The 55,472-nt window shown below is 63.1% G+C and carries 61 protein-coding genes and 1 tRNA gene (1 of these 62 running past the window's edge); 35 read left to right on the top strand and 27 right to left on the bottom strand.

Annotation, left to right across the window (positions count from 1 at the left end; all coding sequences use genetic code 11):
• The 3 genes from BUA69_RS03560 to BUA69_RS03550 all read left to right on the top strand — a co-directional run.
• Positions 1-1,273, top strand: the 3' portion of a protein-coding gene (locus BUA69_RS03560) for a TCR/Tet family MFS transporter (RefSeq protein WP_072866459.1). 74 nt of this gene lie to the left of the window's left edge; 1,273 of the gene's 1,347 nt are visible here — the last part of the coding sequence; its start codon lies off the left edge, out of view; the stop codon is at positions 1,271-1,273.
• Entirely contained in the window at positions 1,251-1,733 is a 483-nt protein-coding gene (locus BUA69_RS03555) for a GNAT family N-acetyltransferase (protein ID WP_046135598.1), read from the top strand. The genes BUA69_RS03560 and BUA69_RS03555 overlap by 23 nt, the downstream gene beginning before the upstream one ends.
• A 133-nt stretch (positions 1,734-1,866) precedes the next feature.
• Positions 1,867-4,275 (top strand): EAL domain-containing protein, encoded by a 2,409-nt coding sequence (locus BUA69_RS03550; RefSeq protein ID WP_046135571.1) that lies wholly within the window; start codon positions 1,867-1,869, stop codon positions 4,273-4,275.
• A gap of 90 nt (positions 4,276-4,365) precedes the next feature.
• Here BUA69_RS03550 and gndA read toward each other — a convergent pair whose 3' ends face one another.
• Entirely contained in the window at positions 4,366-5,784 is a 1,419-nt protein-coding gene (gene gndA / locus BUA69_RS03545) for an NADP-dependent phosphogluconate dehydrogenase (RefSeq protein WP_046135570.1), read from the bottom strand.
• Between the two features lie 198 nt (positions 5,785-5,982).
• On the opposite strand from gndA, the gene BUA69_RS03540 reads away from it, so the two are divergent.
• Genes BUA69_RS03540 through BUA69_RS03530 form a run of 3 tightly spaced genes read left to right on the top strand, consistent with a single transcriptional unit; the run spans position 5,983 to position 8,333 of the window.
• On the top strand, positions 5,983-6,753 hold the full coding sequence (locus BUA69_RS03540) for an SDR family oxidoreductase (RefSeq protein WP_143154405.1): 771 nt from the start codon (positions 5,983-5,985) through the stop codon (positions 6,751-6,753).
• Positions 6,722-7,285: a gluconokinase gene (locus BUA69_RS03535; RefSeq protein WP_046135568.1), complete on the top strand. Its 564-nt coding sequence runs from the start codon at positions 6,722-6,724 to the stop codon at positions 7,283-7,285. Before BUA69_RS03540 ends, BUA69_RS03535 begins: the two co-directional genes overlap by 32 nt.
• Before the next feature lie 40 nt (positions 7,286-7,325).
• Entirely contained in the window at positions 7,326-8,333 is a 1,008-nt protein-coding gene (locus BUA69_RS03530; RefSeq protein WP_046135567.1) for a saccharopine dehydrogenase family protein, read from the top strand.
• 162 nt (positions 8,334-8,495) lie between these two features.
• Here BUA69_RS03530 and BUA69_RS03525 read toward each other — a convergent pair whose 3' ends face one another.
• The 7 genes from BUA69_RS03525 to BUA69_RS03495 all read right to left on the bottom strand — a co-directional run bounded on the left by BUA69_RS03525 (position 8,496) and on the right by BUA69_RS03495 (position 13,644).
• Positions 8,496-9,074, bottom strand: a complete 579-nt coding sequence (locus BUA69_RS03525) for a hypothetical protein (protein WP_046135566.1) — start codon at positions 9,072-9,074, stop codon at positions 8,496-8,498.
• Complete coding sequence (locus BUA69_RS03520) at positions 9,074-9,976, bottom strand: DMT family transporter (RefSeq protein ID WP_046135565.1); 903 nt, start codon at positions 9,974-9,976, stop codon at positions 9,074-9,076. Before BUA69_RS03520 ends, BUA69_RS03525 begins: the two co-directional genes overlap by 1 nt.
• Positions 9,977-10,110: 134 nt before the next feature.
• Positions 10,111-10,860: an SDR family NAD(P)-dependent oxidoreductase gene (locus tag BUA69_RS03515; protein WP_046135564.1), complete on the bottom strand. Its 750-nt coding sequence runs from the start codon at positions 10,858-10,860 to the stop codon at positions 10,111-10,113.
• Positions 10,861-11,124: 264 nt separating this feature from the next.
• Positions 11,125-11,577, bottom strand: a complete 453-nt coding sequence (locus BUA69_RS03510; protein WP_046135563.1) for a CYTH domain-containing protein — start codon at positions 11,575-11,577, stop codon at positions 11,125-11,127.
• 6 nt (positions 11,578-11,583) lie between these two features.
• A complete protein-coding gene (locus tag BUA69_RS03505) occupies positions 11,584-12,492 on the bottom strand; it encodes a CHAD domain-containing protein (protein WP_052950583.1) in 909 nt (302 codons plus the stop codon).
• Positions 12,489-13,043 carry a methylated-DNA--[protein]-cysteine S-methyltransferase gene (locus tag BUA69_RS03500; protein ID WP_072866458.1) on the bottom strand — a complete coding sequence of 185 codons (555 nt, stop codon included), beginning with the start codon at positions 13,041-13,043 and terminating at the stop codon, positions 12,489-12,491. The genes BUA69_RS03505 and BUA69_RS03500 overlap by 4 nt, the downstream gene beginning before the upstream one ends.
• A gap of 25 nt (positions 13,044-13,068) precedes the next feature.
• Positions 13,069-13,644 (bottom strand): TetR/AcrR family transcriptional regulator, encoded by a 576-nt coding sequence (locus BUA69_RS03495; RefSeq protein WP_046135561.1) that lies wholly within the window; start codon positions 13,642-13,644, stop codon positions 13,069-13,071.
• A 65-nt stretch (positions 13,645-13,709) separates the two neighbouring features.
• Here BUA69_RS03495 and BUA69_RS03490 point away from each other — a divergent pair, with 65 nt between their 5' ends.
• Positions 13,710-14,237: a dihydrofolate reductase family protein gene (locus BUA69_RS03490; RefSeq protein WP_046135560.1), complete on the top strand. Its 528-nt coding sequence runs from the start codon at positions 13,710-13,712 to the stop codon at positions 14,235-14,237.
• A 48-nt stretch (positions 14,238-14,285) separates the two neighbouring features.
• Here the strand turns inward: BUA69_RS03490 and BUA69_RS03485 are convergent, their stop codons facing one another.
• On the bottom strand, positions 14,286-14,468 hold the full coding sequence (locus tag BUA69_RS03485) for a CsbD family protein (protein WP_046135559.1): 183 nt from the start codon (positions 14,466-14,468) through the stop codon (positions 14,286-14,288).
• 127 nt (positions 14,469-14,595) lie between these two features.
• Here BUA69_RS03485 and BUA69_RS03480 point away from each other — a divergent pair, with 127 nt between their 5' ends.
• On the top strand, positions 14,596-15,267 hold the full coding sequence (locus tag BUA69_RS03480; RefSeq protein ID WP_046135558.1) for an RluA family pseudouridine synthase: 672 nt from the start codon (positions 14,596-14,598) through the stop codon (positions 15,265-15,267).
• Positions 15,268-15,312: 45 nt separating this feature from the next.
• Here the strand turns inward: BUA69_RS03480 and BUA69_RS03475 are convergent, their stop codons facing one another.
• From BUA69_RS03475 to BUA69_RS03460, 4 genes are all read right to left on the bottom strand, one after another.
• On the bottom strand, positions 15,313-15,600 hold the full coding sequence (locus BUA69_RS03475; RefSeq protein WP_052950582.1) for an ASCH domain-containing protein: 288 nt from the start codon (positions 15,598-15,600) through the stop codon (positions 15,313-15,315).
• Positions 15,600-15,980, bottom strand: a complete 381-nt coding sequence (locus tag BUA69_RS03470) for a RidA family protein (RefSeq protein WP_046135557.1) — start codon at positions 15,978-15,980, stop codon at positions 15,600-15,602. The genes BUA69_RS03475 and BUA69_RS03470 overlap by 1 nt, the downstream gene beginning before the upstream one ends.
• Before the next feature lie 16 nt (positions 15,981-15,996).
• Positions 15,997-16,082: transfer RNA gene (locus tag BUA69_RS03465), tRNA-Leu, on the bottom strand.
• 130 nt (positions 16,083-16,212) lie between these two features.
• Entirely contained in the window at positions 16,213-17,466 is a 1,254-nt protein-coding gene (locus BUA69_RS03460) for a GGDEF domain-containing protein (RefSeq protein WP_244468766.1), read from the bottom strand.
• Positions 17,467-17,762: 296 nt separating this feature from the next.
• Between BUA69_RS03460 and BUA69_RS03455 the strand changes: the two genes are divergently transcribed.
• Positions 17,763-18,539, top strand: coding sequence for a class I SAM-dependent methyltransferase (locus BUA69_RS03455; protein WP_046135556.1), 777 nt, complete (start codon positions 17,763-17,765; stop codon positions 18,537-18,539).
• Between the two features lie 169 nt (positions 18,540-18,708).
• Here BUA69_RS03455 and BUA69_RS03450 read toward each other — a convergent pair whose 3' ends face one another.
• Entirely contained in the window at positions 18,709-19,071 is a 363-nt protein-coding gene (locus tag BUA69_RS03450) for a VOC family protein (RefSeq protein WP_046135555.1), read from the bottom strand.
• A 271-nt stretch (positions 19,072-19,342) separates the two neighbouring features.
• Between BUA69_RS03450 and BUA69_RS03445 the strand changes: the two genes are divergently transcribed.
• The 4 genes from BUA69_RS03445 (at position 19,343) to BUA69_RS03430 (ending at position 23,199) form a co-directional block, all read left to right on the top strand.
• Positions 19,343-19,681: a PadR family transcriptional regulator gene (locus tag BUA69_RS03445; protein ID WP_046135554.1), complete on the top strand. Its 339-nt coding sequence runs from the start codon at positions 19,343-19,345 to the stop codon at positions 19,679-19,681.
• Complete coding sequence (locus BUA69_RS03440) at positions 19,674-20,312, top strand: hypothetical protein (protein WP_046135553.1); 639 nt, start codon at positions 19,674-19,676, stop codon at positions 20,310-20,312. Before BUA69_RS03445 ends, BUA69_RS03440 begins: the two co-directional genes overlap by 8 nt.
• A 4-nt stretch (positions 20,313-20,316) precedes the next feature.
• The gene (locus BUA69_RS03435; RefSeq protein WP_052950581.1) at positions 20,317-21,207 is read left to right on the top strand and encodes an alpha/beta fold hydrolase; all 891 of its coding nucleotides are present in this window, start codon (positions 20,317-20,319) and stop codon (positions 21,205-21,207) included.
• Between the two features lie 123 nt (positions 21,208-21,330).
• Positions 21,331-23,199 (top strand): peptidoglycan D,D-transpeptidase FtsI family protein, encoded by a 1,869-nt coding sequence (locus BUA69_RS03430; protein WP_244547457.1) that lies wholly within the window; start codon positions 21,331-21,333, stop codon positions 23,197-23,199.
• Between the two features lie 142 nt (positions 23,200-23,341).
• Here BUA69_RS03430 and BUA69_RS03425 read toward each other — a convergent pair whose 3' ends face one another.
• From BUA69_RS03425 to BUA69_RS03410, 4 genes are all read right to left on the bottom strand, one after another.
• The gene (locus BUA69_RS03425) at positions 23,342-25,348 is read right to left on the bottom strand and encodes an autotransporter family protein (protein WP_046135551.1); all 2,007 of its coding nucleotides are present in this window, start codon (positions 25,346-25,348) and stop codon (positions 23,342-23,344) included.
• A gap of 242 nt (positions 25,349-25,590) precedes the next feature.
• Positions 25,591-25,893, bottom strand: a complete 303-nt coding sequence (locus tag BUA69_RS03420; RefSeq protein ID WP_342020717.1) for a chorismate mutase — start codon at positions 25,891-25,893, stop codon at positions 25,591-25,593.
• A gap of 155 nt (positions 25,894-26,048) precedes the next feature.
• The gene (gene gpt, locus BUA69_RS03415; protein ID WP_046135550.1) at positions 26,049-26,546 is read right to left on the bottom strand and encodes a xanthine phosphoribosyltransferase; all 498 of its coding nucleotides are present in this window, start codon (positions 26,544-26,546) and stop codon (positions 26,049-26,051) included.
• Between the two features lie 103 nt (positions 26,547-26,649).
• Positions 26,650-27,417, bottom strand: coding sequence for a competence/damage-inducible protein A (locus tag BUA69_RS03410; RefSeq protein ID WP_046135549.1), 768 nt, complete (start codon positions 27,415-27,417; stop codon positions 26,650-26,652).
• 212 nt (positions 27,418-27,629) lie between these two features.
• Between BUA69_RS03410 and map the strand changes: the two genes are divergently transcribed.
• Entirely contained in the window at positions 27,630-28,460 is an 831-nt protein-coding gene (gene map / locus BUA69_RS03405; protein ID WP_201777462.1) for a type I methionyl aminopeptidase, read from the top strand.
• A gap of 2 nt (positions 28,461-28,462) precedes the next feature.
• A complete protein-coding gene (gene radC, locus BUA69_RS03400) occupies positions 28,463-29,185 on the top strand; it encodes a RadC family protein (RefSeq protein WP_244468765.1) in 723 nt (240 codons plus the stop codon).
• Here radC and BUA69_RS03395 read toward each other — a convergent pair.
• Positions 29,182-30,417: a GNAT family N-acetyltransferase gene (locus BUA69_RS03395; RefSeq protein ID WP_046135547.1), complete on the bottom strand. Its 1,236-nt coding sequence runs from the start codon at positions 30,415-30,417 to the stop codon at positions 29,182-29,184. The genes radC and BUA69_RS03395 overlap by 4 nt on opposite strands.
• A gap of 123 nt (positions 30,418-30,540) precedes the next feature.
• On the bottom strand, positions 30,541-31,275 hold the full coding sequence (locus BUA69_RS03390) for a cytochrome c biogenesis CcdA family protein (RefSeq protein WP_143154403.1): 735 nt from the start codon (positions 31,273-31,275) through the stop codon (positions 30,541-30,543).
• Between the two features lie 154 nt (positions 31,276-31,429).
• On the opposite strand from BUA69_RS03390, the gene BUA69_RS03385 reads away from it, so the two are divergent.
• From BUA69_RS03385 to BUA69_RS03365, 5 genes are all read left to right on the top strand, one after another.
• Positions 31,430-32,059, top strand: a complete 630-nt coding sequence (locus tag BUA69_RS03385) for a class I SAM-dependent methyltransferase (RefSeq protein ID WP_046135545.1) — start codon at positions 31,430-31,432, stop codon at positions 32,057-32,059.
• Between the two features lie 1,251 nt (positions 32,060-33,310).
• Positions 33,311-33,991, top strand: coding sequence for a ribulose-phosphate 3-epimerase (rpe, locus tag BUA69_RS03380; RefSeq protein WP_046137269.1), 681 nt, complete (start codon positions 33,311-33,313; stop codon positions 33,989-33,991).
• Positions 33,992-34,042: 51 nt separating this feature from the next.
• Complete coding sequence (purB, locus tag BUA69_RS03375) at positions 34,043-35,377, top strand: adenylosuccinate lyase (protein WP_046137270.1); 1,335 nt, start codon at positions 34,043-34,045, stop codon at positions 35,375-35,377.
• A 6-nt stretch (positions 35,378-35,383) separates the two neighbouring features.
• Positions 35,384-35,797 (top strand): GNAT family N-acetyltransferase, encoded by a 414-nt coding sequence (locus tag BUA69_RS03370; protein WP_046137271.1) that lies wholly within the window; start codon positions 35,384-35,386, stop codon positions 35,795-35,797.
• Positions 35,794-36,351, top strand: a complete 558-nt coding sequence (locus BUA69_RS03365; RefSeq protein ID WP_046137272.1) for an RBBP9/YdeN family alpha/beta hydrolase — start codon at positions 35,794-35,796, stop codon at positions 36,349-36,351. Before BUA69_RS03370 ends, BUA69_RS03365 begins: the two co-directional genes overlap by 4 nt.
• A gap of 74 nt (positions 36,352-36,425) precedes the next feature.
• Here BUA69_RS03365 and BUA69_RS03360 read toward each other — a convergent pair whose 3' ends face one another.
• Positions 36,426-36,749 (bottom strand): DUF1476 domain-containing protein, encoded by a 324-nt coding sequence (locus BUA69_RS03360; RefSeq protein ID WP_046137273.1) that lies wholly within the window; start codon positions 36,747-36,749, stop codon positions 36,426-36,428.
• 248 nt (positions 36,750-36,997) lie between these two features.
• Between BUA69_RS03360 and purC the strand changes: the two genes are divergently transcribed.
• The 12 genes from purC to grxD all read left to right on the top strand — a co-directional run bounded on the left by purC (position 36,998) and on the right by grxD (position 46,095).
• Positions 36,998-37,762 (top strand): phosphoribosylaminoimidazolesuccinocarboxamide synthase, encoded by a 765-nt coding sequence (purC, locus tag BUA69_RS03355; RefSeq protein ID WP_046137274.1) that lies wholly within the window; start codon positions 36,998-37,000, stop codon positions 37,760-37,762.
• Between the two features lie 23 nt (positions 37,763-37,785).
• The gene (gene purS / locus BUA69_RS03350) at positions 37,786-38,028 is read left to right on the top strand and encodes a phosphoribosylformylglycinamidine synthase subunit PurS (RefSeq protein WP_046137275.1); all 243 of its coding nucleotides are present in this window, start codon (positions 37,786-37,788) and stop codon (positions 38,026-38,028) included.
• 265 nt (positions 38,029-38,293) lie between these two features.
• Positions 38,294-39,373 carry an acyltransferase family protein gene (locus tag BUA69_RS03345; RefSeq protein ID WP_046137276.1) on the top strand — a complete coding sequence of 360 codons (1,080 nt, stop codon included), beginning with the start codon at positions 38,294-38,296 and terminating at the stop codon, positions 39,371-39,373.
• Positions 39,374-39,488: 115 nt separating this feature from the next.
• Positions 39,489-40,157 carry a phosphoribosylformylglycinamidine synthase subunit PurQ gene (purQ, locus tag BUA69_RS03340; protein WP_046137277.1) on the top strand — a complete coding sequence of 223 codons (669 nt, stop codon included), beginning with the start codon at positions 39,489-39,491 and terminating at the stop codon, positions 40,155-40,157.
• The gene (locus tag BUA69_RS03335; RefSeq protein ID WP_046137278.1) at positions 40,158-40,796 is read left to right on the top strand and encodes a Pr6Pr family membrane protein; all 639 of its coding nucleotides are present in this window, start codon (positions 40,158-40,160) and stop codon (positions 40,794-40,796) included. It begins immediately after the preceding gene.
• The gene (locus tag BUA69_RS03330; RefSeq protein ID WP_046137279.1) at positions 40,789-41,400 is read left to right on the top strand and encodes a DJ-1/PfpI family protein; all 612 of its coding nucleotides are present in this window, start codon (positions 40,789-40,791) and stop codon (positions 41,398-41,400) included. Before BUA69_RS03335 ends, BUA69_RS03330 begins: the two co-directional genes overlap by 8 nt.
• Positions 41,400-43,628, top strand: coding sequence for a phosphoribosylformylglycinamidine synthase subunit PurL (gene purL, locus BUA69_RS03325; RefSeq protein ID WP_046137280.1), 2,229 nt, complete (start codon positions 41,400-41,402; stop codon positions 43,626-43,628). The genes BUA69_RS03330 and purL overlap by 1 nt, the downstream gene beginning before the upstream one ends.
• 150 nt (positions 43,629-43,778) lie before the next feature.
• Entirely contained in the window at positions 43,779-44,384 is a 606-nt protein-coding gene (locus tag BUA69_RS03320; protein WP_046137281.1) for a hypothetical protein, read from the top strand.
• Positions 44,385-44,467: 83 nt separating this feature from the next.
• Positions 44,468-44,701 (top strand): BolA family protein, encoded by a 234-nt coding sequence (locus BUA69_RS03315; RefSeq protein ID WP_046137282.1) that lies wholly within the window; start codon positions 44,468-44,470, stop codon positions 44,699-44,701.
• A 3-nt stretch (positions 44,702-44,704) separates the two neighbouring features.
• Positions 44,705-45,025 carry a DUF6665 family protein gene (locus tag BUA69_RS03310; protein WP_046137283.1) on the top strand — a complete coding sequence of 107 codons (321 nt, stop codon included), beginning with the start codon at positions 44,705-44,707 and terminating at the stop codon, positions 45,023-45,025.
• Positions 45,022-45,648, top strand: a complete 627-nt coding sequence (locus BUA69_RS03305; protein WP_046137284.1) for an HAD family hydrolase — start codon at positions 45,022-45,024, stop codon at positions 45,646-45,648. The genes BUA69_RS03310 and BUA69_RS03305 overlap by 4 nt, the downstream gene beginning before the upstream one ends.
• Positions 45,649-45,759: 111 nt before the next feature.
• Positions 45,760-46,095 carry a Grx4 family monothiol glutaredoxin gene (grxD, locus tag BUA69_RS03300; protein WP_046137285.1) on the top strand — a complete coding sequence of 112 codons (336 nt, stop codon included), beginning with the start codon at positions 45,760-45,762 and terminating at the stop codon, positions 46,093-46,095.
• Between the two features lie 30 nt (positions 46,096-46,125).
• On the opposite strand, the gene BUA69_RS03295 is transcribed toward grxD, so the two are convergent.
• Positions 46,126-46,452, bottom strand: a complete 327-nt coding sequence (locus tag BUA69_RS03295) for a Dabb family protein (RefSeq protein WP_046137286.1) — start codon at positions 46,450-46,452, stop codon at positions 46,126-46,128.
• A 147-nt stretch (positions 46,453-46,599) separates the two neighbouring features.
• On the opposite strand from BUA69_RS03295, the gene BUA69_RS03290 reads away from it, so the two are divergent.
• Both BUA69_RS03290 and BUA69_RS03285 read left to right on the top strand, forming a co-directional pair.
• A complete protein-coding gene (locus BUA69_RS03290; protein WP_046137287.1) occupies positions 46,600-47,817 on the top strand; it encodes an MFS transporter in 1,218 nt (405 codons plus the stop codon).
• A 165-nt stretch (positions 47,818-47,982) separates the two neighbouring features.
• Positions 47,983-49,236: a multidrug effflux MFS transporter gene (locus BUA69_RS03285; protein ID WP_046137288.1), complete on the top strand. Its 1,254-nt coding sequence runs from the start codon at positions 47,983-47,985 to the stop codon at positions 49,234-49,236.
• Between the two features lie 1,078 nt (positions 49,237-50,314).
• On the opposite strand, the gene BUA69_RS03280 is transcribed toward BUA69_RS03285, so the two are convergent.
• The 5 genes from BUA69_RS03280 to ttcA all read right to left on the bottom strand — a co-directional run bounded on the left by BUA69_RS03280 (position 50,315) and on the right by ttcA (position 53,528).
• Positions 50,315-50,926 carry an ATP-dependent Clp protease proteolytic subunit gene (locus BUA69_RS03280; protein WP_046133336.1) on the bottom strand — a complete coding sequence of 204 codons (612 nt, stop codon included), beginning with the start codon at positions 50,924-50,926 and terminating at the stop codon, positions 50,315-50,317.
• Positions 50,927-50,963: 37 nt separating this feature from the next.
• Positions 50,964-51,308: an SRPBCC family protein gene (locus tag BUA69_RS03275; RefSeq protein ID WP_046133335.1), complete on the bottom strand. Its 345-nt coding sequence runs from the start codon at positions 51,306-51,308 to the stop codon at positions 50,964-50,966.
• A complete protein-coding gene (locus tag BUA69_RS03270) occupies positions 51,305-51,619 on the bottom strand; it encodes an ArsR/SmtB family transcription factor (RefSeq protein WP_046133334.1) in 315 nt (104 codons plus the stop codon). The genes BUA69_RS03275 and BUA69_RS03270 overlap by 4 nt, the downstream gene beginning before the upstream one ends.
• 220 nt (positions 51,620-51,839) lie before the next feature.
• On the bottom strand, positions 51,840-52,658 hold the full coding sequence (locus tag BUA69_RS03265) for an inositol monophosphatase family protein (protein ID WP_046133333.1): 819 nt from the start codon (positions 52,656-52,658) through the stop codon (positions 51,840-51,842).
• Between the two features lie 3 nt (positions 52,659-52,661).
• Entirely contained in the window at positions 52,662-53,528 is an 867-nt protein-coding gene (gene ttcA, locus BUA69_RS03260) for a tRNA 2-thiocytidine(32) synthetase TtcA (RefSeq protein WP_046133332.1), read from the bottom strand.
• 164 nt (positions 53,529-53,692) lie between these two features.
• On the opposite strand from ttcA, the gene sbmA reads away from it, so the two are divergent.
• Entirely contained in the window at positions 53,693-54,994 is a 1,302-nt protein-coding gene (gene sbmA / locus BUA69_RS03255; protein WP_046133331.1) for a peptide antibiotic transporter SbmA, read from the top strand.
• Positions 54,995-55,472: the final 478 nt, after the last annotated feature.

Genomic DNA, 55,472 nt, shown 5'->3' with positions numbered 1-55,472 from the left:
GGGCATTATCGTGCCGGTACTGCCCGAGCTGCTTGAGGAACTCACCGGCGGCAGCGTCGCCGATGCGGCCGTGATTGGCGGCTATCTGGTTTTTGCCTATGCCTTCATGCAGTTTGTGTTCTCCCCGGTGCTGGGCAATCTTTCCGACCGCTACGGCCGTCGCCCCATCCTTCTCGCATCGCTGCTGGGCCTGACCTTCGACTACCTGATGATGTCGATCGCGCCCTTCGTCTGGTACCTGTTCATCGGCCGGATCATTGCGGGCATCGCGGGCGCCGCCGTCGCGACGGCCACCGCCTACATGGCCGACATCACCCCGCCGCATAAGCGCACCCATCGCTTCGGCCTGATCGGCGCCGCCTTCGGCCTGGGCTTCATCATCGGGCCGGTCATCGGCGGCGAGCTGGGCGAGCTGGGGCCCCGCGTACCCTTCTATGCCGCGGCGGGCCTGGCCTTCGCCAACTTCCTGTTCGGCGTATTCGTGCTGCCCGAGAGCCTGCCCAAGCACAGCCGCCGCAAGTTCGACATCCGCCGCGCCAACCCCTTCGGCGCCGTGGTCTCGCTGCGCCGCTATCCGGTGGTGCTGTGGCTGCTGGCCATCCTCTTCACCTTCTCCCTGGCCGCCCAGTCGCTGCCATCGGTGTTCAGCTATTTCACCGTCGAAGTGTTCAATTTCACCTCGTCCAATATCGGCCGCTCGCTCGGCGCCTTCGGCATCGGCTTTGCCATCTGCCAGGGCTTCCTCGTTGGCCCGCTGGTCAAGCGCCTTGGCGAGACACCTGTGGTGTTCATCGGCCTGCTCGCCGCCATCACCGCCTTTGCCGGCGTCGCCTTTACCGACGAAGTCTTCTATCTCTACCTCTTCATCATGGTCGGCGCCGTCAGCGGCCTCGCCGCCCCCGCCATCAATGGCGTGCTGTCGCGCCAGGTGCCGGACAATTCCCAGGGCGAATTGCAGGGTGCGGTCAATGCCTCCAATTCCCTGGCCACCATCATCGGTCCGCTGGCGGCGACGCAGATTTTCTCCTACTTCACCACCGCACCCGACTCCCCCGGTTATTTCCCCGGCGCACCCTTCCTCGCCGCCAGCGTTTGCGTACTGGTCGCCATGGTGATTTTTGCCATTGCCGCCTGGAAGTTCGAGCTGAGCCATCGCCCCAGCATTGCCAACAAACCGATCGTGCCCGACATGGCCCCGCCGGGCCAGATCCGCGTGCCCCCAATGGATGAAGACGATGACGCCGCTCCCGATACAAATCCGCCACGCTACTGAAGCCGACCGCGCCGCGGTCCTGGCCATCGTCGGCCCCGTCCTTGCTGCTGGCGAAACCTATGCGATGAACCGAGATCTCACTGCCGCGCAGGTCGAGGCCTATTGGTTCGGTCCGACCCATGAGGTTCTGGTCGCCGAAGCGGATGGCACCATTCTCGGCACCTATTACCTCAAGGCCAATCAGGGCGGTGGCGGCGCCCATGTCGCCAATTGCGGTTACATGACTGCGCCTGCCGCGCAGGGCAAGGGCATCGCCCGCGCCATGGGCCAGGATTCGCTGCGCCGGGCGGCAGAACGCGGCTTCCGCGCCATGCAGTTCAACCACGTCGTCTCCACCAATACGCGCGCTGTCGCGCTGTGGCAGTCGCTGGGGTTCGCCATTGCCGGCACCCTCCCGGCCGCCTTCAATCACCCCGTGCACGGCTACGTCGACAGCTACGTGATGTTCCGCACGCTTTAGACCTCGCCATGCGGGCTTTGTTTACCTTCCGGTGAACAAGCACGACCCGGTCGATCAACTCTGAAATCCGTTCATCGCACTTTTACTGACGGCGGCGGAAACACGCTGCCAATTATTACGCTCCGAGTTTCCCATGCAAACCGTCCTCGAAACCTTGTTCTTCCAGCATAATCTTGGCCTCGTCGCGCTAGCCGCGCTGATCTGCGCCCTGTCTTCCTTCGCCGGCATGAGCCTGCTGAACCATGCCCGCAAATCCACCGGCTCCATGCAGCACGTTTGGCTGGCCGTAGCCGCCGTTTCGGTCGGCTTCGGCATCTGGGCCACCCATTTCGTCGGCATGCTCTCCTTCGCCGCCGGCATGCCGACCGGTTACGAATTCGGCCGTACCGTCCTCTCCCTCGTGATCGCCATCGCCATTGTTGGCGGCGGCTTCTGGTGGGCGGTGGCCGGCACGCGGCGGTCCGATACGGCACTGGGCGGCGCCATTGCCGGCATCGGCATCGCCGCCATGCACTATGTCGGCATGTCCGCATTGCGCATCGGCGGTGATATCGCCTGGGATGCAACCCTGGTGTCGTCTTCGGTGATCCTCGGCATCACGCTCGGCGCACTGGCCCTCTATGTCGGCTCATACCGCGCCAATCTGCGCTGGCGCATGGCAGGCGCCGGCATCATGACCCTTGCCATCTGCTCCATGCACTTCACCGGCATGGGCGCCGCCGGCCTGGAAAACTGCTATCCCATCGTCAGCGCCAGCGACGCCACTCCGGAAAACCTGGCCATGGGCGTCGCCATCGCCAGCATCATGATCCTGCTGGCTGCCCTCGGGGCGCTCTATCTCGATCTGCGTGAGCAGCGCCGCAGCGTCCTCGAAAACGACCGCATGCGCGGCCTCGCCGATGCCGCCGTCGAGGGCCTCCTGGTCTGCGATGCCCAGTCGATCGTCACCGTCAATGCCAGCTTCCTGGCACTGGTCGGCCTGCCCGGCGCCAAGCTGGATGGCCAGCCGCTGTCGCGGTTCTTCAGCCTCACCACCTGCGCCACTCTCGCCGATCGTCCGGGCGTCTCGATCGAGGCCGATCTGGCGGTTGGCGGTCACAAGACCATTCCGGTGGAAGTCATCCTGCGCCAGGTCGATTTCGGCGGCCGCCCGCACCACGCCATCGCCGTGCGGGACCTCAGCGCCCGGCGCCTGGCGGAGCAGCATATCCGCTTCCTCGCCCACCATGATGCACTGACAGGCCTGCCCAATCGCGCCAGCTTCAGCCGGCACCTCGACAGCGAGATCGCCCATGCCACCCGGCAGAACCAGAGCTTTGCCGTGCTCTGCCTCGACCTCGACCGCTTCAAGGAAGTCAACGACCTCTTCGGTCATCCGGTTGGTGACGTGCTGCTGCAGCGCGTGGCCCAGGCTCTGCTCAAGTCCCTCGACGCCGACTGCATCGCCGCCCGCCTGGGCGGGGATGAATTCGCGGTAATCGTTCCCGATACCGGTACGCCCGAGAAAGCCGGCCGTGTCGCCGAAGCGATTCTCGACGGCTTCCGCGCCGCCAATAATGAAAGCCCTGAAAGCGCCGCCATTTCCGCCAGCATCGGCATCGCGCTCTATCCGGACAATGCCATCGACGCCCAGCACCTGATGACCCATGCCGATACCGCGCTCTACCGCGCCAAGCATGATGGCCGCGGCATCTACCGCTATTTTGAAGCCGAAATGGGCGCCAAGGTCCGCGAACGCCGCCTGCTCGAAAACGACCTGCGCCATGCCATTTCCCGCAATCAGTTGCGGCTGGTCTACCAGCCCCAGATCGATATCAAGAGCGGCGAGGTCACGGGCTTCGAGGCGCTGGTGCGTTGGGAACACCCAGTCAATGGGCCCATCCCGCCCAGCGACTTCATCCCGATTGCCGAGGAAAGCGGGCTGATCCTGCAGATCGGTGAATGGGTAATGCGCAAGGCTTGCACGGATGCCGCCAGCTGGAAGAACCAGCTGTCCATCGCCGTCAACGTCTCGGCCGTGCAGATGCACAATACCGGCCTGCCCGACATGATCATGCAAACCTTGTCCCAGACCGGCCTGTCCCCCGCACGTCTCGAAATCGAGATCACCGAAACCGCTTTGGTGCGCGACATGAACCGCGCCATCCACACCCTGCGCCAGATCAAGGCCATGGGCGTGCGTGTGGCCATGGACGATTTCGGCACCGGCTATTCGTCGCTGGCCAATCTGCGGGCCTTTTCGTTCGACAAGATCAAGATCGACCGCTCGTTTATCAAGTCTGTCGATAGCAACGAGCAATCCGCTGCCATCGTTCGTGCCGTTCTCGGGCTGGGCGCCGGCCTCAACCTGCCCGTGGTTGCCGAAGGCATCGAGCGGATCGAAGAACTGGACTTCCTGCGCGGCGAGACCTGCACCGAAGCCCAGGGGTTCCTCCTGAGCCGCCCCGCCGATATCGCCACCTTCTTCGCCGTCACCAGCGGCGAAGTCAGAGCCCTGCCCGCCAGCGAGTTGCCGCCGCGCGCGCTCAAGCTGGTGCGCTGACCAAAAAGGGCTCCGCAAATTGCGGAGCCCTTTGTCTTTTCCGGCCCCTTGGTCCGGCTGAGGAGGCCTTGGCCTCCCCGCTATTCCAGCTTACTTGCCCAGCGTCGATGGCCAGGTGCCGTGCAGATCGGTGCCGCGGCCGACAATCTCGAAGCCGTGTGCGCCGAAGAAGTCGCGCTGCCCCTGGATCAGGTTGGCCGTGCCCTGGGCCTGGCGATAGCTGTCGAAATAGCTCAGTGCAGCCGAGAGGCAGATCATCGGGAATTCGCCGACGGCCGCAGCCGCTACGACCTTGCGCAGGCTTGGATGCGCGTCCTTCATGATCTCGACGAAATCAGGCACCACCAGCAGATTGGTGTTGTCGCCCTTGGCATAGGCTGAACTCATCTGATCGAGGAAACGCGAACGGATGATGCAGCCGGCGCGCCAGATCTTGGCGATGGTCGCCAGCGGCAGCGCCCAGCCATTTTCTTCCGATGCCTTGGCAATCACCGCAAAGCCCTGCGCATAGCTGACAATCTTGCCAGCCAGCAGCGCCTTTTCGAGATCGGCCAGGGTGACGTCGGTCTTGGCGCGGTTTGGCTTGCCATAGATGGCTTCGGCGGCAACGCGTTCATCCTTGCGCGACGAAATCGAGCGGGCCGCGACAGCGCCCTCGATGGCCGTTGCCGGCACGCCCATCTGCTGGGCAACGATAGCCGACCAGACGCCGGTGCCCTTCTGGCCTGCCTTGTCGAGGATCAGCTCGACCAGCGGCTTGCCCGTTTCACCATCAACCGCGGCCAGCACATGGCCGGTGATTTCGATCAGATAGGAATTGAGCGGACCCTTGTTCCATTCCTTGAACACGTCGGCACATTCGGCCGGGCTCATGCCCAGGCCATCGCGCATCACGCCATAGACTTCGGCGATCATCTGCATGTCGCCATATTCGATGCCATTGTGGATGGTCTTGACGAAGTGGCCGGCGCCGCCCTCGCCCAGATAGGCGCAGCAGCTCTCGCCATTGAACTTGGCCGCGATCGCGGTCAGCACTGCCTCGGCATTGTGCCACTGCTCCTTGGAGCCGCCGACCATGATCGAAGGACCATGGCGCGCGCCTTCTTCACCGCCGGAAACGCCAACGCCGAGATAACCGATGCCCTTGGGCTTGAGATAGTCAAAGCGCCGCTGCGTATCCGTAAACAGCGAGTTACCGCATTCGATGATCGCGTCGCCCTGTTCCAGATGTGGCAGCAGCTGCTCGATCATGTCATCGACCGGCTTGCCGGCCTTGACCATGATGATGATCGAGCGCGGGCGCTTGATGGTCTGGATGAATTCTGCCAGATCCGCCTTTGGGATCACCTTGCCGTCCAGGCCCTGCTCCTTGGCGGTGACGACGAACTCATCGATCCGCGAGGCCGTACGGTTGTGGACAGCGATGGTATAGCCCTTCTCCGCAATGTTGAGGGCCAGGTTGGAGCCCATCACTGCAAGGCCGATAAGGCCGATATCCGCTGTCGACATACGTCAGTCCTTCCAAGGTCTTCTTCGTAAGTAACCGCGCGGTTCACGTCCGTCGCGGCGGGCGAACCTGACCACAATCTGGCGGTCGACGGAAGTAGCATAAGCGCACTTTTTCAGCGAATTTGCCCACTTGTATGGAAGGTTCTATTGCCTCGACCCCCGGCGGCAATTACGGTCCGCCCAGTTTTGGAGACGCCTTTGAGCCAGCCATCGCCATTTGATCTGACGGGGCAGCGCGCACTGATCACCGGTTCGAGCCGTGGCCTTGGCCTCGCCATCGCGCGCGGCCTTGCTCGGGCCGGCGCCGCGATCGTGCTCAATGGCCGCGACAGCGTCAGCCTCGGCGCCGCTGCCGCCGATCTTGCAGCATCGGGCGCCAGCGTCACCGCCGTGGCCTTCGATGTCACCAGTTCCGACAGCGTCGATGAAGCCGTCGGCTATATCGAAGCCGAGCTCGGCCCCATCGATATCCTCGTGAACAATGCCGGCATCATGCGTGGCGGTGCCCTGCTCGATTACACGCAGGACGATTTCGAGGCCTTGCTCTCGGCCAATCTGGTTTCGGCTTTCCTGGTCTCGCGCCGCGTCGCCCCGGCAATGATCGCCCGGGGCAATGGCAGGATCATCAATCTGGTGTCCACCCGCGCCGATCGTCCCCTGCCCGGCAATGCCCCCTATGCAGCCAGCAAGGCGGCCCTGGTCAATCTCACCCATGGCATGGCGCTCGAATGGGCGCCTCTGGGTCTCAACGTCAATGCCATCGCCCCCGGCTTCTTCCGCACCGAGATGAATGCCGCCCGCCAGGCCGATCCGGCTTTCGATGCCTTTGCCCGCTCGCGCACCCCGATGGGACGCTGGGGCGAGCCGCACGAAATCTCCGGCGCGGCCGTGTTCCTGGCCTCTGCGGCCGCCACCTTTGTCAACGGACACGTACTCTATGTCGACGGCGCCCACCACGCGGCGGTTTGAGGCCGCCCGCATCATCATCGCCATGGGCGTCAGCTCATCGGGCAAATCCACCATCGGGCAATCCATTGCCCGGCGCCTGCATGTGCCCTTCCTCGATGGCGACGGTTACCACCCCGATGCCAATGTCGAAAAGATGCGCGCCGGCATTCCCCTGACCGACGAGGATCGCTGGCCCTGGCTGGAGCGGCTGGCCAAATCCCTGCACGAAGCCGCCGACCGCAAGGGCGCCGCCGTGGGCGCGTGCTCGGCCCTCAAGCGCGCCTATCGTGATTTTCTCGTCGAACAGGCGGGTGAACCCATCCTCTTCGTCTATCTCGATGGCAGCCGCGAAGTCATTGCCGCGCGCATGGCCCGCCGCCAGCACGAATATATGCCCACCAGCCTCCTCGACAGCCAGTTCGCCACCCTCGAAGTCCCCGATCCCGCCATCGAGAATGTGCTGGCCGTGCCGGTCACCGACAGTATCGAAAGAATAACCGTGACCGTAACCAAGGCGCTCGATCACCTGAAAAGCTTCAAGCGCTGGCAATAACCCGCTAAACAGCCATCGAAATGGTCAGGCGGAAATGCCCATGCAGTCAGTTCTCATCGTCGGCGGCTATGGCGCGGTCGGCAAGCGCGTCGCCCGCGGCCTCTCCCGCCAGTCCCTGCGCATCGTCATAGCTGGCCGCGACCTGTCCAAGGCCCAGGCCACCGCCGCGACCATGAACGCCGTCGCCCAGCGCATCGACCTCACCGATCCCACCACCTGGGACGCGGCGCTGACCGGCATCAACCTCGTCATCGCCTGCATCGACCAGGCCGATACCCGCTTCCTGCAAGCCGTGATCACCCGCGGCATCGCCTATCTCGACGTCACCGCCGATGATGGCTTCTTCATCCAGGCCGAGCAGCTCAAGCCCGAAACGCCGGTCCTGCTCTCGGTGGGCCTCGCCCCCGGCCTCTCGAACCTTCTGGCCACGGCTGCGGCCGAGTGCCTTGATACCGTCACCCGCATCGAGATTGGCCTCATGATGGGTCTCGGCGACGAACACGGCAAGGCCGCCATCGACTGGAGCATGCGCAACGTCTTCGACCCCACCGCCCGCCGTGACGCCGCCATCATCGACTTCGGCCCCGATTTCGGCCGCCGCCGCGCGCATGCCATGAATTTTTCCGACCAGCATGCGCTGGAGCGGACCATGCCCGGCACCGAGGTCACCACCCGCGTTGCCTATGACTCGGCTATGATGACCAATGCCCTGTTCTGGCTGGGCCGCACCTTCGCCGGCAATGGTCTGGTCGAACGCATCGTCACCGCCATCGGCCACATGCCCAGCGGTGGCTCCGACAAATGCGTGCTGTCCGTCACGGTCACCGGCCAGCGCAATGGCTTCGAGCAACAGCACCGCGCCCTCTATCGCGGGCGTCAGGAAGCCGCCGTCACCGCCGAAACCGCAGTGCTCATGGCCCGCGCCGTCCTCGATGGCGAAGTCCCCGCCGGCGTCTGGCACAGCCACCAGGTCCTGCGCCCCGACACCATCTTCACCGAACTCGAACGCCGCGGCCACGGCACATTCGACCTGCCGTCGGACATTTGACGTTCTTCAAGGCTCTTGGTTCTCGTTCGGAGTTAAACCCCACCCCGAAGTCATTCCCGCGCAGGCGGGAATCCATTCTTCATCGGTGCATCAAGAGTGGATTCCCGCCTGCGCGGGAATGACTCCGTGGACATTCTGGACGTGGAGTGTGGGAACCGCCCCTCAGCCCAGCGTCCGCCGATGCGCCAGCACCACCTGCCCGCGCGGCGACAACCGATACCCAACCTCAAGGCTTTCCGTCAGCCCGATCCCCTTGAGCCGGCGCACGCGGGTCTTGAACTGCACCTTGTCGAACCCGGCCTGTTCGGCCAGATCCTGCGCCGCGCGCGCCGGATTGGCCGCGATCAGTTCCATCACCCGATCCACCCACGGCGTCTTGCCGTCGAAGCGATCCAGCACGGCGTCCATATTTTCCAGGTCATCCGCCGACAGGTCATCATCCTGACGCAGCGCCTGGCGAGGATCGAGCCCCTCAAAGCGCACCCGGATGCGATACAACGTGCCCGGCCCGGCTCGCTCATACCATTCCTGCCAGGCAGCCACCGAACCGAACCCGGCGCGGCGCGCGTCATCGGCGCTGACCTGTTCGCGTTCCAGCGTATCCACGGCCTCGATGGCCAATACGCCGATGGCGGTCATCAGGGTCCCGCCGGTCTGCACCGTCGGCTTCTTCCAGCGCCGGAACAGTGTATCGATCTTGCCGGTTTCGATCTCAGCCAAGGCGTCTTCGCGAATAAGCATTATTGTGCCGCCACTGGTTTGTTTGAAAAGCGTCCCTGCCCGTAAGCTACCAGCGCCGCCGCCGCAACCACCACCAGCGCTCCGCTCACCGTCCAGGCGTCGAGCACCACGCCCAGCAGCAGCAGATCGAACAGGAATGCCCAGATAATGCCGGTATATTCATAGGCCGCCAAGAGCGATACCGGTGCCCGCGCCACCGCCTCGACCATCAGCACATGTCCCACCCCGCCCAGCAGTCCAGCCCCCACCAGCAGGCTGAAAGCATAGCCATCCAGCTGCGCCCAGCCGAACAGGCTCGTTCCCAGCCCGACAAGGCTGCAGATCACCGCGAAAGACAGCGCAATGCTGGCGGGCGGATCGGTCCGGGTCAGGTCCTTGACCTGCACCCGCGACAGCGCATTGGTCGCGGCCATTGCCACCCCGGCCAGCACGCCGATCAGCGCCCCTTCGCGCATTTCCGCGCCCACCAGCGACGGATACAGCATCAGCAGGATACCTAAAAACCCCAGACCGACGCCGAGGAAAATCACCCCGCCCGGCCGCTCGCGCAGCAACACCACGGCGGCGAGGATCGAGAATATCGGTGCCAGATAGCTTAGCGCCGTCGCCACGCCCACCGACAGATAGGCCAGCGAAATGAACGAGAAGAACATCACCGCGCAGCCGAGCAGGCCGCGGATCAGGTGCTTGTGCGGATATTTCGTCCGCAGGGATGCCCGCAACTGCCCCCGCACCGCCATGTAGATGACGATCGGCACCAGGGCCACGGCGCTGCGCCAGAACACCAATTGCCCGACCGGCGCCACCTTTGCCGCCTCGTGAATGGCGGCCGACATTGCTGCCATGACGAAGAGTGCAAACGTTGCCAGCCACAGGGCGGCAACGGGGTTGGATTTGGGCATGAATCGGTCCGGCGGCAGGAAGGGATACCCTGCCTTAGCCAGTACCCCGCCCCGGCACAAGCACAGCCCCGCTATCGCTTTGCGCCACAAACGCAAAAGGCGGCCACTGGGGCCGCCTTGTCATAGCGCCGTAGTTACTGCGCCGCGTAACCGCCATCGACCAGATGATAGCTGCCGGTGATGAAGGATGCGCCCTCCGACAGCAGGAACACCGTCAGTGCCGCCACCTCCTCGGGCTGGCCGAGCCGGCCCTGCGGATGCAGCGTCACCAGATGCTTCTGCGTCGCATCATCGTGCGGGATCAGCGGCGTCTGGATAAAGCCGGGCCCGACCGCGTTGATCCGCACGCCCTTGGCGGCATATTCGATGGCGCTGGTCTTGGTCAGTCCCACCACGCCATGCTTTGCCGCCACATAGGCAGGCGCGTTGGCAAAACCATTGGTGCCCAGGATCGAGGCCATGTTGACGATGGCGCCACCGCCCGACGCCAGGATCGCCGGCAGTTCATAGCGCAGCGAATAGAACACGCTGTTGAGATTGACATCGATGACCTTCTGCCAGTCCTCGATGCGATATTCGCCCGTCGGGTTGGCCGCCCCGCCAATCCCGGCATTGTTGACCGCCAGATGCAGCCCGCCATAGGTGTCGACGGTAAACTTGATCGCCGCTTCCACCGCTTCGGGCTTCACCACGTCGATGCCATAGGCGACCGCCGTGCCGCCCGCCTTGGTGATCGCGTCGGCGACGTCCTGCGCCTTGTCCTTGTTGAGGTCAGCCACCACCACCTTGGCGCCACCCTGCGCCAGCTGCTTGGCCACTGCCTCGCCAATGCCCGAAGCCGCGCCCGTCACAAAGGCAACCTTGCCGGTAAAATCATGAGACATCTTCATTCTCCTTCATTGTTCCCCATGACGTGGACCTCCAACCGCGTCAAAACAATGATGTGGATCAATCCACGCCGGTGAACGCAGTGTTCACCTCAGCCTCCCGCCCACAACTCGATGTCATCCCGGCGCAGGCCGGGATCCAGTTTTCTTTGGCAACAGCTCGTCAATAACTACTCCGCCCATCACCGCCGCCATCCCCCATCACCGAGCTGCCTGCGGGCTTGTGGGACGCTCGGCGTTACGAACGAACGGAGAGCCCACCTAGCTCCGCGACAGCGTCGCGTTGAAATAGCGCTCGTCTTCCGAAACTTCCTCGCCCACCCAGTCCGGCAGTTTCACCGCCTGATCGGCCCGCTCCAGTTCGATCTCGGCCAGCACCAGCCCCTGATGCCGCCCCTCGAACACATCGACCTCCCAGGTCATCCCGTCATGCTCGACCAGATAGCGGCGTTTCTCCAGTACATGCGGCTGCGCCATTTCCAGCAGTTCACGCGCATCCTCCACCGGGATCGCATATTCATATTCCGCCCGGACCAGCCCGCTAGCCCGTCCCTTGAGCGTTAGCACCGCGCGCTGGTCGTCATAGCTGCGCACCCGCACCGTCGCCTTGGCGTTCGATGACAGATAGCCCTGCCGCACCTGTGAACTGCTACGGACACTCGCCCGCCAGCCATCGCTGCTCACCAGGAATTTGCGCTCGATCTCTTGTGCCATGCGTCTCTATGCCCGTTCCATCAATGCCCAATAGCGGGCAAAGCGGGCACTCAGCGCCCGCGGTTTTTCCGCTGTCAGTTGCAGGCCCAGGTCAAGCGCCTTGCCCACCAGCTTGTCTTGCCGCTCGGCGGCCAGCGCCCGCACCGGCCCCAGATCGCCCTGCCCGATCAGCACGGTGTCATGCGCCAGCAAGTCCCCCAGCACCGCCAGGTTGTGATGATCGCCCAGCAGCTCGCCCAGTTCGTTCAACAATTGCCGTCGCCCCTTGAGCACCTCGGGCGCGCCTGCGGCCAGGAGGTTTACATGGTGCCAGTGATATTTGGTTTCCTTGCGCCATTCGTGGCAGCGCTCGGCCGTCGGATCGTCAAGCGCCGCCTTCAGCTGCCGGCGCAGCCGCTGATAGGTCTCGCGCAGCCCCGGCTCCAGCGCGTCAAACCCCTTGGCGCGCAACCGCCAGCCGCCGACGCGCCCCCGCGCCGCCTCCATAATCGCCCGAAACTGCTCCAGCATCGCCGCAGCCGCAGCGTCTGAGACATGCGCGCCCTGCCGCCCGGCCAATTCAGCCCGCAGCCGGTTATGCAAATCGCCCTCGATCACCGGCTCGTCATGCTTCTCGTCGAACTTAACCAGCGCATCGAAGGTCTGCACCATGACCGCCGCGTCGCGCGCGACCGACAGCCGCGCCGCCGCATCGCGAAAGGTCCGATTTTCGTCGCTGAAACCCTTGAACGACGGCTCGATCAGCCGCAGCAATCCCCGCAGCTTCTTGCAGCGCCGGCGCAGCCGATGCACCACTTCGCCCAATTCGACATCACTGGCCCGCGACTCTTCCAGCGCCCCATCGATCTGCGCAATTGCGATCCGCCTGATACCTGCGGTTACGCTGTCGTCATCCCGCTCAAAACTGAAGCTCATCCGCGCTCCAGGTCCTGGAATCCGAAGGCCAGTTGTCCGGGATGCGCCCCCGCCGCGACACCCTCCAGCGCCAGCATCCGCAATTTGGCCTCCGCCCCGCCCGGCGCCGAAAACCCGCCCGGCTTGCCATTGCAGGCCAGCACCCGATGGCAGGGAATGATCAGCGGTATCGGATTGGCGCCCATTGCCTGCCCCACCGCCCGCGACAGCCCCACATCGCCCAATTGCCGCGCCAGCGCGCCATAGGTCGTGGTCTCGCCCCAGCCGATCTGCAGCAGCAGCGCATAGGCGCGGCGGTGAAACGCGGCCACGCCGCCAAGGTCCAGCGCCACCGGGCTGAAATCCACCACTTTGCCTGCCGCATAAGCCTTCACCTGCGCGATGACATCGGCCACCGCCGCGCCGGGCTGGCCCGCCACCGCGCCATCGCGCGCCAAACGGGTCAGCAGCGCCGCCTCGTCCAGCCCCGGCAATTGCAGCCGCGCGATTCCAGCATCGGTCCAGCCAATGCCGAAGGCGCCCAGTTCGGTATCGAAAAGCGTGATCCGCATGCCGCCAGCCTAGCGCTGGCGCCTGTCACATTCCAGCCTTGCCGCCCAGCATCGCTGCGCACCAGTCGCGCAGCTCCGCCGATATCGCCTCTGCCGGCGACTGGCTCTGCTCGAACCCCCACCACACTTGCGCGCCCTGCCACTGGCTGGCCATCATCCGCCCCAGCCGTTCCACCTGGCCTGCCTCATTGGTCAGCCGCCGCCCCAGTGCCACTGCCAGCACCTTGCGCCAGGCCACACCGCGCGCGCGCAGCACCGGATCACGCATATCCTCGCGCAGCACCGACAGCCCCTGCGCCGCGTCCTGCCCGGTCATCCCGCTGGGGATCAGCGCCACCACAAAGGCAATCGCCCCTTCAGGGCTGATCGCCTCGCTGGCGTCCAATTCGGCCATGCGCGCGTCCAGCACATCCCAGGCCCGCAGCATTGCGGCCTGCACAAAGGCCTCCTTGCTGCCATAGCGCTGCACCAGCGTGGCCGGCGATAGCCCGATCACCTGGCTGACCGCCGCAAAGGTCAGCGCGTCCGGCCCCTGCTCATACATGACATGCATCGCCGCATCGAGAATGGCCTCGTCGGCTATCGTCCTGGGTCTGGCCATGCAAATCCATTTGTAAACGAACGTTCATTTATATACGTTGCCGACCATACAGCAGGAGAATCGAAATGGCTAGAATTGTTGGTTACATCGCCTCCAGCCTGGACGGTTTCATCGCCACGCCCGATGAAAACCTCGACTGGCTGACCCAACAGCCCGACCTAGATCTGGGCGAACACGACTATCACAAGTTCATCGCCCGCATTCAGACAGTGGTCATGGGCCGCACCACTTATGATTGGCTCGAGCGCTATCCCGGCGAGTGGGAATATCCCGGCAAACGCGTCATCGTCGTCACCTCGCGCCCCATCGACAACCCCAAGGGTCCGCTCGAAACCCGCACCGATATCGACGCACTGATCACCGAACTGCGCGGGCTCGATGATGGCGATGTCTGGATGCTGGGGGGTGGCAGGCTGCAGATGGCGTTCATGGAGCGCGGCGCGCTCGATGAAATCGAGATCTACGTCATGTCCGAAATCATCGGCAGCGGCATACCACTGTTCCCGCCCACCGGCCTGCGCGCCTCGCCCAAATTGATCTCGGCCGAGAAACTGCACCCGGTCTGCGCCCGCCTGCACTATCGCTTCGACTAGCCAAAAAAAAGGCCGCCCCCTGGGCGGCCTCATAACTATCCTCAAAGTCTAGCGCTTCAGCGCATCGCGGGCGTAATCCTTAGCCTCGCCGACCTTCTGCTGAACCTTGCCTTCGGCCTTTTCCAGCTTGCCTTCGACCTGCAGCTTTTCGTTGCCGGTCAGCCCGCCGACGGCGTCCTTTACAGCGCCCGAAGCCTGCTTGCCGGCGCCCTTGATCTGATCCTTGTGCATGCGATCTCCTTGGTATGTGTTGTCAGGACAACGCCCAAAGCCCCCACCCGTTCCCGTCGAACCCGCGTGACCCGCTCCGGTCAGATCAAAACTGTCATTGTGCGGATGAAACTGGTAGAGGGGCGCCATGCCCGGTCCCATGCCCACTCTCGTCAATTATTTCCCTCCGCTTGAGCCCTATCTGAACGTCATCCATGTCGATGATGATATCCTGGTGCTCGACAAGCAGAGCGGCCTGCTCAGCGTGCCCGGCAAGGATCCGGCGCTCTGGGATTGCCTGGAATATCGCGCCCGGCAGACCTGGCCCACCGCCGGCATGTGCCACCGCCTCGACAAGGACACCTCTGGCGTTCTGATCATGGCGCTGAACAAGCGCGCCCATGGCCGCATCGGCTCCCAGTTCGAACACCGCAAGACCACCAAAAGCTACGTCGCCCGCGTCGCCGGGGTCATCGAGGCCGATAGCGGCCTGATCGACCTGCCGCTGGCCACCGATTGGGAAAACAAGCCGCGCCAGCGCGTCGATTACGAAAACGGCCGCCCATCGCAGACCGAATGGAGTGTGCTGGAACGCGAAGCCAACGCCACCCGCGTCCGCCTGCATCCGCTGACCGGGCGCACCCACCAGTTGCGGGTTCACATGAAGGCCATCGGCCATGTGATTCTGGGCGATGTGTTTTATGGCGATGCCGAAACCCTCGCCGCCGCCGATCGACTGCAATTGCACGCCGCCGAACTGGGCCTCACCCACCCCACATCGGGCGAGTTCATGGTCTTCAAGGCGCCGATCCCATTTTAGGCACCGCGCCCATTGAGGCGGGGGCCCGGTAAGCGATGCCGCGCCTTATTCGGCCTCGCCGATAAAGCCGATCTCGATCCGCTGGAACAGATGCCCCGGCTTCATCGTATCGAGCCACTTCTGGAAATCGGCCACATCCTTGAAGCCGGCGCGCTGCGCATCGGCCTCGCTCACATCGGCCGGGTCCATGTCGTCAATCGCCCCGATCGACAGCAGCCCCACCTTGGTTTTGAGCGTACCACCCGCCTTCACCGATGGCCGGCTCCAGCGCCGGAACACCAGGTCGACCTTGCCGGCCTTGATCTCTTCGAGCAGTTCGCGCTTCAGCAGCATCAGTCCAGCACCGCCGTGGCCGTTATCTCGATGCGCAGGCCCTTGGCCAGCAATTCCTTGACCACCACCGTCGCCCGCACCGGGAACGGCGCCTGGGTGAAGAATTCGCGATAGACCACGTTCATGCCCGCCGCATCGGCGCTGTCGATGAGGAAAATCTGCACCATGACCAGATTGGCCAGCGTGCCGCCGGCTGCCTTGACCGCAATCTCCAGGTTCTGGATGCACCGGCGCGCCTGCGCCTCGATCCCGCCATCGACAATCTCGCCGCTGGCCGGATCTTCGGCAATCGCCACCAGCCAGACATGTTTGCCCGCCCGCACGGCATCGCTGATGGGCGCCGACGATGGCGCAATCCCGGTCTCAATGCGTTCGATCATAGCTGTCTCCAAGATCTGGTGCGGGCGGCGGGACTTGAACCCGCACGGGGATACCCCCTCCGGATTTTAAGTCCGGTGTGTCTACCATTCCACCACGCCCGCGGCAGGGGCCGCTTAACACGCCCCCCGCCCCATGCCAACATCGTTGGGCAGTCCGTCCCCAGCGCCCGGCGTCTTCGTCTCCGAATGGCTGGGCGGGGCATGCGGGCCGATCCGTTGCAACGGCGAGGGTTCAGGCGGCGCTGAAGAGGCGCCAGGTGCCACGGCCGGCCGACTTGGCCGCGTAGAGCGCCGCGTCGGCATCCCGGTAAAGCGTATCGGCATCCTGCGCGGCACGCATGGCGATCCCCAGCGATGCGCCGACACGATGCTGCTGCAATCCAAGCTGGATCGGATGCTCGAAGGCCCCGATGATCGTCGTCGACAGGCGCTCAACATCCACATGATCGCGGCCATCGGTGAGTATGGCGAACTCGTCGCCGCCGATACGCGCGACGAGGGCTCCGGCCGGAGCGCAATGCCGCAGACGCTCGCCGGCCTTGATCAGGCAGGCATCGCCATGGACATGGCCCAGCGTATCGTTGATGGCCTTGAAGTCATCGAGATCGATCAGGACCAGCGCGCCCACGGGAACGCCATTGCGCTGACCGTGGAGATCCTCGAGCCGGGCATTGAAAAGGCTGCGATTGGCAAGGCCGGTCAGGACATCGGTTTGGGCGAGAAGCCGCATGCGCTCGGCCATGTGCTTTTCTTCGGTGATGTTCTGTTTCATCCCGAAGATCCGCCGGGCAATCCCGTCAACACCGTCGACGGTTGCGGTAATACGCATCCAGCGCTGATTGCCCTTGGCGGTGGTAATCTGCGCATCGAAATTGAAATCGCCACAAGTGGCGATGGCCTCGGCACGCAGCGCCAGCATTTGCCTGGCCGATTCAGGCGCATACATTTCGAGAGTGCCACCGCGCCTTATGAGTGAGCCGCGCGGCAGCTCGAAAAGATCGTAGACCCCATTGGTCCAGGTCAGGCGCTCTTCAGGCAGGGTGCATGACCAGATGCCGATACGGGCAGTTGCCGATGCGCGCTCGAGCAGGCATTGACGGTGACGATCGGCTGCCCGGATGCCGACCATCGCGGCCTGCCCCACCAGTTCGGTGACCCGGGCCAGCAGAATATGGCTGGCGAGTTCGCTTCGCGGCCGCTCATCCCAGAGCACGAGCCAGAGCCTGCGGCTTTCATCAAGGGTGGGAATGGGAGCAATCAGCAGGAAAGCAGCGTCAGACTGGATCCCTTGCGGGAAGACCTGGGCGAAATCCTGAAGCAGCGACAGCGGCAGGTCGGCAGGCGCCACACCACCCTCGCAGGCGATCCATCGATCGGTTTCGAACAGCCCGGCACCGGCGCATTCGGCCAGTTGGCGCACACGCCCGAGGAAAAGCTCCGGCAACGCGGTGTCCCTGGCTGCGGCGATGGGCGGAGGCTGAACCAATTGCGATCTCTCTGGGATGAGGAAACCTACGCGACCGGCTCTTAAAACATCCTCTCCATAGCCGTGTTCAGCCCAAAAAATCCGCCCCGGAGACGATGCGCCTCTCCGCCCTTTGCGAGGTCCCCTGGAGAAATGGCGCATAGCCGGGGGCCGCGCCCGGGCAATGCCACGACCCAACGGTCAGGTGACAGGCCTGTCTCGCCGGGAAGCACGCTGGCAGGTGTGGAGCCGGCGCGCTATCATGGCACGGCTTGAGGGACTTTATCTCATGGCCGCAGCGTGAGGAGGACGATCCCATGGCTGAACAGATGCAGTTTCAGGATGGTGAAAGCTACGAAACCATGATGGGCGTCTGGAGCGCTTTGACTGGAACCGTATTCCTGGACTGGTTGAACGTCCCTCCGGGGGCAAGGTGGGCGGACATTGGATGCGGAAATGGCGCCTCCACCGAGCTGATCGTCAACCGGGCGCAGCCGCAATGGGTTGAAGGCATTGACCCTTCCGAGGCGCAGTTGGATTTTGCCCGAAAGCGACACCACGCTGGCGTGGCAAATTTCACCCTGGGTTCGGCGCTGCAACTGCCCTATCCCGACGCTTCATTCGATGTCGCCATAATGGCTCTGGTCATCTTCTTCGTTCCCGATCCGGCGCGGGGCGTTGCCGAAATGCGGCGCATCGTTCGGCCTGGAGGCACTGTTGCAGCTTACGCATGGGATCTCGAAGGTGGCGGCTTCCCCTATGAGGATATCCAGGCTGCCATGCGCGATGTCGGGGCGGCGCCGATATTGCCCCCGCACCCAGATGTTGCCCGCCGCGACGCACTTGATCGCCTCTGGACCAGGGCGGGCCTGCTGGACGTCGAAACCCGCGAAATCGTCTCAAGACGGGTGTTTCCAACATTCGAACAATACTGGTCCATTGCGTGCTCTTCGCCGGGCACAGCGCCTGTTCTCGCCAGGCTCGACGCCGCTCAACTGGCACAGGTCCACGACGCTGTCCGCGGTTCGCGTGGAGCGGGGGAACGCGTAGCACACGGCCGGGCTCACGCCGTTCGAGGCCGCGTTGCAAACTGATTTCCAGACCTTCAGGCAACAGACAGCTGAGACAAGCCCATGAACCTCCGCTTCCATTTTGTCATGGCCCGAACCCCGCCTCCCCGCCCCCTATAGCTGACCAGGCGGTCGGCAGAACCCGTTTCGGACGTCCACCATTCATCTGCAAGTCACCCACTATCGAGCGGCTTCACGGCTCATGATTATTGTGTGACAGCACATTGAGAAGCTTTCCGGTCGGATCGAAGAGATAAAAGCGCCGCACCCCCCACGGTTCATTGGTCAGTTCATATTCGATACGATGACCAAGCTTTCGAGCGAGCAGATAGACGGCATCGACATCATCAACCTCGATCGAAATATCGGGCACCGGGGTTCCAGATCCGCCTTCTGTGGCAATGCTTATTTGGGCCCGAGCGACTTCGTCCGATGCTAATGTTGCGATCCAGCCAATATCCATGACAAGGCTTAGACCGAACAGGTCGGAGTAGAATTCTCTGACCTCGTTGACCGAGCTCGCGGCGATGTTTGAAACAATACGTTTGACGGTCATGGGTCATCCTCGCGTTGCGACTTTGTGCATATTTCAGGTTTTATACGCCTGTCTTCCGGGCCCGCAATTTCAATAGCTTGCGCTGTGCATGGGTTCGATTTCGCCGGGATCCTGGCCCCATCCGACTGGGTCTAGACGTGTGCACGGCTTTACCGAAGGCGGACGCCTGGATCAAACACGCACCAAGAGACCAGGATCACCACGCCGATGGCAGGTGCTTGACACACCTATTATCCATAGGCATCATACCTAGGTGAAATAGGTATCGAACATGGCAACCTCCCAGTCTTCTTTTCTCAACGGCGTGCCAGAACTCCTGGTGCTGCGCCTGCTCCGTGACCGCGAAATGTATGGCTATGAAATCGTTCAGGCAATTCGGGAGGCCAGCGACGAAGCAATCGGCTTTGCGGAAGGCGTTATTTATCCGCTGCTGCATTCCCTCGAGCGCGACGGCGCCCTGACCACGCGGCGTCAGACCGTCAATGGTCGCAGTCGCGTCTATTACCGCGTCACGCCGGTTGGCGCAGGGCGCTTGGCGGTGCTGGCCGAACAGTGGCACGACCTGCATCGCACTATTGCCGGCATATTGGCGGAGCCGCGCCATGCGTGATCTCCTGCACGACCTGCGCGAGAACCTGCTCCGCGCTGGCCTCTCGCCGCGGCATGTCGAGCGTTACCTGCGTGAACTCTCGGACCATCGGGACGACATTGCCGAGCACCTGCAAAAGACCGGCCTGTCCCCCGACGCTGCGCAAGTCCAGGCCGAACATCGCCTTGGCGGGCGCGATGCGCTGCTCCTGCCCATGCTGGCCAACCAACGTTTTCGCAGCCGCGCCGCGCGGTGGCCTGCTCTGTTTTACCTCGTTGTGCCGCTCGCCTTACAGGCGATGCTCGTCATCATGGCTGTCCTCGCCCTGCTTCTGGCCGCCGCCACGAACCTGCGTCCGGCCATCGCCGAGCTGGGCAGCGGCATGGCCCTGCTGTTGCTCGCCAGCCCGGTCCTCATCGCCTGGCTGACCTTTCTCGCCGCCCGCCGCCGCCGCGCCTCGCCGCGTTTGCCAGTTCTGGGCGCCTTCATTGGTGCTGCCCTGGCCTCGGCGCTTCAGCTTGGCGTGACGCTCCCAGCGAGCGACACACCGGGCCAGATCGGCCTTACACTCGGCATCCCGCCGCTCCTGCCTCTATTGGCGTTGGTCCTGCTCTCGCTCGTGCCGCTAACCCTGCAACCCCGCCCGGAATGACCCCATGAAATCGCTGCTTTCCCTTTTCCTGCTGGCGCTGTCAGCCGGCCAGGTCTTTGCTGCCCAGCAAACCCACCAGCTTGCCCGCGCCGACGGCACAGTCATCCATTACACGTTGGATGCACCAGCCGTTGAAAGCGCTGGCCTGATCGTCCTTGCCCAGGGCTCCGGCTGCCTGCCGGCGGCACACAGCGTCAACCTTGCCACCGTCCGCGCTGCCTTTCCCGCCTATACCGGCCTTATCGTCGAAAAGTCCGGCATTGCCCCCGATAGTGCGATCGAGAACGGCCAAACCGATTGTCCGAAGGCGTTCCTCGACACCTATACCCTGTCCCAGCGCGTCGACGATTATGCCCGCGTGCTCACGCACCTCAAGTCGGTCACAGCGACATTCGATACCGTCATTCTGTTCGGCGGCTCGGAGGGGGGATTGGCCATGGAAGCCCTCGCCGCACGCATACATCCCACGGCCGCCATCCTTCTCTCCGGCTCGGTTGGCGGCACTTTTGGAGAGATGGTTCTCTCCGAGGTGCCGCCCGAGGGTCAGCCCAGCGTAAGTGCCGGATTTGCGCAGGCGCGGGTCACGCCCGACAATACCCTGCTGGGTGGCCATACCTATCGGTTCTGGGCCGACAGCCTCGATCACCGGTCATCGGATTATCTCGAGGCCACCGACACACCATTCCTCCTGATTTATGGCGGTCGAGACACGGCAGCGGTGCAGCCTGTTCGGACATTGGCAGATCGCTTTGCTCAACAGGGGCGCTGCAATCTCACCTATTGGGAATTCCCGGCTCTGAACCACGGCATGGCCGATCCAACAGGCCTGTCCCGTATGCCCGAAATTGCCCGCCTTGCAGCATCCTGGGCAGAACACCCGATGAAAAGCTGCTGAAGGAACGAACCGCCCCACGCCATCCAGTTCGCAAGCCCCCCCTATTGTTGCCATCGAGGCAATCATGAGCGGCGCAACGCGCCGGATCACCCATCGCTTTCAGCCCTACGGGATCAAAAGGGCGTGAGCGCAGCGGCGTTACATTTATTGGTCAGCATTGGCGACCTATGGAACCGGCCCGTCCGTCTATGTGGGACAGCTGATTCCAGATTCTACAGGTGCAATCTTGCCAATACCCGTTCATTTCGCCTCGGCCCCCACGCTTGCGCGCCCGGGGTATCGGCTGTGAACGCCGTGGAACCTGACGCCACCATTCAGCTGCAGGGCGCCCGCAAGACGCGTGAGACCCTGACGAGGCAGCGCATGCGCTGGGCGATAGCTTTCGTTCTGCTGGGATTTTCGGTCGTTCTGGCGCGCCTCGTCTGGCTGGGCGGCATCGAGGTTGATACCAGCATTGAAGGCCAGAGCCGCAGCGCCATCATGGCCTCCCGTCCGACCATATTGGATCGCAATGGTCTCGAAATGGCACTCGATCTGCGGGTGTCGTCACTCTTCGCCGAGCCACGCAGCATCATCGATGTCGAGGAAGCCACGCACGGCATCCTGACTGTCCTCCCCCATCTCGACCCCGATTGGCTGCGTCAGCGTTTGACCGGGGGGCGTGGGTTTGTCTGGATTGCCCGGGAACTAAGCCCCCAGCAAAGGGACCGGCTCATGCGTCTGGGTATTCCAGGTCTCGATTTTCTGACTGAGACACAACGCTTTTACCCGGCTGGCACGCAGGCCGCCCACTTGATGGGCGCGGTGAACATAGACAATGTCGGCATAGCCGGCGTGGAGCACTACCTGGATCGTGACCTCGATCTGGCGCTGCTCCAAAAGCTCGGACTGGCGCGCGGAACTCTCCTGCAACCGGTCAGTCTATCGGTCGACATGCGGGCGCAGCACGCACTCCATAGTGAACTGAGCGATGCCCTTGATCGTTATCAGGCGGTCGCGGCCGCCGGGGCCATCATGGACGTAGAGACCGGCGAAGTCATCGCTCTGGTCTCATTGCCGGACTTTGATCCCAACCGACCTTCCACCATGCTCGAAGAGGGACGGTTCAATCGGATCACCGCCGCCAAATTCGAGGTAGGGTCGATCTTCAAGACCATCACGCTTGCCGGAGCGCTGGACAGTGGCGCAGTCGACATCACGGACAGCGTCGACGCACGCGCAGGCGTGCGCTTTGGCCGTCACACCATTTCCGACTACCATGGCCAATATCGGATATTGTCGGTGCCGGAAGTCTACCGATATTCGTCCAATATTGGCATGATCAGGATCGTGCAGGCGATGGGGGCCACCGCATTCAGGGAATTCCTGACCCGAATGGGGCTGGATGGTGCACCAGTCATTGAATTGCCAGAAGTTACGACCTCCAGCATCCCCGCCAGGTTCTCGGAGGTTGGCGCTGCCACTGCCTCTTTCGGCCACGGCCTGAGCCTGACCCCGCTCCAGGTGCTTTCCGCAACCTCCGCCTTGGTAAATGGCGGATACTTGATGGATCCCACCATCTTCCGGCGGCCCGCCGGCGAGGCGATGCTGGGCGCGACCAAGGTGGTCACCCATGAAACCAGCAAACAAATTCGCTACCTGATGCGGCTGAATGCCCTTGAGGGGTCTGGCAGGCGCGGCAACAAACTCGCCCACGGCTACCGATTGGGCGGCAAGACCGGCACCGCGGAAAAAGTCGTGAACGGTCGCTATTCAAATGACAAGGTGCTGACGCTGTTCCTGTCGGCGTTCCCGATGGATGCCCCACGATACGCGATGATTGTCCTGATCGACGAGCCCAGTCCCGAAAGCGCCCAGCCTGGCAGGACCGCTGGGTGGAACGCGGGGGAAGTCTCTGGCCGGATTGTCACACGGATAGCGCCGATGCTCATGGTTCATCCAAGCACCAACCCAGCGCTGGACGCCACCTTGGTACCCCCGGCCTTGATCTAGGCAGTGTCCCCCAATCTCACAGAATGTGTCGGGGGAGCGCAACCATGACCGATACAACGCCCAGATCAATGGATGCCATTTCAAGTTGCCGTCCTGGAGGGCAAAGTCACCGACGCCATTTCAGCGCCGACCGCTCGACAGCTTAGAACTGAACGCCGATGGCGCCCTGCACGCTGCCGGAGAGGATTCCTGCCGTGCTGTAGCCGACTTCGGTTTTCGCGGAGAAATCGAATCCGCTCTGCGAGAAGCCGAGGCTCGCGCCGAAAAAGCCGCGCCCTTCCATCGACGTGGATCCAGCTAAGTTCAGCGCGCTGCCCAGTAGCGATGCGCTCGTCGCGCCGCCATCGGTGACCGTGCCTTCCGCGCCAATCTTGACGCTGCCGCTCCAGCCGCCGGGCATATCGTCCAGCTTGATCGTGCCAAGCTCGATTTCGCCGCGCGCATTGAGCACATGGGTAACCTGAGACCCCAGGATCAGATTGGCTGATGTACCGGTCTCGGCATAGCCGTTCTGATAGACGCCTGCATAAAGCAGCGAGATGCTCGGCGTCAGTCGAGCAGGACCAAGATCGTAGTCAAAGCCCAGCGTCACCGATGGGCTGATAAAGACACCGCCATATTGGCCATCTGCCGTTTCGATACCGCCCGCCACAGCATTGTTGATGATCCGGCGCGCACTCCGATTGAACGTAGCGCCGATCGAGGCGCTGGCGTCAAAGAAGCCCGATCCAAAGCGGATCGCGCCATAGCTGCCGCCCACCAGTGTCGTGGTCTCAACATTGGAGCCATCATCGAGGCGCACGACGCCTTGGCCAAAGCCGGCAAACAGCCCCGCCATGCTTTGTTCGGAAAGGCGCGCGTCAAAGCCTGCAAGCCCGCCACCCTGGCTTGTCCGCACGCCGGCCTTGCCGCCTCCGGGGGCCGACGCTGCACCGTAGCCGCTGACCCATGCGCCAAAATCGACGCTAGGAGCAAAGTCCGGGAAGACAGGCGCAGCAGGCGTGGGTGCATAGCCCAGGGGCGCGGTGCCGCCGCCAGAAAGGCCCGAACGCCGTCCATCCACATGCCCACGAACCGTACCGGCAATTGCGCTGTTCGTTGCCGCTGCGGCCATACCCCCAGCGCCAGCCGCCTCGGCCGAGACCACCGCCAGAACATTGCCCGCGATCCCGTAGGCCTGCCCATTGGTATTGATAACGCCCGGAATGCCGTCCAGCGTGAGCTTAGCGTTCAGACCCTTCCCGATATTGAGTGTTGCCGATGCCGCTTGAGTGAACCGTATACCGCCTTCAACGACCGAGCCCGCCAAGAGTGTCAGCGTCTGATCCGGCTGCCCCATAAAGAAAGCTTCGGCGTGCTGGCTCACAACTGTGCCGCTATTGATCACGGTCATGCCAGTGGCATTCGCATAGATTGCCTGCGAGCCGACTCCGGTTGTCCGAATGGTCCCCGTGTTGGTCAGCACGTTCTGGCTGTTCAGCCCCGCGCCGTACCAGGCATAGATGCCGATAGAGTTTGCGCCACTCGTCGTCAGCGTGCCGCTATTGGTGATGCTGGCCTGCGAACCCCAGAGCGTGATGCCACCGGCCGTGCTGCCAGAGGTGTCAATCAGGCCGTTATTGATGACAGTAGCATGATTGCCGTTCTCCACGTAAACGCCATAGGAGGAGGTGTCGCCCTTGGTCGAAATTGTACCATTATTGACTATGGTAAAGTAGTCGGCCACGGCGTAAACGCCATAGGCGCAGTCGGCATAGGTGATGATGCCGCCGAAGTTGATCAGGTCGGTGTTGAGCGCGGAAGACTGAATGCCGTAGGACGACATGCCACTGGCCGAGATCACGCCGTAATTGCGGATACGCGCAGCAGCGCCATTGACGTGTACGGCGTTCCCCGTGCCGATGGCCTCGATCATGCCACGGTTGGTGAGCAGCTGATTGGAACCATTCATCACCACCGCATTGCCGCCGACGGCAACTTTACCGCCACCGTCGACGGTCAGCGTGTCGCCTGTGCCCAAAAGGGTCTGCGTCGTGGTTTCAGTCTGCCGATCCACAATGGTTTGATCGAATGCCTGAGCCACGCCGGATTGGGCTGCCACAGCAAGCACCACCATCGCTGGCAGTACCGCGAACCGCGTCGTCTTCATATCCGCCCCCCCAGACGCAATAGCGCAGCACGCCATAACGCTATCGAATCAATGCATTACCCAGAGAATTAACTCTGCATTAGCCATCGAGCAACTCTGCACAATTGGCGATGGCCATAGAATTTGATTGGCACGCCGGCCCATTGCTGCGGTGGCATGTCAAACGCCACACTATTTCTCGTCTACGACAAGGCTCGGATGCCCCAAGAGCCGCCTGTCCCCTTCCCCCCATTTGCCCCCTTTCAGGCGTCCGCGCCTGCTGCAGCCCTGTGGTGCTGGATGACTTCTTCGATGATGAAGCGGAGAAAGCGTTCGGCGAACACCGGGTCCAGTTGTGCTTCTTCAGCGAGGCGGCGCAGTCGCGCGATCTGGAAGTCCTCTCGGGCACCATCGGCTGCGGGCAATTTGTGGTGCGCTTTCAACTCGCCCACCTTGCGGGTCAGCCTGAAGCGCTCCGACAAGATGAAAATGAGCGAAGCATCCAGATTGTCGATGCTGGATCGAAGAGCGGCGAGTTCGGGTCGACTGTCGATTGCGTGGGTCAAGATCGGGCGCCTCGGACGAAAGCAATGATTATTATCATGATCGGCGCGCAGTGTCCGCTTGGACCTGCCCGTCCGCCCCACTCCGTCATCCCTGCTTCGCGGCAAGCCGCGAAGCATCCTTGAACATCCTCGCTAGCGTGCCGCGCTGGCCGGTCTCAGTCCGTGCCGCCGCCAATTGGCGCGGCGTAGGCCACGTCTAGATCCCAGGGGAAGAAAATCCAGGTATCCTGGCTGACTTCGGTGATGAAGGTATCGACCAGTTCGCGGCCCATGGGCTTGGCATAGACGGTGGCGAAATGGGCGCCGGGCAGCATGTCGCGCACGAGGCGGGCGGTCGAACCGGTGTCGACCAGATCGTCCACGATCAGCACCTTGGCGCCGTTCTTGGCCATGTCCAGTATCGACTGGCTGATTTCCTTCAGCACCTTGATGCCGCCCTGGTTCTGGTGATCGTAGCTCTTGACCGCCACGGTCTCGACCGTGCGGATATTGAGTTCGCGCGCCACGATGGTCGCCGGCACGAGGCCGCCGCGGGCAATCGCTACCACCGCATCGAACGGGCCGATGCTGGTCAGGCGCCAGGCCAGCGCCCGGCTGTCACGATGGAACTGGTCCCAGCTGACCGGAAAGGACTTCTGGTTCGGGTTGTTCAAAATGGTCTCTCCTTGCAGGGCCGGCCGACTTCCAGGCAAACCGAAGGCAGTCCCTTAGCAAAAGCAGCGCCTGCCGCCAATCTTTGAGCTGAACTTGCGCCCATCATTCCTCGGGCGGCGTTATCCCCGCCCTGGCATGGGCCTCCGCCACCATGGCCCGCACCGCCGCCGCCGCTTCCTCAAGCCGCGCCGGATCGGACGAGCGCAGCACCAGCTCGGTCATCACCCGATCTTTGCCCATCTGCGGATAGCTGCCCATCTTCACATCCGGATATTGCGCCTGCAATTCACCCAGCGGCCCGCCGACGGTTCCTTCGCCCACCGCCGCCCTGATCGTCGCCGACAGCACCCTCTTGCCACCCTGCAGCGTTGGCGCCAGCGCTTCCAGCATGGCCCGCATGATGATCGGCACCCCGGCCATCACATGCACATTGCCGATGCGGAAACCGGGCGCCGCGCTGACCGAATTGACGATCAGGTCGGCGCCTTCGGGAATGCGCGCCATGCGCAGCCTTGCCTCGTTGACTTCGGTGCCGGTCTGGCGCCAGCGGCTTTCCAGCATTTCGCGCGCCTGCGCATTGATCGGCAGCGCCACGCCAAACGCCTTGGCCACCGCGTCGGCGGTGATGTCGTCATGGGTCGGCCCGATGCCGCCGGTGGTGAATACATAAGTGTAGCGCGACCGCAGCGCATTGACCGCATCCACGATCTCATCGGTCTCGTCGCTGACCACCCGCACTTCCTTGAGCTCGATCCCCAGATCCGTGCAGAACTCGGCCGTCGCGCCGATGTTGACGTCCTTGGTGCGGCCCGAGAGGATTTCGTCGCCGATAACCAGGAGCCCGGCAGTAACCGATTGTGCGGCCGTCATGTTGCGTCCATTCGCGTAAGGGGCGGAGGCCCTGAGAAATGCCCGCCCGCGTCCCCGGCGTCAAGCAAGCTCGCCGCACACCATCCCGGCATTTGCTCGCCTCTTCAATCCGGTCTATGCCAGACACAACAGCGGCCACGCGCCGCGTCTGGCCCTTTCAATCGTGCCGGTGACGGACTACCTTTGACCGATCCGCCGCGGAGTCCTTTATGATTACCTATGTCGATGCCACCTCCCGAGCCCGCCGCACCGCCGGCGTCATTCCGCTGCATGGCGAAGAAGGCTTTGCCGGCATGCGCAGGGCTGGGCAGCTGACCGCCGAGGCGCTCGATATCCTCACCGAATATGTCGAGCCGGGCGTGCCCACTTCGACCATCGACAAGATTGCCCGTGAATTCGCCCGCGACCATGGCGCCGTTCCGGCGACGATCTTCTACAAGGGCTATCGCCATTCGCTCTGCACCTCGATCAATCACGTCGTCTGCCACGGCATTCCCGACGAACGCCCGCTGCGCGAGGGCGACATCGTCAATATCGACCTGACGCTGATCCTTGATGGCTGGCATGGCGATTCGAGCCGCATGTATCCGGTCGGCGAAATCTCCCGCAAGGCCGAGCGGCTGATCGAAGTCACCTATGATAGCCTGGAAGCCGGGCTCAAGGCCGCCATTCCCGGCAATACCACCGGCGATATCGGTGCCGCCATCCAGGCCGTCGCCGAAGCCGAGCGCACCAGCGTGGTCCGCGATTTCGTCGGCCATGGCCTTGGCCGCCTGTTCCATGACGAACCCAATATCATGCATTTCGGCACGCCCGGCACCGGCCCGGAGCTCAAGCCCGGCATGATCTTCACCATCGAGCCGATGATCAATCTGGGCCGCCCGCATGTCAAAATCCTCTCCGATGGCTGGACCGCGGTCACACGCGACCGCACGCTTTCGGCCCAGTGCGAGCACTCCATCGGCATTACCGAGACCGGGCACGAGATTTTCACCCTCTCGCCCAAGGGCCTGTTCAATCCGATGCTGGCAGCCAGGGGATAGCTTTGGTCGATGACAAGACATCCGGCGGCGGGGGCCTGTCGGAGGCGGTCAAACCCCATTATCACGGCCATCGCGAACGCGCCCGCGATCGCTTCAATACGGTCGGCGGCGATGCACTGGCCGATTACGAACTGCTCGAACTGCTGCTCCACATCATCCTGCCGCAGAAGGATACCAAGCAGCTCGCCAAGGAGCTGATCGCCAAGTTCGGCTCCTTTTCCGAAGTGCTGGGCGCCACGCCCCGGCGCCTCGCCGAGGTCAAGGGGCTCGGCGCCATCTCCATCACCCATCTCAAGGTGGCGCAGGCCGTCGCCCAGCGCTATGGCCGCGACCAGATCGTCGCCGACAAGCCCCTGCTCGGCTCATGGTCGCAGCTGATCGACTACTGCACCGCCCAGATGGCCTACGAGACCATCGAGCAGTTCCGCATCCTGTTCCTGGACAAGAAAAACCGCCTGATCGCCGACGAAGTCCAGCAGACCGGCACCGTCGACCACACCCCGGTCTATCCCCGCGAGGTCATTCGCCGCACGCTCGAACTCTCGGCCACCGCGCTGATCCTCGTGCACAACCACCCCTCGGGCGATCCGGCGCCGTCCTCCGCCGATGTGCGCATGACCCGCGAAATCGCTGACATCGCCAAGCCGCTGGGCATCACGCTGCACGATCACATCATCATCGGAAAATCCGGCCACACGTCCCTGCGCGCCCTGAAACTGCTCTAGGGCTTTTCCGCCTTCGCCCCGCCTGTCAGCCGCCCACCCAGCTGCCCGACGCCGCGCACCCAGGCCTTGAGCGTCTTGTTGGCCTTGATCCGTGCCCGCGTCTTCTGCAGCGCCCGGTGCACCGCCACGATCACCACGCCGCGCCCGTTCAGGCCGATATAGTGGTGCTGCACCGGCACCTGCACATTACACCAATGCCGCTTTTCATCGGTAAACCCGGCGCCCATGTCGAACACCGCAATCCCCTGATCGAACACGCTCTGCATCACCCGCAGCAGGCATTGCTTGCCTGGCGAGCCATGCTGGATCGCGACATCGTCGCTCATCGACGAGATCAGGCAGAACATGCGGTCCCCCTGCACGATATTGTAGCGCACCGCGACGATCGCACCATCGAGCCGCAACACATGCAGAAGCACATAGACGCCCGAGCCCTCCCGGATCGCCTCGTGATAAAAGCTCACCAGCTTGTCGCGCACGAAGGTGTCGCGGATGCCCATCGCCTTGAACCGTGCCGAGCGCTGCCGGAACATCACCTCGATGGCGCAGCGGCTCTCGCCACCATTGCCGATTTCCTCGAAACTGACCGCGCCCAGGGCATTCAACCGGTCGCCCTGCTGCCGGTCATGCTTGCGGCGCGACTTGCTGCGCTGCTGGCTGTCGCAATCCTGCCAGCTGGAAAACTCCGCCCGATAAAGCGTATCCACCGTCAACGTCGCGCCCAGCTCATCGAACAGCCCGGCATACCCGCCCACTGCCGCCGGTATCGAACGCAAGAAGATCGCATCCGCTCCGGTCAGCTGCGCCGTCATCGCCGACCACAACGCCTTGCGCCCGGCGACGCCCAGCGCCGCCAGCCGTTCATAATCGGCGACCGGCGCATAACAACCGACATTGGAGCCCGGAAACCAGGTCAGCACCCACACGCCATTGACCCGCTTGCGATGCAACGGCAGCAGCGCCACCGGCACCCCATCGACACTGCCCACGACATAGCACTGCGCTTGCGGCTTCAGCCCGCGATTGCGCGTCCACAGCCGGATGAAATCATAATTCTGCCCCGGCGATTCGATCGCGCCCGCTTCCAGCTGACGCCAGGCGGCTTCGACCTCTTCGATCCGGTCCGTGATGGTGACGGTGACAGCCGCGCGCAGCGCGTCCGGCGACGCATCTGCGTCACCCGCGATCAATTCCGTCGGCGTCTGTCCAAGCGCCGCGCCTGCCGAATGCATAGCCAAACCGGGATGCTCCTGTCGGCTCGCACTCTGCCCCCGCCGGGTAAACCAGTGCTGAACAGGACAGGGTCAAATGCGATTGCGCCCGGAATCTGGTCCCACAGTTAAGGCCGCCCTACCTCAGCCAAAGGTCGCCAGCACCGGGAAGGTCTCGAGGAACCAGTAGGAAATGCGGGTAAAATTGCCGGTCAGGAACAGCACGCCGGTGACCACGAGGAACACACCCATCACCCGCTCGACGGTGTGCAGGTGCTTCTTGAAGCCATCGAAAAACGCCAGGAACGGCCCAACGGCAATGCCCGCGAGGAAGAACGGCACGCCCAGCCCCAGCGAATAGACCGCCAGCAACATCGCCCCATCCGTCGCGGTGCTCTTGCTCGCCGCCACCGACAGCACCGCTGCCAGCACTGGCCCGATGCAGGGCGTCCAGCCCACGGCAAAGGCCAGCCCGAGCAGGAACCCGCCCACTGGCCCGCTGGCCATGCCCGGCCCCTGGTGGCGAATCTGCCGGTCGAGCAGGCTGATGCGATAGACGCCCAGAAAGTGCAGGCCCATGGCAATGATCATGATGCCGGCAATCGGCGTCAGAATCGGCAGCGCCTGCCGGAATGCCTGCCCAAATGCCGTGGCAGTCGCGCCCAGCGTGATGAACACCACCGAAAAGCCGAGGATGAAGAACAGCGAGGTGATCATCACCCGCCGCTGCAATACACCGGGGGTGGTGCCCTCTTCGCGCAACTGGTCGAAGCTCGCGCCGCTCATATAGGTCAGGTAGGGCGGCACCAATGGCAGCACGCAAGGGCTGAGAAAGCTCAGGACGCCCGCACCAAAAACCACCGGCAAAGAAAATTCCACGTCCACGCTCCGTCAAGTTCGCGCCTTGTGTAGCCCCTCCCGCCTACAAATCAATGCGCACACCGTCGCATCGCCGGTTTGTGAAGACCACTCCACATAAGCTAACTGCGCCTGTCGCTTGACAAAGCGCCACTCATGTAACAATTAAAGTTACATGATAGACAACAGCACTTTCTGGGAAGCCAGTTTCGTCGAGCGCCAGACGATGTGGGGTTTCGAGCCCGCCGCCTCGGCCCTCACCACAAGCGAGCTGTTCCTGCAACACGGGGTCCAATCCGTGCTCATCCCCGGCATTGGCTATGGCCGCAATGCCAGGCCGTTCCGCGATAGCGGCATGGCCGTGACGGGCATCGAGGTATCACAAACCGCCATCGACCTGGCGCACCAGCACTTCCGCTCCGACCTGCCGATCCACCATGGCTCGGTGGCTGACATGCCCTTCGATTCCGCCATCTATGACGGCATTTTCGCCTATGGCCTGATCCACCTCCTCGACACCGCCGAGCGCCAGGCCTTCATCCGCGCCTGCTCCGCCCAACTCGCCCCCGGCGGCCACATGATCTTCACCGCCGTCACCAAACGCGCCCCCATGTACGGCACCGGCCAGCCAATCGGCCCCGACCGCTTCGAAACCCCCAAAGGCGTCGGCATCTACTTCTACGACGACGCCTCCATTCACACCGAATTCGACGCCTTCGGCCTCCTCGACTTCACCGAAATCATCGAACCCAACCACGGCCGCGGCATCAACTTCTGGCGCATCCACTGCCACAAACCGGAATAGCCGGGCTCCCCCTCTCGCGTCCTGGCGCTTGACGGCCATACGCCCCCACCCACCGCCGTCATCCCGGCGAAAGCCGGGATCCAGTTTCCTTTGCCACCAACCCAATACTGCCCCCCGGCTTTCGCCGGGGTGACGCGGCGTGCGTGGATGCGCCGACCCCACAGCCATCGTCCCCTCCCCCTCGAGGGGGAGGGTTAGGGTGGGGGTGGGGGTGCTGCGGCTATCGCGCGGCCGCAGCGTGTGGGCCGCGCAGAACCCCCACCCTTGATCCCTCCCCTCAAGGGGGAGGGAGACGACTGCCTCTCCAGGCGATGCCCATCACTCGACCGCCATCACCTCTGTGGCACGAGGGAAGCGGGATCGGACTTAGCTTGCTAAGTCCGTCCATCGAGCAGGGTGGGGGTATGTCTCCGCCAACACTGATACCAAAACAAAACTTCCGCCCCTCCCGCATTCTCAACCTAACCGCCGCCCTGTCCGCTATCGTCCCCTCCCCCTTGAGGGGAGGGTCAGGGTGGGGGTGCTGCGATTGTCGCGCGGCCGCAGCGTGTGGGCCGCGCAGAACCCCCACCCTTGATCCCTCCCCTCAAGGGGGAGGGAGACGACTGCAAATTCGTCATCAATCCGTCGGCCAGCCTCTCCCCTTGTGAGGGTGGGGTCACCAAACCAGGCCCTCAACGCCGTCCTCCCGGCGAAATCCGGGATCCAGTTTCCTTGCCGCATCCCAAACTGGACCCCGGCTTTCGCCGGGAGGACGCGGTGTGTGTGGATACGCCGACCCCACAGCCATCGTCCCCTCCCCCTCGAGGGGGAGGGTCAGGGTGGGGGTATGTCTCCGCAAACACTGAGCCAAAACAAAACTTATCCCCCTCCCACCACACCTCCCGCATACTCACCCCATTCCCGCACTTCTACTGCGCGGTCGCGACGAACGGTCGGTGCGGGGAATGCCGGTGGGGTGGGAGTCGTCCTGCCCCGGTGGGCGACACCGTCAGTATCGGCTGAAAAACCGCCGCCCCTGGTTCGGTCCCACAAAAAATACCGGCGCGATGGCGAGGCTCTGCCTCACTTCATTGCGGACTACCCGCTCGGGGCAAAAGCCTCGCCATCCCCGCACAAAGCGGGCCAAGTACCCGGTACTAACCGCAAGGCACATGGCCCGGGCGGCGTTTTCCCACGCCCTGCCCTTGCCCGCGACACACCGGAGCGTTAAGGCAGGGGCACATCCCCAGCCGGCACAGCAGAGGCACGATGACCAACCGCCCCATCCGCATCGCCCCCTCGATTCTCTCGGCCGATTTTTCGCGCCTTGGCGAGGAAATCCGCGCCATCGACGCCGCTGGCGCCGACTACATCCATGTCGATGTGATGGACGGGCACTTCGTACCCAATATCAGCTTTGGCCCGCTGGTCATGGCGTCGGTGCGCAAGCTCACGGCCAAGCCCTTCGATGTCCACCTGATGATCGCCCCTGTCGATCCCTATGTCGCCGCCTTCGCCAAGGCAGGGGCCGATATCATCACCGTCCACGCCGAAGCCGGCCCGCACCTGCATCGCACCCTCCAGGCCATCCGCGCCGAGGGCAAGAAGGCCGGTGTTGCGCTCAATCCGGCCACGCCGGTTTCCGCCCTTGAGCATGTGATCGGTGATATCGACCTGCTGCTGATCATGTCGGTCAATCCCGGTTTTGGCGGCCAGAGTTTCATTCCCGAAGCCCTCACCAAATTGCGCCAGGCCAACGCCCTGATCGGCAGCCGCAATATCGACCTGGAAGTCGATGGTGGCGTCACCGCCGACAATGCCCGGGCCATCGCCGACGCCGGCGCCAATGTCCTGGTCGCCGGCTCGTCCGTCTATGGTGGCAACGACCCCGCCACCTATGCCCCCCGCATTGCCGCCATCCGCGCTGCCGCGACCACCGAGCGGGCCTGATCCACAGCCTCAATGCCTTGAATCATTTTCCGAACCAGAAAGCCTAAGCCCATGATCCCGCGCTATTCCCGCCCCGAAATGGTCGACATCTGGTCGGCCGAAACGCGGTTTGCCATCTGGTTCGAGATCGAAGCCCACGCCACCACCAAGCTGGCCGAACTGGGCGTAGTCCCGGTCGAGTCGGCCCAGAAAATCTGGGACGTCATGCTGGCCCGCAAGGCCGAGCTCGGCCATTACGGCTTCGACGTCGCCCGCATCGACGAGATCGAGCGCACCACCAAGCACGACGTCATTGCCTTCCTGACCCATCTCAGCGAGATCGTCGGCCCCGAGGCCCGCTTCGTCCATCAGGGCATGACCTCCTCGGATATTCTGGACACGACGCTGTCGGTGCAGATGGCCCGCGCCGCCGACCTGCTGATCGCCGATGTCGATGCCCTGCTCGCAGCCCTCAAGCGCCGCGCCTATGAGCACAAGCACACCATCACCATCGGTCGCAGCCATGGCATCCATGGCGAGCCAACCACCTTTGGCGTCAAGCTGGCCGAAGCCTATGCCGAGTTCGAGCGCAACCGCGCCCGTCTCGTCTCCGCCCGCGCCGAGATCGCCACCTGCGCCATTTCCGGCGCTATGGGCACCTTCGCCAATATCGACCCCGAGGTCGAAGCCTATGTTGCCGACAAGCTGGGCCTCTCGGTCGAGCCGGTGTCGACCCAGGTCATCCCGCGTGACCGTCACGCCATGTTCTTCGCCACCCTCGGTGTCGTCGCCTCCTCCATCGAGCGCGTTGCCGTTGAAATCCGCCACCTGCAGCGCACCGAAGTGCTCGAAGCCGAGGAATATTTCTCCCCCGGCCAGAAGGGCTCGTCGGCCATGCCGCACAAGCGCAATCCGGTGCTCACCGAAAACCTCACGGGCCTGGCTCGGATCGTGCGCGGCATGGTCACCCCGGCGCTCGAAAACGTCGCCCTCTGGCACGAGCGCGATATCTCGCACTCCTCGGTCGAGCGCATGATCGGCCCCGATGGCACCATCACCCTCGATTTCGCCCTGGCCCGCCTGACTGGCGTCATCGACAAGCTGGTGGTCTATCCCGAGAACATGCGCCGCAATCTCGACCTGCTCGGCGGCCTCCACAATTCGCAGCGCATGCTGCTGGCCCTCACCCAGGCCGGCTATAGCCGCGAAGACAGCTATGCCGCCGTCCAGCGCAACGCCATGAAGGTCTGGGAAATGTCAGGTGACCGCACCGGCCAGTTTGCCAGGAACCTCAAGGAAGATCCGCAAGTGACTCTGAGCGATGCGCAAATCGACGCCATGTTCGATGATGCCTACCACCTCAAGCATGTCGACACGATCTTCGCCCGCGTCTTCGGCGAGAACTGAGAGCCTATGCCGGTCACCTTCGCCCGCGAGCCCGATCTGACTGCAGCCGACTATATCGCCTGCGTCGGATCGACCACGCTGGGCGAGATGCGGCCCCTGGGCAATCCGGCCCGGGTGCAGGCCATGCTCGACCACTCCCATCTCATCGTCACCGCGCGTGACGAGGATGGGACCCTGCTCGGGCTCTGCCGCTGCATCACCGATTGGGCCTGGGTCAGCTATTGCATCGATCTGGCTGTCATCGAAGGCCAGCAGGGCAAGGGGATCGGCAAGTCGCTGCTCGACACGGCCGCCGAAATCTTTGGCCCCGGCGTTTCCATTGTGCTGCTCGCGGCGCAGGGCGCTGAGGGCTTCTATCGCAACATCGGCATGAGCGACCGCATGGTCGGCTTTTTCCGCGAACGGACAGACCGCACATGAAGATCGCCGAGGCTGATTTCCTCATCCTGCCCGGTCTGGGCAATTCCGGTCCCGGCCATTGGCAGCATCGCTGGGCCGGTCGCCTGGCCAATGCGGCCATTGTCGAGCAGGCCGATTGGGACGAGCCCGACATGGACGATTGGGTCTCCACCATCGAGCAGGCGATCATCATGTCGACCCGCCCGGTGGTGCTGATCGCCCATTCGCTCGCCGTGATCGCCGTCGCCCATGTCGGTCAGCGCCTCGTCGATACCAAGGTGCGCGGCGCTTTCCTCGTCGCCCCGCCCGATATCGAGCTCAATCCCGGCGTGCCGGAAGCCACCTCGCCCTTCCTGCCGGTCCCGCGCGATCCGCTGCCCTTCCCCTCGATGCTGGTCGCCTCCAACTCCGATCCCTATTGCTCCATCGACCGCGCCGTCGAATTCGCCACCTGCTGGGGCAGCGATTTCCACCAGGCCGGCGATGCCGGCCACATCAATGTCGATTCGGGTCACGGCCCCTGGCCCGAAGGGCTCTTGATGTTCACCCGCCTAATGCAGCGCCTCAAGGCCTGATGCACTGCCTGAGGCAACAAAAAAGGACCGGCCTTGCGACCGGTCCCTTTCAAAACTCTCGCCATCCGGCGCAATCAGCCCTCGGCGGCAACCTGCTCGTTGGCGGTAATCGCCAACTGCTGCATCTTCTGGCGAATCACGTCGTCACCGAGCGCGATGCCCTTGGCCTTGAGATCGCCCGCAACCTTGCGGAACACGTCTTCGTCGCCGGCTTCCTCGAAATCGGCAGCCACCACTTCGGCCGCATAGGCCTTGGCGTCGTCGCCGGTCAGGCTCATCAGCTCGGCCGCCCAGATGCCCAGCAGCTTGTTGCGGCGGGCTTCGGCCTTGAAGCGTGTCTCGGCGTCGAAAGCGAACTTGGCTTCCTGGCCCTTCTTGCGATCGTCGAATCCGCTCATTTTCTCTCCCGCTCGGCTATGGTTGGGCGCCATCGGGCGCGCTGGTCTGGACATAAGCGGTTCAGCCGCCCAAATCAACGCCTGCCCACAGCTTGCGACCATATGCTCGCGATCTGTGCTAGAGCTAATGCCCGCAAGGCAGCCATCTCGCCGGGCGGATCGAAAGGGCTTGCATTTTTGGTGTAATCTGGCGCATGAAGCGGCCAAATTCTCACCCCCATTTCTCCTTCATTGATACGGACAGACAGATGAACCGTCGGCGCAGAATCTATGAAGGCAAGGCCAAGATCCTGTTTGAAGGTCCTGAGCCCGGCACTCTGGTTCAATATTTCAAGGACGACGCTACCGCCGGCAACGGCGCGCGCCATGAAGTCATCGATGGCAAGGGCGTCCTCAACAACCGCATCTCCGAGTTCATCTTCACCAAGCTGAACGGCCTCGGCATCCCGACTCACTTCCTCAAGCGCATCAACATGCGCGAGCAGCTGATCAAGGAAGTCGAGATCATCCCGCTCGAGATCATCGTGCGCAATGTCGCGGCTGGCTCGCTGGTGAAGCGTCTTGGTCTCGAGCCCGGCACCCAGCTGCCCCGCTCGATCATCGAATTCTGCTACAAGGACGACGCACTCGGCGACCCGATGGTTTCCGAAGAGCACATCACCGCTTTCGGCTGGGCCACCCCTGCCGAACTCGATGACATCATGAGCCTGGCCATCCGCGTCAACGACTTCCTGACCGGCCTGTTCATGGGCGTCGGCATCCAGCTCGTCGACTTCAAGATCGAATGCGGTCGCCTCTATGAAGGCGACATGATGCGCATCGTTCTGGCCGACGAGATCTCGCCGGACAATTGCCGTCTGTGGGACATCAAGACCCGCAACAAGATGGACAAGGATCGCTTCCGCGAAAACCTCGGCGGCCTCGTCGAGTCCTATCGCGAAGTCGCCCAGCGTCTGGGCATCCTCGTTGAGACCGATAATGCGCTGACCACCGGTCCGCGTCTCGTCCAGTAAGCAGCTCTATCCAAGGTAGTTCGATGAAAGCGCGCGTCACCGTTACGCTCAAGGCCGGCGTCCTCGATCCTCAGGGACAGGCCATCGAAGGTTCGCTCAAGAGCCTCGGCTTTTCCGGCGTAGGCGCCGTGCGTCAGGGCAAGGTCTTTGACCTTGCCCTTGAGGGAACCGACGAAGCTGCGGCGCGTTCTCAGATCACCGACATGTGTGAGCGCCTGCTCGCCAATACCGTGATCGAAAACTACGCAATCGAAATCTCAAATTAACGCCTTTAGGCGATAGAATTAGGCGCGCCACGCCCCGGCGCAGGACAGTTTTGCTATGCTCAAATCCATTTCTCTCTCGGTCCTGTTCCTTGCCACGCTCGGCCTTATGTTCGCCGCCTACGCCTCCGTTCCGGTCTGATTGCCGGCGGATTTAGCCAAAATCTTACCAGTTCAGCGAATTCCTTGAGTTCGCACCGCGCTCTTTACCCCCGCTGAACCGCGCCGGGTTAAGATCGTCTCCGGTTTAGTCTGGAGCGCGTCGCCAATGTCGGACACTTCCCAACGCCTGCAATGGGTGGATATGGCCAAGGGCCTCTCCATCCTGCTCGTCGTCATGATGTACTCCGCTTTCAGCACCGGCGAAGATACCGGCGGCATCGGCATCCTGCATTGGGCGATAGCTTTCGCCACTCCGTTCCGCATGCCGGAATTCTTCCTGATCTCGGGACTGTTCCTGTCGCAGGTCATCGGCCGCGACTGGACGCGCTATGCCGACCGCCGCGTCGTGCACTACCTGTATTTCTATGTCCTCTGGGCCGCCATCCACATCGTCTTCAAGGTGGCGCTCCTCGCCGGCGACCCGCTGACCGCCGCCAGCTATCTGGCCTGGGCTGTCATCGAGCCCTATGGCGTATTGTGGTTCATCTACATGCTGGCGGTGGTCAGCGCCGCCACCAAGCTGCTGCATGACCTGCGGGCGCCCCATTGGGCAGTCCTGGCCATCGGCGCCGTGCTGCAGATGGCCAGTATCCACACCGGCAGCTACATCATCGACCAGTTTTGCGCTTTCTTTATCTACTTCTACGCTGGTTACGCCCTCGCCCCGCAGATCTTCAAGGTCGCCGATTGGGCCGGACGCAATGCGCTACTGGCGACCGCCGGCCTTGCGGTCTGGGCCGTCATCAACGCTGCGCTGGTTTTCTCGCCCGGCTTTGTCATCGCCCCCGGCCATGTCACCATGGGTCTAGCCGCCCTGCCCGGCCTGCATCTGGTACTGGCGCTGATCGGCACGCTGGCGCTTTGCGTCCTCGCCATGCTGCTCAGCAGGCTGTCCTTCATGGATTGGCTGCGCTGGCTCGGCTCCAAGTCGCTGATCGTCTACCTGGCCTTCGTGCTGCCAATGGGCGTCTTCCGCACCATCCTGCTCAAGCTGGACATCATCACCGATGTCAGCGTGATCAGCGTGCTGACCATGATTGTCGCCATCGTGGCGCCGCTGGTTCTGCACTGGATCATCGAGCGCACCGGCTGGGGCAAGTTCCTGTTCGAGCGTCCGGTCTGGGCCCACCTGCCCGGCGCGCCGCGTCGCCCGGCCCCCACGCGCGCGCAAACCGCTGCGGAATAGCCACTGTGGCAGACTTGAACGACTTGCGGGCGGGATATGCAATCTCGCCCCTTGCCTTTTTCGCCAAGACTCACGACAAGGGCCTCGCAACCCAGACATTTGCGAGGACCAGCCGATGAAATCCGCAGTCATCGTCTTCCCAGGCCTCAATCGGGACCGCGACATGATCGCGGCTCTCACCAAGATTTCCGGTACGGCCCCCGCGGTCGTCTGGCATCAGGACGCCGATATTCCTGATGTCGATCTGGTGGTCATCCCCGGTGGCTTCTCCTATGGCGATTACCTGCGCTGCGGTGCCATCGCCGCGCGCTCCCCCATCATGGACAAGGTCCGCGAGCGCGCCGCCAGGGGCGTCAAGGTCCTCGGCGTCTGCAACGGCTTCCAGATCCTGATCGAAGCGGGCCTGCTGCCCGGCGCCCTGATGCGCAATACCTCGCTCAAATTCGTCTGCCGCGAGGTCAAGCTCGAGGTCACCAATGCCGATACCGCCTTTACCCGCGGTTATAGCAACGGCCAGATCATCCGCTGCCCCGTCGCCCACCATGACGGCAACTACTTCGCCGATGCCGAAACCATTGCCCGCATCGAGGGCAATGGCCAGGTCGCCTTCCGCTATGCCGAAGGCACCAATCCCAATGGCTCGATCAACGACATTGCCGGCATTCTCAATGACAGCAAGAACGTTCTGGGCCTGATGCCCCATCCAGAGAACCTGATCGAGGCCGCGCATGGCGGCACCGATGGGCGAGCCCTGTTCGCGGGCTTGCTCGACAAGGTCGCCTGAATGAACGGGCGCCGGCTGCTGACCCTCATCGGCCTGCTGATCGGCGCCACCGGCCTTGTCGTGCAATTCGTCATCTCGATGCAGGCCTATCTGGCCGCTGGCCGCGATATCCCCGGCGCTCTCGGCACATTTTTCACCTATTACACCATCCTCACCAATATCGTTCTGGTGCTGATCTACCTGTCGGAACTGACCACAACGCCGCGCCTCGAACTGTTCCGCCGCCCGATCGTGCGCGCCATGATGGCCGCCAATATCGCGCTGGTGATGATCTTCGTCTATTTCGTGCTGCGCCACCTGAGCGTGCTGTCCGGCCTGTTCCTGGTCTGCGACTACATCCTCCACTACATCACCCCGACCCTTTACGTGGTCTGGTGGGCCGCCTTTGCCCGCCACGGCACGCTGCGCCTCGCAGATATTCCGCTGATGCTGGCGCCGACCCTTGTGTATTTCCTCTACGCCATGGCCCGCGGCGCCTGGGTGCGGGAATATCCATACCCCATCCTCAATGCCATTGAGCTGGGTTACCTGCAGGTTCTGCTCAACGCAGTCTATATGACCATTGGTCTGGGCCTGCTCTGCGTTGGCGTGATCCTGCTCGATCAATGGCTCGGCAAGCGGCAGGTGGCCCATGGCTGAAACCGCCCCACGCACCAGCGTCGCAATCGTAGTATTCGACGGCGTCGAAGAGCTCGATTTCGTCGGCCCGTGGGAAGTCTTCACCATGGCCGCCCAGATCGGCGCGCCGCTGGATGTATTCACCGTCGGTTGGCCCCAGGCCGCCATTCGCTGCGCCAAGGGGCTCTATGTTGTCGCCGACCACGCTTTTAGCGATGCACCCATGGCCGATGTCGTCGTGGTCCCCGGCGGTAAGGGCACACGCCCGCTATCCGAGGACACAACCTTCATCGATGCCCTCCGCACCTACCTCGCCGCCGCCAAGTGGCAGACCTCGGTCTGCACCGGCGCGGCTCTGCTCGGCAAGGCGGGTTTTCTCGACGGCAAGCACGCCACCACCAATCGCAGCGCCTTCGAGTTCTTCCGCGCCGCCGCGCCCAATGCCCTGCTGGTCGAAGACCTGCGTTATGTCCGCGACGGCACTGTGCTGACCGGCGCCGGCGTCTCGGCCGGCCTCGATATGGCGCTCTGGCTCGTCGGCCATCTGTTTGGCGAAGACGTCGCCCGCTCCACCCAGACCTTCATGGAATATTTTCCAGAGCCTCCCTACGGAACCGCTTCTTGATGACTTACCAGAACCACATCGCCATCACCCCCAAGCTCGTCGCCGACCATGGCCTCAAGCCGGATGAATTCGAAAAGATCGTCGCGCTGATCGGCCGCCAGCCCACCTACACCGAGCTGGGCATTTTCTCGGCGATGTGGAACGAGCACTGCTCGTACAAGTCGTCCAAGAAGTGGCTGAAGACCCTGCCGACATCAGGCCCCCGCGTCATCCAGGGGCCAGGCGAAAATGCCGGCGTCGTCGATATCGGCGATGGCCAGGCCATCGTCTTCAAGATGGAATCGCACAACCATCCGTCCTTTATCGAGCCCTATCAGGGCGCCGGTACCGGCATGGGCGGCATTCTGCGCGACGTCTTCACCATGGGTGCCCGCCCCGTTGCCGCGATGAACGCCCTGCGCTTCGGCGCCCCCGAGCATCCCAAGACCAGGCATCTGGTTTCCGGCGTCGTTGCCGGCATCGGCGGCTATGGCAATGCTTTTGGTGTGCCAACGGTCGGCGGTGAAGTCGAGTTCGACGAACGCTATAACGGCAATATACTGGTCAACGCCTTCGCGGCGGGCCTGGCTGATACCGACAAGATCTTCTACTCCAAGGCCGAGGGCGTCGGCCTCCCCGTCGTCTATCTCGGCGCCAAGACCGGCCGTGATGGTGTCGGCGGCGCCACCATGGCCTCGGCCGAATTCGGCGACGATATCGACGAGAAGCGCCCTACCGTTCAGGTCGGCGACCCCTTCACCGAAAAGCGCCTGCTCGAGGCCTGCCTCGAGCTGATGGCCACCGGCGCCGTCATCGCCATCCAGGACATGGGCGCCGCTGGCCTGACCTGCTCGGCCGTCGAAATGGGCGCCAAGGGCGACCTCGGCATCGAGCTCAACCTCGACATGGTCCCGGTGCGCGAAACCCACATGACCCCCTATGAAATGATGCTCAGCGAAAGCCAGGAGCGCATGCTCATGGTGCTGCATCCCGAAAAGGAAGCCGAGGCCCGCGCCGTCTTCGTCAAGTGGGAGCTCGATTTCGCCACTGTCGGCAAGACCACCGACGACCTGCGCTTCCGCGTCATCTGGCAGGGCGAAGAAGTCGCCAACCTGCCGATCAAGGAGCTGGGCGACGAAGCCCCCGAATATGACCGTCCCTGGACGCCTGCGGCGCCCTTCCCCGCCCTTGCCGCGGGCGACGTGCCGCAGATGGACGTGGCCGACGCCGTGCTCAAGCTCATCGGTGGTCACCAATCGGCATCGCGCCGCTGGGTCTACGAACAGTATGACACGCTCATCCAGGGCAATTCGCTGCAGCGGCCCGGGGGCGATGCCGGCGTGATCCGCGTCGAAGGCCATGACACCAAGGGCTTGGCCTTCACCTCGGACGTCACCCCACGCTATTGCGAAGCCGACCCCTATGAGGGTGGCAAGCAGGCCGTGGCCGAAGCCTGGCGCAACCTGACCGCGACCGGCGCCGAGCCACTGGCCGCAACGGACAACCTCAATTTCGGCAATCCCGAACGCCCCGAAATCATGAGCCAGCTGGTTCATGCCATCAAGGGCATTGGCGAAGCCTGCCGGGTGCTGGAATTCCCGATCGTTTCCGGCAACGTCTCGCTCTACAACGAAACCAATGGCCGCGGCATCCTGCCGACCCCGACCATTGGTGGCGTTGGCCTGCTCCCCGATTGGAGCCAGATGGCCCGCATCGGCTTTGCCGCCGAGAACCAGGTCATCCTGCTGTTCGGCGCTCCCCCGGAACGCGGCAGCCATCTCGGCCAGTCAATCTATCTGCGTGACCTGTTCGGTCGCCGCGATGGCTCCGCCCCCCATGTCGACCTGGCCCATGAAAAGCGCACCGGCGATTTCGTCCGCAAGCTGATCCGTTCCGGCGTTGCTACCGCCGTGCATGACCTGTCCGATGGCGGCCTTGCTGTGGGCCTTGCCGAAATGGCTATCGCCTCGGGCATCGGCGCCAAAGTGGTTGCTATTGCCGACGCCGACCCGATCCCCCAATTCTTCGGCGAAGATCAGGGCCGCTATCTCGTGACGGTCAATCTCGACCCGCAGGGCGAAGAGATCGTCGCGCTCTGGGACGAAGCCAAGGCCCTGGGCATTCACGCCCCCTGGATCGGCTCCACCGGCGGCACCGATCTGGTGCTCGGCGATGCGCGCCCAGTTCCCGTCGCCGCACTCAAGGCCGCCCATGAAGGCTGGTTCCCCCAGTTCATGGCCGGCGAATAGGTCTTTCTGTCAGGGGCGAGCCCGTCCCGCCCCTGACCGCTTTGCCACTCTTTCCTTCAAATCCGTTGCAATCGCCGCGCCTGCCTCATCATCGCCGCTCTTTGGGCGCTTCGCAGAACAGGGTGGGGTAACGGATTTGGAGAGATCAGAATGATCATTCGTCAGGCGATTGGGTGCGCCATTGTGGTGTCAGCCGGCTTGCTGCCGGTCACGGCCTATGCGCAGAACGTCAACATCACGCGCTCCGTGCTGGCCGATCGGCCCTATACGCTGATCTACCCCGACAGCATGAGCGCTTCCGGCGGCGGCGACCAACCGCTAAGCCTCAGCCACCCCGACGCGCCGATCTATTGCGACCTGACCATCGTGCCGGTCACATCGACCGACTGGACCGCAGATTCGGCTCTTGCCGAACTCGACGACACGGAAGTCACCGCCAATTGGTCCGGCACATTCCCCGGCTTCACCCTCGGCACCAAGGCCATCAAACCTTATCAGAGCGGCCCGGCCCTGTATTACGACGCCCAGAGCACCGACTCGCCAATGGGCATGCCACTGACCATCGTCCACACCCAGACCGTCGATGGCGGCAACGGCTATGTTCTCGATTGTCTCTACTCGACGGCGATTGCCGCCGAAGCCCGCCCGGTCGTCGACTTCATCATCGCCAATTTTTCGACCAAGCCTGATGCCGAATGCTGCATTGGCGCGGAGGCCGAGCCGAGTGCCGCAGCGCCAGTCCCAGCTTCGCAATAACCGCTGGTTGAAGCGCTGCGGCCCTCATGCCATATCAAGGGGGTGGCGGATGTCCCGCCCGGCACGTTTGCAGGAGACCGAAAATGCCCATGGACGCCAATGAGATCGAGCGCCGCATCAAGGCAGCGCTCCCCGATGCCGATATCGAAATCCGCGATCTGGCGGGTGATGGCGACCACTATGCCGCCACGGTCAAGTCCGAACAGTTCCGCGGCAAGTCCCGCGTCCAGCAGCACCAGCTCGTCTATGCGGCCCTGCAGGGCGACATGGGCGGTGCGCTGCATGCCCTGGCTCTCCAGACCAGCGCCCCAGACTGATCCATGTCGCTGCGCGACTCTCTCGACCTGATCGGCATGGTCCGGCCCAACGCCGGTACCGCCGCAATTGGCCACGAGATTCTCGCCGAAAAAGCCTCGTCGCTCGGTGCCGCCGAGCGACAGGTCATTGAGGCCATTGCCGCCTTGAGCAAGCCCGGCGATCACAATGCACACCTCGCGAAAGCCCGCGCCGCCGTCTGGGGATATTTCGTCCAGCGCGAACTGCTCGGCTTCCGCGGCCATGCCGATGTGATTCGAGAGCTCAGCATTCCCCCCGAAGTCCTTGCCGGACTTGGCGCAATCGCCCGGGGGCCCGCCCGTTGACCCGAGCCGTATTCTTCGATGTCGATGGTGTGCTGGTCCACGGTTATCATGCCCGGCCCGACCTGCAGCAGCGCTGGGATGAGAACCTTTTGGCCGATCTCGGCGTCGATCCCGAGCGATTTCGCAACGAGTTCATCTACGACATCTTCATCAAGAAGGTCATCACCGGCCAGACCTCGCTGGTCGCAGCGCTCGACCGCATCCTGCCGTCGCTGGGCTATAAGGGCTCGCCGATGGTGTTCGTGCACTATTGGCTATCGCACGATTCAAAGCTTAACCAGCCCCTGCTCGATATGATCGCGCGCCTCCGCCAGCGCAGTGATCTCAAGCTCTATGTCGCCACCAACCAGGACCACCTGCGGGCCCTGTGGCTTTGGCAGACGCTGGGCATGAGCGCGCTGTTCGAGGACATCTTCTATTCGGCGCGGATCGGCATTCGAAAGCCTGAGCGCGGCTATTTCGATTTCATCATGGCGCGGATCGGCCGGCAGTCCGAGCCGCCGCTGTTCTTTGACGATACGCCGGGCGTTGTCGCCGGCGCCCGCTCCTATGGGTGGGAGGCGGTGCAGTTCGACACCATGGACGACTTTACCAACCACCCCTGGATTGCCGAGCGCCTCTGATATCAACTATCGGCAATTGACGATTGGGAGCCCTCGACAGGGCACCTTCAAGCTCCTATTTATGAGCCAATAGTTTTCCCGGCCTCCACCGGACCCCAGAAAGGCTTCGCCATGACCGACATCAACGCATTCATCGACGACAAGGTGAAGAACAACGACATCTTCCTGTTCATGAAGGGCTCGCCGGACTTTCCACAGTGCGGTTTCTCCGGTCAGGTCGTGCAGATTCTTGGCTATCTCGGCGTCGAATATGGCAGCGCCAATGTGCTGGAAAGCGCCGAACTGCGCGACGGTATCAAGGCCTACACCAATTGGCCGACTATCCCCCAGCTCTATGTGAAGGGCGAATTCGTCGGCGGCGCCGACATCGTCCGCGAGATGTTCCAGGCCGGCGAACTGCAGGCGCATCTGGAAAGCGCTGGCATCACGGTCAAGCAGACGGCCTGATCGAACTGCTCCAGTTTCCAAACGCCGGTCCTAGTGGCCGGCGTTTTTATTTGGGCAAGCGTCGCCCACCGGCCTCGCCTCGAAATCCGCCGATAGCCTGAGCTCGCGCAGGGGCCGAACCAGGCGCGTAGCTTCGGCATAGGTGGGGTGCGCCTTATAGGCGGCGAGCGCCTGCGCATCGGCAAACTCGGCATAGACGACGACGTCGACCTCGTTGGAGATCTGGTCGACCTTGCTGTTGCGGGTCACCTCGAAATGGCTGGCATGCTCGATGGTGCCCAGCCGTTCAAGGCCGGCGCAGACCGCGTCGATGGTGTCGGCGGACTTGGCGGTGAAGAAGACGATATGACGGATCAAGGCGCGGCTCCAATTGCGCCGGACTTGTCCGCCTGCTCGACCCGACCGTCAACCCCATCACAGTTATTGATAGCCGCCATTCCCGAATATCGCTTTCCGTGATGAACTTGCGGGCGTAGGTATTTCGTCCACCTTCTGGATGCTCCCATGTCGACTTCGTCCATCCGCCCTGCTGTTCCTCTGCTTGTCCTGATCATTGCCGGCTGCATCATTGCCGCCATCGGCAACGGTATCCGCACCAGCTTTGGCCTGTTCACGCTGCCGATGACGACCGACCTTGGACTGAGCCGCGAAGGCTGGGGCATGGCCATGGCCATCCAGAACCTGGCCTGGGGTATCGCCCAACCCTTCGCCGGCAACTTTGCCGACCGCGTCGGGACCGGCCGCACCATTGCAGCGGGCGCTGTCGTTTATGCGGCGGGCGTCATCCTGATGGCCTTCTCGCCCACCGCCGGGATCATGATGGTGACCGGCGGCATCATCACCGGCGTCGGTATCGCCATCTGTTCGTTCAGCGTGGTCATGGCTGCCTTTGGCCGGTCCGTGCCGGTCGAAAAGCGCTCGCTGATCTTCGGCGTCGCTACCGCCGCATCGTCCTTCGGCCAGTTTGCCTTCGCGCCGATCAGCCAGGGCTTCATCAATGCCTTTGGCTGGCAGACGGCGCTGATCTATCTCGGCATGATGCTGCTGCTGATCATTCCGCTGTCCTTTGCCCTGCGCGGCAAGACCGAGCAGACGGTGGGTCAGGCCGACCTGCCCTTCATGGAGGCCCTGTCCAAGGCCTGGGGCTATGGCTCCTATCGCCTTCTGGTCATTGGCTTTTTCGTCTGCGGCTTCCACCTGGCGTTCATCAATGTGCATATGCCCGCCTATCTGGTGCAATGTGGCCTGTCCCCGGAAGTGGGCAGCTGGACCATTGCGGTGATCGGGCTGTTCAACATCGTCGGTTCGCTCCTGTCGGGATATCTGGGCGGCAAGTTGCCCAAGCAGATGCTGCTGGCCACGATCTATTTCCTGCGCGCCGTCGCCATCGGCCTGTTCATGCTGTTCCCGGTCACCGAACTCACCGCCTATACATTCGCTGCGGCGATGGGCGTGCTCTGGCTGTCGACCGTGCCGCTGACTGCCGGGCTGGTGAGCCTGTTCTTTGGCGCCCGCTATATGGGCATGCTCTATGGCATCGCTTTTTTCAGCCACCAGCTCGGCTCGTTCATGGGCGTTTGGCTGGGGGGCGTGGTGTTCGACCTGACGGGCCACTACGACCTGGTCTGGTATCTCGGCATCGTGCTCGGCCTTGCCTCGGCGGCCATTCACATCCCCATCAATGAGCGCAGCGCAACCAGCTTTGCCATGAAACCCGCATAGCACTGCCATCACCGGCCCTTAGCCGGGGCCGATGAATCAGTTTTGCATTGCAGCCATGCTCCATCGGCTTTCACCGATGCTCGGACTTGCAAAACCGGACAGACAGGTTCAAGGTTCGCACCAATTTTCCGCTGGCCCTTCGCGCCGGCCGTTCGAGAATCATTCATGTCAGACCATTTCACGCGGGTGCTCTCGCGCCCCGAATTCATTGCCTTGATTGCCGCCCTGATGGCACTCAATGCACTCGCTATTGACGTCATGTTGCCCGCCCTGCCCTATATGGGCGAGGCGCTGGGTGTCACCAGCGAGAACGAACGCCAATTCGTCATCTCGGCCTATATGCTCGGCATGGGTCTTGCGGTGCTCGGTTTTGGCCCGCTGACCGACCGCTTTGGCCGCCGTGCGCCGCTGCTGGTGGGCATGGGGCTCTATATCGTCGCCGCCATCGCCGCCGTGTTCGCGCCGAGCTTCACCATTTTGCTGGTGCTGCGTTTCATCCAGGGCATGGGTGCTGCCAGCGTGCGGGTCATCGCCACCGCCGTGGTGCGCGACCGGTATTCGGGCCGCGAAATGGCCGAGGTCATGTCGCTGACCTTCATGGTGTTCATGGCGATCCCCATTATCGCACCCGGCATTGGCCAGATCATCCTGCTGGTGGGCGACTGGCACAATATCTTCATCTTCATGGGGCTGCTGGCCGCCGTATTCTGGCTCTGGACCTGGTTCCGCCTGCCCGAAACCCTGCCGCAGGACCAGCGCCGCCCGCTGAGCATCAAGGCAGTCTTCGACGGCTTCCGCATCGTCTTCACCAACCGTGTGGCCTTTTCCTATGGCCTGGCCGGCATGTTCCTGTTCGGGGCATTGTTCGGCTTCATCAGTTCGTCCCAGCAGATCTATGTCGATATCTATGGCCTGGGCGTCTATTTCCCCGTCGCCTTTGCCGCCATGGCCGGGCTGATGGCGGTGTCGTCCTTCACCAATTCGCGCATCGTGCGCCGGTTCGGCATGCGCCGCCTGTCGCATGGGGCGATGCTGAGCTTCACCGCCGTCAGCGGCATCTGGCTGGCCTTCGCGCTGTCCGGCTTCCTGCCGCTCTGGCTGTTCTTCTCGCTGCTGGCCATCATCATGTTCAGCTTCGGCTGGGCCGCCTCGAACATGAACTCGCTGTCCATGGAGCCGCTCGGTGCCGTGGCGGGAACGGCTTCGGCCGTCTTCGGTTTCATCCAGACGGTCGGCGGCGCCCTGATCGGCAGCTTCACGGGTCAGGCATTCAACGGCACCACAGTGCCCGCGGCGACGGGCTACTTCGCCATGGGTGTGCTGGCGCTGATCTGCATTCTCGTTGCCGAGAAGGGCAGGCTGTTCGGCGTCGGGGCTGAATATGCCCAGGCTGAAGCCAGCCCCGCTGCCGCGCAATAGCAGCTTCGGACTGCAACAGAAGGCCTCGTGGTTGATCATCACGGGGCCTTTCTTTTTTGGGCGTGCGCAAACGCCGCCGGACGCGGTTTCGGGTGGAGTGCCGGCGCACTTCGTAGGCGAAGTGCTTGGCATTTCAGCCGAAGCGCACAGCGCTTCAGCGGGAAATGCTCGGCAACTTCCAAACGGAAGTGCGGGGATGGCGAGGCTTTTGCCCCGAGCGGGTAGTCCGCAATGAAATGAGGCAAGAGCCTCGCCATCGCGCCGGTATTTTTTGTGGGACCGAACCAGGGGCGGCGGTTTTTCAGCCGATACTGACGGTGTCGCCCACCGGGGCAGGACGACTCCCACCCCACCGGCATTCCCCGCACCGACCGTTCGTCGCGACCGCGCAGTAGAAGTGCGGGAATGGGGTGAGTATGGGGGTGGTGGGAGGGGGGGGGGATAAGTTTTGGTTGTCGCTGGTCGGTGGTCGGTGTTTGTGGAGGCACACCCCGCACGCTCCCGCCTCGCGACAGCCGCAGCACCCCCACCCTGACCCTCCCCTCAAGGGGGAGGGGACGCAGACTGCGGGGGCGGTTTTTGGGGTGGGCGATGACGCCGCAACATACTCGGCGTCACCCCGGCTTTCGCCGGGATGACGGCGTTGAGGGCCTGGTTTGGTAACCCCACCCTCACAAGGGGGGAGAGGCCGGCCGACGGATTGATGACGAATTTGCAGTCGACTCCCTCCCCCTTGAGGGGAGGGATCAAGGGTGGGGGTTCTGCGCGCTCCACACGCTCCGGCCTCGCGGCAATCGCAGCACCCCCGCCCCCACCCTGACCCTCCCCCTCGAGGGGGAGGGGACGCAGACTGAGGGGGCGGTTTTGGGGGAACCGGCGCGGTGCCGCCACAAACACCGCGTCACCCGGGCGAAAGCCGGGGTCCAGTTTGGGGGATGCGCATAAGGAAACTGGATCCCAGCTTTCGCCGGGATGACGGCTGGTGGGTGTGGGCAGCTTGTTGCCACCATCCATCAATACTCACCGGGTTGCTCTCGGGCTTGATCGGCGGGCCTCGTGGCAGGCGCGGTGGGATGCCCTACTCCACCACATCCTCACCACGGTCCTTCTGCACGTGGTCGACCAACCCCCAGGCCTTGGCTTCCTCCGGGGTCATGAAATGATCCCGGTGCAGCGTGGCCTCGACCTCTTCATAGGTCCGGCCGCAATGCTTGGCGTAGAGTTGCTGCATGCGCACCTTGTTGCGCTGGCTTTCCTCGGCGTGCAGCAGAATATCGGTGACCTGCCCCTGATAGCCGCCGGAGGGCTGGTGCAGGAGAATGCTGGCATTGGGCAGGCAGACGCGGTGGCCGGGCTCGCCGGCCATCAGCAGGAAGGAGCCCATGGACATCGCCGTGCCCATGCAGAGCGTGCCGACCGGGGCACGGATGAATTGCATGGTGTCGTAGATGGCCAGCCCCGACGAGACGACGCCACCGGGCGAGTTGATATAGAGGCTGATTTCCTTCTTTGGATTTTCGGCCTCGAGGAACAGCAATTGGGCGCAGATCAGCGCTGCCATATTGTCCTCGACCTGGCCATTGAGAAAGATGATCCGCTCGCGCAACAGGCGCGAATAGATATCGAAGGATCGCTCTCCCCGGCTGGATTGTTCCACCACCATAGGGACGAGCTGCATCATGTCGCGCATCGGCGATCTCCGTTCAGGATTGCGTTGAAGTCTTGGGCTAGGCGGCCAGCGCCATCATCACATTGCTATTGGCGGCCACCGGCAGCGCCTGGGGCGCGTGGGTGAGCCGGAACCAGGTACCGCCATCGCTGGTCGGGCTGATCTCGAAGGTGACGAGGCTGTCCTCGGCCCCGACAATGGCGCCCTGCCCTGACTCGCGCCAGCGATAGGTCAGCGACTTGTTTTCCTCTGAGGTCACCACCGCCAGATCGACGCGCTCGGCGCCGGCTTCGGCCTTGCCCAGCCAGCGATCGAGATATTCGGGGATGCTCAGCGCCCGCCAGACCTTTTCGGGTGGCGCATCGAGCGCGCATTCAAATACCAGCGCATCCGGATCGGTCATTGGTCCATCTCCTTGAGCAGGTCCTTGAGCGCATCGATCCGCTCGGGCCAGAAGGCCCGATAGCGGGCCAGCCAGGCATGGAGCGGCGCCATGCCCTCAGGCTCGACGCGATAATGGGCATAGCGCCCCTCGCGCCGCTCGCTGACAAGGCCGGCACCGCGCAGCACCGCCAGATGCTGGCTCATCGCCGGCTGCGAGATGGCAAAGCCCTCGCGCAACTCGGTGGCGGTCATTTCGGCACCAGCCAGCCGCTCGAGCACCGCGCGGCGGGTTGGATCGGCCAGGACTTTGAAGAGTTCTGCTTCGCTCATGAGCGACACATAAGCACAGACTTATGAGTCGTGCAATGGGGAGTGGGCGATGGGGCGTTGGGGCGCCACACGACCACCGGGTCATTCCCGCGCAGGCGGTAATCCATTCTTTCTCGTCGACAACCCGCATCCCCAGAATGGATTCCCGCCTGCGCGGGAATGACTCCGTGGGGGGGTATCGGTGCAGTGGATGGGTAGAGGACGCGGCCGCCCCCTTCCCTTAAAACGTAAAAACTTCCCGGCGCAGCAATTCCCAGCTGGCTTTGTCGGGGGCGACGAGGAGGCCGCCATCGACATGGTGGGGGAGATAGGGCTGGCCATCCATGCGGGCGGCATAGCCGCCGGCTTCCTGGCTGATCAGCACGCCGGCCAGATGGTCCCAGGGCATCAGCTTGTTGAAGCTCATGAACTGGGAATGGCCTGACACAAAGGTGCGGTATTCATGGCCGGCAACGCGGTAATGCGCGACGAGGCGCACCTTGGCGGTGTTCTGCAGCACCTCGACCCGCTTGTCGGCCGGCAGGAAGGCCACGGAGGCCGAGCCGACCATGTCGGCCAGCGGCAGGGTTTCGGCGACGTGCAACTGCACCGCCTCGCCATCGGGACGGCGCAGCCAGGCGCCACCGCCCTTTTCGGCCATCACCCAGTCATCGCCCATGGGATCATAGATGATGCCGGCAATGGTCTCGCCCTTGGAGACCACCGCCGCCATCACCGCGAATAGCGGCAGGCCGGCGGCGTAATTGGCCGTGCCGTCGATCGGATCGACCACGACGGCAAGATCGGCCGTGGCGAGCGCCGTCAGCAGCGATGGGTCAGCGGCGACGGATTCCTCACCGACGAACAGCGCCTCGGGCCAGAGCGCTGCCACCTTGGCCTTGATGAAGCGCTCGGCGGCTTCGTCGGCCTCGGTGACCATGTCGATGGCTTCGGTCTTGATCTTGACCATGCCAGCATCGAGCCGGCGGAACCGCGGCAGCACTTCGGCCTTGGCCGCATCGCGCAGGATAGTGGCAAGCGCAGGGATATCGATGGTCAAGTCTCAGGTCCTCCGGTCGAGCAAAGCGGCAAAATCGAACAGTTTCGGATCGAGCAAATGGCTGGCATTCACATTGCCCAGCGCGCGGATCATCACGTCCTTGCGGCCGGGCATGCGCTTTTCGATATCGCCCAGCATTGCCTTCATGGCGTTGCGCTCCAGCCCATCCTGGCTGCCGCAGAGATCGCAGGGGATGATCGGGAAAGCCATGGCATCGGAAAAGCGCTGCAGGTCGTCCTCGGCGCAATAGATCAGCGGGCGCAGCACTTCCACATCGCCCTCGTCATTGAGCAGGCGCGGCGGCATGGCTGCGAGCTTGCCGCCATGGAACAGGTTCATGAAGAAGGTTTCCAGGCTATCGTCGCGGTGGTGACCCAGCACCAGTGCCGAGCAGCCTTCCTCGCGGGCGATGCGATAGAGATTGCCACGCCGCAGCCGCGAGCATAGCGAGCAATAGGTCGCCCCGGCCGGCAGCTTGTCGGTGACGATCGAATAGGTGTCCTTGTATTCGATGCGATGCGCGATCCCGAGGCCGGTCAGGAATTCGGGCAGGATATGCTTGGGGAAGTTCGGCTGGCCCTGATCGAGATTGCAGGCCAGCAGTTCCACCGGCAGCAGGCCGCGCCACTTGAGATCGAGCAGGATGGCGAGCAGGCCATAACTGTCCTTGCCGCCTGAGAGAGCCACCAGCCAGCGTTCGCCGGCGCGGGCCATGGCGAACTTTTCCAGCGCCTCGCGGGTATTGCGCACCAGGCGCTTGCGCAGCTTGTTGAACTCCACCGAACGCGGCGCATTGGCATAGATCGGGTGCACGCCGGCGGAGGTCTCCCCGGCGTCGTCGATCCCAGTGTCAAAAGCGATTTCATTCATGGCGAAACTCTCCGCAACCCGCGCCGTTGCTGATAGCGCCCCCGGAGGCGGAGGGGAAGGAAAACCGCCGTGACCAACATTACCAAGGTTTAACTTCCAAATCTTGCTTTAGGCCGATTGCGACCGCTAGATGACGCATTCCCTCGGCACCCAGGAGTCTCGCGGTGTTTCGTTCCTTTTTTCCCAATCCCCGCCTGTTTTTTTCTGCCGCACTCTGCTGGGTCGCAGTCGTCATGCTCGCCTGGTACACTATCGGCGACCAGATGCAGGCCCTCATCAGTCTTGGCCCCTGGCTCGGCATTCCGGTTACTGAAGCCAATCCGACGCCGTTCTTTTCGTCCGACAAGGTCTGGCTCTATCAGTACGTGCTGATGACCGGCTACTTGTTCTGCATTCCCTGGTACTGGATCGGCGGCAATCGGCGCTGGTACTGGTGGTCGGTGGTCGGCAGCGTGACGATTATCGAGATCGTCTATTTCAACGTGCAGATCAGCGCCTGGCTGAATGACTGGTATGGCGCGTTCTACAACCTCATCCAGACCGCGTTGCAGACGCCGGGCAGTGTCTCGCTGGAGCGGTTCCTCGGTGAAATCGCCACCGTGGCCTATGTGCTCATTCCCAACATCACCGTTCTTGTGATCAATGCGTTCTTCATCGCGCACTTCCTGTTCCGCTGGCGCCGGGCGATGACCTTCTTCTACATGAGCCACTGGCAGCACCTGCGCCATATCGAAGGCGCATCGCAGCGTGTGCAGGAGGATACCCAGCGCTTCGCCAACATCGTCGAGGGGCTGGCCGTTTCCTTCGTCGCCTCGGTGATGACGCTGATCGTGTTCCTGCCCCTGCTGTGGGAGCTCTCCTCGCATATTACGGAACTGCCGTTCTTCGGGGCGGTCAATGGCAGCCTCGTCTGGGTCGCGCTGGCCTCTTCGGCCTTCGGGACATTGTTGCTGGCCACGGTCGGCTGGAAATTGCCGGGCCTGGAATTCGTCAACCAGCGCGTCGAAGCCGCCTTCCGTAAGGAACTGGTCTATGGCGAGGACAACCAGATCCGGGCTGATCCGGTCAGCGTGCGGCAGCTGTTCATCAACCTGCAGCACAATTATTTCCGGCTGTACAAGCACTACCTGTACTTCAACGTGGCGCGTTACGCGTATCTGCAGGGGTCCAATTTCGTGCCCCTGATCGCCATGGCGCCATCCATTGTCGGCGGCACGCTGACGCTGGGCCTGTTCACCCAGGTCAACAATGCGTTCAGCCAGGTGGAGGACTCGTTCAAGTTCCTCGCCAGTTCGTGGACCACGATCATCTCGCTGATCTCGGTGTTCAAGCGTCTGCGGGCCTTCGAAGCGAACATCCCCGCCGATGCCATTGCCGCCAACGACTATGACGATCCGCGGTTCCTGGAATCGTGGGCTGTCGCGCCCACCAGCGACGATACCCCCCGCGTTCCGGCCCAGTTCTAGTCGGTGCTTCACTATGACCAGGGGCCGCTCTTCGGAGCGGCCCTTTTTGTTTGGGCGGATGGTGGCTTGAGGGTGCCTGCGCCATGTATTAGGTCGGCCTTTTCCTCGTCTCGGCATGTCAGTCATCCACCGCGCTGCCCACGGGCTTGTGTGGAGGGAATATGGTTTACTTGGCGCATCAGCCGGGATGCGCATCCCGGCTGATGCAGGCAGGAGGCCGTCTTTACGGGCTGGTTTTTGACAGCCGCGGTCAAGCAAGGCCCTGCCTGCTCCCTTTGACCCCGAACGGTTGATTGGGCTCTCGCCCGCACCACAAGCCTGGGAGCAAGGCCATGTTAGTACACTCCGGCTTCGTCGGCATCGACGTTTCCAAAGCCCATCTGGACATCCACATCCATCCAGCCGGCACGCATCTGCGCTGCGGCACTAGCCCCGGCGAGCTGGCTGATCTGGCGCGGCGCCTGGCCAGGCTTGGGCC

It is taken from the genome of Devosia limi DSM 17137 (assembly GCF_900128975.1).
GTDB classification, from domain to species: Bacteria; Pseudomonadota; Alphaproteobacteria; order Rhizobiales; family Devosiaceae; genus Devosia; species Devosia limi.
The sequence above is the reverse complement of the archived record's forward strand: the minus strand, read 5'-3'. Positions and strand labels throughout refer to the sequence as shown.

Bases quoted from the DNA above. Each gene is read 5' to 3' on its own strand.
- BUA69_RS03550 (WP_046135571.1), top strand. From the start codon at position 1,867: ATGCAAACCGTCCTCGAAACCTTGTTCTTCCAGCATAATCTTGGCCTC.
- gndA (WP_046135570.1), bottom strand. From the start codon at position 5,784: ATGTCGACAGCGGATATCGGCCTTATCGGCCTTGCAGTGATGGGCTCC.
- BUA69_RS03535 (WP_046135568.1), top strand. From the start codon at position 6,722: ATGTCGACGGCGCCCACCACGCGGCGGTTTGAGGCCGCCCGCATCATC.
- BUA69_RS03530 (WP_046135567.1), top strand. From the start codon at position 7,326: ATGCAGTCAGTTCTCATCGTCGGCGGCTATGGCGCGGTCGGCAAGCGC.
- BUA69_RS03525 (WP_046135566.1), bottom strand. From the start codon at position 9,074: ATGCTTATTCGCGAAGACGCCTTGGCTGAGATCGAAACCGGCAAGATC.
- BUA69_RS03520 (WP_046135565.1), bottom strand. From the start codon at position 9,976: ATGCCCAAATCCAACCCCGTTGCCGCCCTGTGGCTGGCAACGTTTGCA.
- BUA69_RS03515 (WP_046135564.1), bottom strand. From the start codon at position 10,860: ATGTCTCATGATTTTACCGGCAAGGTTGCCTTTGTGACGGGCGCGGCT.
- BUA69_RS03510 (WP_046135563.1), bottom strand. From the start codon at position 11,577: ATGGCACAAGAGATCGAGCGCAAATTCCTGGTGAGCAGCGATGGCTGG.
- BUA69_RS03505 (WP_052950583.1), bottom strand. From the start codon at position 12,492: ATGAGCTTCAGTTTTGAGCGGGATGACGACAGCGTAACCGCAGGTATC.
- BUA69_RS03500 (WP_072866458.1), bottom strand. From the start codon at position 13,043: ATGCGGATCACGCTTTTCGATACCGAACTGGGCGCCTTCGGCATTGGC.
- BUA69_RS03495 (WP_046135561.1), bottom strand. From the start codon at position 13,644: ATGGCCAGACCCAGGACGATAGCCGACGAGGCCATTCTCGATGCGGCG.
- BUA69_RS03490 (WP_046135560.1), top strand. From the start codon at position 13,710: ATGGCTAGAATTGTTGGTTACATCGCCTCCAGCCTGGACGGTTTCATC.
- BUA69_RS03485 (WP_046135559.1), bottom strand. From the start codon at position 14,468: ATGCACAAGGATCAGATCAAGGGCGCCGGCAAGCAGGCTTCGGGCGCT.
- BUA69_RS03480 (WP_046135558.1), top strand. From the start codon at position 14,596: ATGCCCGGTCCCATGCCCACTCTCGTCAATTATTTCCCTCCGCTTGAG.
- BUA69_RS03475 (WP_052950582.1), bottom strand. From the start codon at position 15,600: ATGCTGCTGAAGCGCGAACTGCTCGAAGAGATCAAGGCCGGCAAGGTC.
- BUA69_RS03470 (WP_046135557.1), bottom strand. From the start codon at position 15,980: ATGATCGAACGCATTGAGACCGGGATTGCGCCATCGTCGGCGCCCATC.
- BUA69_RS03455 (WP_046135556.1), top strand. From the start codon at position 17,763: ATGGCTGAACAGATGCAGTTTCAGGATGGTGAAAGCTACGAAACCATG.
- BUA69_RS03450 (WP_046135555.1), bottom strand. From the start codon at position 19,071: ATGACCGTCAAACGTATTGTTTCAAACATCGCCGCGAGCTCGGTCAAC.
- BUA69_RS03445 (WP_046135554.1), top strand. From the start codon at position 19,343: ATGGCAACCTCCCAGTCTTCTTTTCTCAACGGCGTGCCAGAACTCCTG.
- BUA69_RS03440 (WP_046135553.1), top strand. From the start codon at position 19,674: ATGCGTGATCTCCTGCACGACCTGCGCGAGAACCTGCTCCGCGCTGGC.
- BUA69_RS03435 (WP_052950581.1), top strand. From the start codon at position 20,317: ATGAAATCGCTGCTTTCCCTTTTCCTGCTGGCGCTGTCAGCCGGCCAG.
- BUA69_RS03425 (WP_046135551.1), bottom strand. From the start codon at position 25,348: ATGAAGACGACGCGGTTCGCGGTACTGCCAGCGATGGTGGTGCTTGCT.
- BUA69_RS03410 (WP_046135549.1), bottom strand. From the start codon at position 27,417: ATGACGGCCGCACAATCGGTTACTGCCGGGCTCCTGGTTATCGGCGAC.
- BUA69_RS03395 (WP_046135547.1), bottom strand. From the start codon at position 30,417: ATGCATTCGGCAGGCGCGGCGCTTGGACAGACGCCGACGGAATTGATC.
- BUA69_RS03385 (WP_046135545.1), top strand. From the start codon at position 31,430: ATGATAGACAACAGCACTTTCTGGGAAGCCAGTTTCGTCGAGCGCCAG.
- rpe (WP_046137269.1), top strand. From the start codon at position 33,311: ATGACCAACCGCCCCATCCGCATCGCCCCCTCGATTCTCTCGGCCGAT.
- purB (WP_046137270.1), top strand. From the start codon at position 34,043: ATGATCCCGCGCTATTCCCGCCCCGAAATGGTCGACATCTGGTCGGCC.
- BUA69_RS03370 (WP_046137271.1), top strand. From the start codon at position 35,384: ATGCCGGTCACCTTCGCCCGCGAGCCCGATCTGACTGCAGCCGACTAT.
- BUA69_RS03365 (WP_046137272.1), top strand. From the start codon at position 35,794: ATGAAGATCGCCGAGGCTGATTTCCTCATCCTGCCCGGTCTGGGCAAT.
- BUA69_RS03360 (WP_046137273.1), bottom strand. From the start codon at position 36,749: ATGAGCGGATTCGACGATCGCAAGAAGGGCCAGGAAGCCAAGTTCGCT.
- purC (WP_046137274.1), top strand. From the start codon at position 36,998: ATGAACCGTCGGCGCAGAATCTATGAAGGCAAGGCCAAGATCCTGTTT.
- purS (WP_046137275.1), top strand. From the start codon at position 37,786: ATGAAAGCGCGCGTCACCGTTACGCTCAAGGCCGGCGTCCTCGATCCT.
- BUA69_RS03345 (WP_046137276.1), top strand. From the start codon at position 38,294: ATGTCGGACACTTCCCAACGCCTGCAATGGGTGGATATGGCCAAGGGC.
- purQ (WP_046137277.1), top strand. From the start codon at position 39,489: ATGAAATCCGCAGTCATCGTCTTCCCAGGCCTCAATCGGGACCGCGAC.
- BUA69_RS03335 (WP_046137278.1), top strand. From the start codon at position 40,158: ATGAACGGGCGCCGGCTGCTGACCCTCATCGGCCTGCTGATCGGCGCC.
- BUA69_RS03330 (WP_046137279.1), top strand. From the start codon at position 40,789: ATGGCTGAAACCGCCCCACGCACCAGCGTCGCAATCGTAGTATTCGAC.
- purL (WP_046137280.1), top strand. From the start codon at position 41,400: ATGACTTACCAGAACCACATCGCCATCACCCCCAAGCTCGTCGCCGAC.
- BUA69_RS03320 (WP_046137281.1), top strand. From the start codon at position 43,779: ATGATCATTCGTCAGGCGATTGGGTGCGCCATTGTGGTGTCAGCCGGC.
- BUA69_RS03315 (WP_046137282.1), top strand. From the start codon at position 44,468: ATGCCCATGGACGCCAATGAGATCGAGCGCCGCATCAAGGCAGCGCTC.
- BUA69_RS03310 (WP_046137283.1), top strand. From the start codon at position 44,705: ATGTCGCTGCGCGACTCTCTCGACCTGATCGGCATGGTCCGGCCCAAC.
- grxD (WP_046137285.1), top strand. From the start codon at position 45,760: ATGACCGACATCAACGCATTCATCGACGACAAGGTGAAGAACAACGAC.
- BUA69_RS03290 (WP_046137287.1), top strand. From the start codon at position 46,600: ATGTCGACTTCGTCCATCCGCCCTGCTGTTCCTCTGCTTGTCCTGATC.
- BUA69_RS03285 (WP_046137288.1), top strand. From the start codon at position 47,983: ATGTCAGACCATTTCACGCGGGTGCTCTCGCGCCCCGAATTCATTGCC.
- BUA69_RS03280 (WP_046133336.1), bottom strand. From the start codon at position 50,926: ATGCGCGACATGATGCAGCTCGTCCCTATGGTGGTGGAACAATCCAGC.
- BUA69_RS03275 (WP_046133335.1), bottom strand. From the start codon at position 51,308: ATGACCGATCCGGATGCGCTGGTATTTGAATGCGCGCTCGATGCGCCA.
- BUA69_RS03270 (WP_046133334.1), bottom strand. From the start codon at position 51,619: ATGAGCGAAGCAGAACTCTTCAAAGTCCTGGCCGATCCAACCCGCCGC.
- ttcA (WP_046133332.1), bottom strand. From the start codon at position 53,528: ATGAATGAAATCGCTTTTGACACTGGGATCGACGACGCCGGGGAGACC.